The organism is Brevundimonas fluminis (genome assembly GCF_003934285.1).
Lineage (GTDB): Bacteria > Pseudomonadota > Alphaproteobacteria > Caulobacterales > Caulobacteraceae > Brevundimonas > Brevundimonas fluminis.
The window spans coordinates 435,996-488,750 of record NZ_RQWJ01000002.1; the positions used below are offsets into that span (position 1 = coordinate 435,996).

The following is a 52,755-nucleotide window of genomic DNA, read 5'->3' on the forward strand; positions in this document are numbered from 1 at the left end:
GGCGATGCGGATTCTGGTGGTCGAGGACGATGCGGACGCCGCCACCGCCATGGTGCGGGGGCTGACCGAGGCCGGGCACGAGGCGGTGCACGCGGTCGACGGGGCCTTCGGCCTGCTGGAGGCGCAGAAGGGCGGCTACGACGTCTACGTCGTCGACCGGATGATGCCGCGCCTGGACGGCATCGGCATGGTCGAGACCCTGCGCAAGGAGGGCGACCAGACGCCGGTCCTGTTCCTGTCCGCACTTGGCGAGGTCGAGGACCGGGTCACGGGCCTGAAGGCGGGCGCGGACGACTATCTGGTCAAGCCCTACGCCTTCTCCGAACTGATCGCGCGGGTCGAGGCCCTGGCCCGCCGGCGCGAGACGGGTTCGGTGGCGACCGTGCTCAAGGTCGGCGATCTGGAGATGAACCTGATCAGCCGCGAGGTGCATCGCGCCGGTCAGGAGATCGACCTGCAGCCGCGCGAGTTCCAGCTGCTGGAATTCCTGATGCGCCACGCCGGCCAGTCGGTGACGCGCACCATGCTGCTGGAGAAGGTGTGGGAGTACCACTTCGATCCGCAGACCAACGTCATCGACGTCCACATCAGCCGCCTGCGCGCCAAGATCGACAAGGGCTTCGACAGGGCCATGCTGCAGACGGTGCGCGGGGCGGGGTACAGGTTGGAGGCATAGCGCTCCGGCTTTATCCCTCCCCGACAGGGGAGGGTGGTCGCGAAGCGACCGGGTGGGAGGGGCACGGCGACATGGGCGCCATCGCCAAGGCCAGACGGCTCCGAAAAGCGCTGACGCCCGCCGAGGCGCGGCTGTGGACGCGATTGCGGGCCCTTCGTGCCGATGGTCTGCATTTCCGCCGGCAACACCCGGAGCGTGGGTACATTCTGGAACTCGTCTGCCTTGATCGCCGGCTGATCGTCGAAGTGGACGGCGAGTCGCACGCCACGGAAGATCGCGCTCGGAAGGATCGCGTCAGAGACGCCGTTCTTGGCCGGGAAGGATTTGTGACGCTGAGGGTGTCAAACGGGGAAGTTCGGGATGAGGTCGAGCGCGTGATGGAGAAGGTGAGGTCGCATTGCCTGGCCCTTCCCACCCGGTCGTCGCTTCGCGCCGACCACCCTCCCCTGTCGGGGAGGGAGAGCTGATCAGATGAAGCTGCCCTCCCTCTTTCGCCGCACGCCCTTCCGGCTGACGCTGCTGTTCCTCGCGCTGTTCGCAGCGGTGGCGGCGGCGGTGCTGGCCTACGTCTACGTGGCCTCGGCGCAGGAGGCGCGGACGCGCGCCGAACGCAGCGTGCGCGGCGAGATGGAAATCCTGACCGGCATCTTCCGCGAGCGGGGCTTCGACGCCCTGAACCGCGCCCTGATCGACCGCACGCTGTCGAACGGATCCTATCTGTACATCCTGATGACGCCGGACGGGCAGAAGATCACCGGCAACCTGAGCACCTCGCCGATCAAGAACTTTCAGGGCCCGCGGCAGTGGGACACCTTCCGCTTCACGGACGTCGACGCCGACGGCCGTGTGGTCCGCACCCAGTCGATGGGCGTGCAGGTCCGGCTGTCGACCGGCGAGATGCTGTTCGTCGGCGAGGACATCGGCGACATGGAGCGCTACCTCGCGCGGCTGACCCAGGCGCTGTGGGGCGCCATGGCGCTGGTGCTCGTGCTGGGCGTGGGCGGCGGCCTGCTGGTCAGCCGCAACGTCGAGAAGTCCATGGCGCGGCTGAACACGGTGGTGTCGGCGGTTCAGGACGGCGACCTGAAGGCGCGCGTGGCCGTGCGCGGATCGGGCGACGAGCTGGACGAGCTGGGGCAGGGGCTCAACCTGATGCTGGACCGGATGGAGGCGTCGATGGCCTCGATCCGGCACGCCGGCGACGCCATCGCCCACGACCTGCGCAGCCCGCTGACGCGCATGCGGGCCAAGCTGGAGGTGGCCCTGATCGACGCCGAGGCCGGGAAGATCGACGGGGTCGAGGCGCTGGAGATGGCGCTGGGCGAGGCTGACGACCTGCTGAAGACGTTCAACACCGTCCTGGCCATCGCCCGGCTGCAGGCCGCGGCGGGCTCCGGCCGCACGCCCGATCCCAGCCGCTTCGACGCCGCCGAACTGGCCGTCGACATGGCCGAACTTTACGAGCCCGCCAGCGAGGACAAGGGCATGGAGTTCTCGGCCGAGATCGAACGCGGCCTGATCGTCGACGCCAACCGCGCCTTCCTGTCCCAGGCCCTCGCCAACCTGCTGGACAACGCCATCAAGTACACGCCCGCCGGCGGGGCGGTGGTGCTGCGCGCGCGCCGGCGCAGTTCGGGCGACGTGGAGTTTTCGGTCACCGACACCGGCCCCGGCGTGCCGGAGGAGGACCGCGAGCGCGTCCTTCAGCGCTTCGTGCGGCTGGACAACAGCCGAACCGAGCCGGGCTCGGGTCTGGGCCTGTCCCTGGTGGGGGCCGTCATGGAGGCGCACGGCGGGCGCATCCAGCTGGACGAGGGGCCGGGCGAATACGGCGGGCAGGGGCCCGGCCTGCGCGTGGCGCTGATCCTGCCGGCGGCCGAGGCGTGAGATACTCCCTACCCGCTCATCCCGGCGAAAGCCGGGACCCAGCGTTTTTGGCGATGGGCGAGGCCGCGGAGACTCCGCAAGCGACCCCGCGACCGGCCGTGGGAAAGGACTGGATCCCGGCTTTCGCCGGGATGAGCGGGGAATGAAGAGGACGGCGATCAGTTTGACGCCCTGCGGACCCGTCGTGGACGAAGGCGCCGCGGACCGCGCGCACGAGCGGTTGGCCGAGGCGGCGGAGGCGCAGGGTTGGGCGGGTCTGCTGGACGCGGCGTGGCCCGCGCTGGCGCCGGTGTTCGCGGCCTCGCCCTATCTGTTCGGACTGGCGCGGCGGTGGCCCGACATGCTGCGGGACGTGCTGGAGCAGGGACCCGACGCACGCCGGGACGCCGTGCTGGCGCAGACCGGGGCCCTGACGGGCGGGGCCGACGACGTCCGGGCGCCGCTGAGGCGGCTGAAGGCGGAACTGCACCTGCTGACCGCGCTGGCGGACCTGGGCGGGCTCTGGGACCTCGACGCGGTCACCCATGCCCTGAGCCGGTTCGCCGACGCTTCGGCCGTCGCCGCTCTCTCCGCCGTCGCCCACGACCAGCGCGAGCGCGGCAAGCTGGTCTCCGCCGCCGATGACCCGCGCGGCCCGGTGCCCGGCCTGTTCGGACTGGCCATGGGCAAGCACGGGGCGGACGAGCTGAACTATTCCTCGGACATAGACGTCAGCCTGTTCTGGGATCCCGACCGGGTGGGCGGCGCCCTGGCCGAAGGCGTCGAGCCGCAGCGGTTCCTCGACCGGCTGACCCACGCCTTCGCCCAGCTGATGCAGGACCGCACCGGCGACGGCTACGTGTTTCGGGTCGATCTGCGGCTGCGGCCCGATCCGTCCTCGACCCCGCCCTGCGTCGCCGCTCCCTTCGCGCTGAGCTACTACGAGAGCGTCGGGCAGAACTGGGAGCGGGCCGCCTTCATCAAGGCGCGGCCGGTGATCGGCGATATGGAGGCGGGGCGGGCCTTTCTGAAGGCGCTGACGCCCTTCGTCTGGCGGCGCAGCCTGGACTATCAGGCCATCCTCGACGTCCACTCGATCAAGCGGCAGATCCACGTCCACAAGACCGGCGAGGGGCTGGAGGCGGCGGGCGCCAATCTGAAGCTGGGCCGCGGCGGCATCCGTGAGATCGAGTTCTTCGCCCAGACCCAGCAGCTGATCCTGGGCGGACGCGACCCCGCCCTGCGCGCGCCGCGGACGCTGGAGGCGCTGGGGGCGCTCGAGGCGGCCGGGCACGTGTCGGCCGAAGTCCGCGCGGACCTGTCGGACGCCTATGTGCGGCTGCGCGGGCTGGAGCATCGGGCCCAGATGCTGGACGACGAGCAGACGCATCTGCTGCCCGTGGACGCGGAGCGCCGTCGCGCCGTCGCGGCCCTGGCCGGGGACGGCGACCTGGCGACGTTCGACGCCGGGGTCGAGCGCCTGCTGACCGGGGTGAACGCCCGCTACGGCCAGCTGTTCGAGGACGAGGAGGACCTGTCGTCGCCCTACGGCAGTCTGGTCTTCACCGGCGTGGAGAACGACCCCGGCACGCTGGAGACGCTGAGCCGAATGGGCTTCTCCGCGCCGGGCGCCGTGGCGGACACGATCCGCGCCTGGCACCACGGGCGCATCCCGGCGACCCGGACCGCGCGCGGACGCGAGCTGTTCACCCGGCTGGCCCCGAAGCTGTTGACCGCCATGGCGGAGACGGGGGCGCCGGATGCCGCCTTCCGCCGCTTCGGGACCTTCTTCAGCGGTCTGACGGCCGGGGTGCAGGTGCAGGCCCTGTTCCTGAACCAGCCCGCCCTGTTCCAGACCATCGTCGGCGTCATGGCCCACGCGCCGCGGCTGGCGCGGACGCTGGGCCGCCGGCCCGCCATTCTGGACAGCGTGCTGGACGCCCGACTGTACCTGGACCTGGATCAGGACTCCGGCGTGGTCGGGCAGATGCTGGCCGAGGCGGCGGCCGCCGACTTCGAGGAGGCGATGAACGTGGTCCGTCGCGTGCATCGCGAGCAGGCCTTCCGCATCGGGCTTCAGGTGTTGACGGGCCGGGCCGGGGCCGAGGCGGCGGGCCGCGGCTACACCGCCCTGGCCGACGCGGCCTTGCACGCCCTGTCGGAAGCGGCCCTGCGGGAGGTGGTGCGGCAGGGCGGCGAGATGGACGGCGCCGTCGCCGTGGTGGCGCTCGGCAAGGCGGGTTCGCGCGAGATGACCGCCGGATCCGACCTCGACCTGATGACGCTGTATCGCGCCGATCCGGAGGCGACGTCCTCGGTCAAGGGATGGTCGCCCGACGTCTTCTACGTGCGGTTCACCCAGCGCCTGATCGCGGCCCTGTCGGCGCATACGGCGGAGGGGGAGCTTTATGAAGTCGACATGAGGCTGCGGCCGACGGGGTCCAAAGGGCCGGTCTCGCTCAGTCTCGGCGCCTTCCGGGCGCACCATCTGGATCAGGCCGACACCTGGGAGCGGATGGCTCTGACGCGTGCCCGGGTCGTCTGGGCCAGCGACGCCGACTTCGCCGAGAGGGTGCGGTTCGAGATCGCCACCGTGCTGCGCGCGCCGCGGCCGGGCGTGGATCTGGCGGGCGACGTCCGCGCCATGCGCGACCTGATGGACCGCGAGCGCGCGCCGTCCGGCTTCTGGGACGGCAAGCTGGTCGCGGGCGGCCAGGTGGACGCGGAATTCATCGCCCAGTTCCGGCAACTGGAGGCCGCCCGCGACGGCGGTCCGCTGACGACCTCGACCGTCGAGGCGCTGCAGGGCGACCCCGTTCCCGCGCGGTCATGGACCCTGCATCAGGCCGTGGGGCAGGTGCTGGCCTGCGCCTTCGACGATCGCCCCGTGCCGGAAGACGAGCCGCAGGGCATGCGCGACCTGCTTGCCCGCGCCGCGGGCGCGGCCGACTTCGACGCGCTGAAGGCCGAACTGGTCGCCATGCGGGCCCGGACCCGGGCCGAGCTGGAGCGGCTGCTGCCGCGTCGCGACGGAACCTCCGCGTCGTCCCGTTGAACCTTTCGACAGGGCATACCGGGCCGCTTGAAGCGGCCCTTCCGGAGACATCTGCGACATGAAGCGCACCCTCATCGTCGGCGGCCTGGCCGCCCTCACCTTGGCCGCGGGCGGCGTCGCCCTGGCCCAGCAGGCCCCGCAGGATCCGCCGCGTCACGCGCGCGGCGACAGGGACGGCGACGGCCGCATCTCGAAGGCGGAGTTCGTCGACGGCCGCGTCGCGCGCCTTGCGGCCGCGGACGCGAACGGCGACGGCACGGTCTCGGCCGAGGAAATGCAGGCCGGCCGGGAGGCGCGCCGCGCCCAGGGCGCCGACCGGATGTTCGCCCGCCTGGACGCCGACGGCGACGGGGCGATCACCCGGGCCGAGTTCGACGCCTCGCGCGCGGCCCGGGCCGAGCGCCGGGCCGAACGCGGCGAACGTCGCGGCGGGCGCGGCATGCGCCCGGGCGGTCGTCGCGGACCGGGCATGGACCGCGGACCCGTCGTGATCGCCGAGGCCCGTTCTCGCGCCGAACAGGGCTTCGCCCGACTGGACGCGAACGGCGACGGCTACGTCACCGCCGAGGAGCGTCAGGCCCAGCGCGCCGAACGCCGCGAACGCCGGTCGCGCCCGGCGCCCGCTTCGGAGTAGGGTTCATGCCGGGCGTGACGATCGCGATCGGCGGCCCTTTCCTCAAACGTGAGGCGGAGCGGCCGCGAGACGTGATCGTCGATCCCGATCAGGACCTGATCCGGCGCGTGGGCCGCGGCGACCCCGCCGCGGTCCAGGCGCTGGTGGCGCGCAAGCTGCCGCGCCTGCTGGCCTTGGCCCAGCGCATGCTGAGCGATCCGGTCGAGGCGGAGGACGTGGCGCAGGAGGCGATGCTGCGGGCCTGGAAGCAGGCCCCGCGCTGGACGCCGGGCAAGGCCCGGTTCGACACCTGGCTGCACCGGGTGGCGCTGAACCTGTGCTATGACCGCCTGCGTCGGCGGAGGGAGCGGCCGACCGACGCCCCGCCCGAGCAGGTTTACGAAGGTCCCGCGCCGGACCGGGGGCTGATGGCTCTGGACGTCGGACGGCGGGTGGACGCGGCCCTGGCCGCCCTGCCCGACCGCCAGCGCGAGGCGGTGGTCCTGTGCCACCATCAGGGGCTGGGAAACATCGAGGCCGCGGCCGCGATGGAGATCAGCGTCGAGGCGCTGGAGAGCCTGCTGTCGCGCGGGCGGCGCGCCTTGAGGACCGCCCTGGCCGACATCCGGCCCGGCGCGGAAGGAGAATGACCATGAAGCGCGAGCGCTTCGAAGACCTGGCCGGGACTTACGGCGCCGATCTGCGCCGCTGGCCCGAGGCCGAGCGCGCGTGGGCGGAGCGGCTGCTGGCCCACGCGCCCGAGCTTCGCTCCGTGCTGGACGAAGCGGCGGCGCTGGACGCCCTGCTGGACGCCTCGCCCGCGCCGTGGCCGTCGCAGGCCCTGCGCGACCGGGTGATCGCCGCGGCGCCCCGGCCGTCGCGCGTGCCGGCGCTGGCGGGCGTCGCGAGCTGGGCGGGCGTGCTGTCGCCCGCAGGCTGGAGCCGATCCGGCGTGGCCTTCGGCGCCGGCTGGGCGGCCGCGGCCTGCGCCGGCGTGGTGGCGGGGATGATGCTGACCCAGACGCTGACGGCGGACGTGCAGGCGGACGCGGTGCTGTATCAGGCCTCCCTGAGCGCTCTCGACGACGTGGACCTGCTGGGATGAGCACTCGCGGACTGAAGATCGCCCTTGTGGTTCTGGTGCTGGTCAACGTCTTCGCCCTGGCGGCGCTGGGCACGACCCTGGTGCAGTTGAACCGGGTGGAGGCGAGGCTGGAGGCCGAGCACCGGCCGAACGGCGAGCGGCGCTCGCCCCGGCAGATGTTCCGGGACATGGAGCCGGCGACGCGGGAGCGCGTCCAGGAGGCGCTGCGCGCCTCGGCCCTGGCGGCCAAGCCGGACTTCGAGGAGTCGCGTCGCTTGCGACGCGAGGCGGTGGCGGCGGTGGCGGCGCAGGACTTCGACGCGGCGGCCGTGGCGGCCCTTCTCGAGGGATCCCGGGCCGCCGAGCTGCGCGGCCGGCAGCGGCTGGAGCGCGACGCCCTTGCCCTGATGGCGACGCTGGAGCCGCAGGACCGCGCGCGTCTTGCCCCCTTGCTGGCGCGGTCGGGACGGAGCCGCGGCGGCGGCCGGGGCGACCGTCCGCCGGAGGCGAAGGCGGACTAGACCCGCTCGCTCAGCCTGATGGCGGTGCGGCAGCCGGCCTTGATGACCTCCGACAGCAGACGATGCGCCGGCGCCTCACGGCTGCCGCTGGCGACCGCGTGGTCGTGGTGGGCCAGTTCGTCGTCGCGGAACCGCTTCAGCTCGGCCGCCAGCTCCGGATCGCGGTCCTCCAGTTCGGCGATCTGGGACGCGTAGTGCTTCTCGATCACGCTCTCGACCGCCTCGGTGCAGGCATGGGCGGCCTTCTCGCCCAGCAGGGCCGTCCCGGCCCCGAGCGCCCCGGCCGCCAGCCGCCAGATCGGCAGAAGGGCGGTCGGCGCGACCCGGTTCTCGGTCAGCAGGGCCTCGAACCGCGACAGGTGCACCTGCTCGTGCGCCTCCATGTCGATCAGGTCCGCGGCGACCGCGGCCTTGCCGGCGCGGGCCTCGAACACCGCGCGCTGGGCGCGATAGATGTGAACGGCGGCGTATTCGCCGGCATGATCGACGCGCAGGATTTCGGCCAGACGCCGCCGCGGCTCGCCCGGACCGGGACGGGGCAGCGGGGGCGGAGCGTGATCAGCCTCTGGGGGCACGGGCGTCCTTGGGCCGTTTGGCGGCCAGCAGGCTGAAGATCGCCAGACCGGCCGAGATCAGGGTGTTCCATCCTGCCATGGACAGGCCGGCGAAGCGCCACGTCACGGCGTCGCAGAAGACCGGCTTCGGCGCCTCGCCCGTGCCCAGGGCCAGAGCGGCAAGCGATTCCAGCGACGGCACGCCGGCGCCGCCCGAGCAGGTGGCCGGCAGTTCCCACCACTTCATCTCGCCGCCGGCGTGATAGGCGGCGGTGATGGCGCCGGTGGTGAAAACGGCGAACAGCAGGAAGGAAGCCACGCGCGGCGTGCCCCGGCTGGCGCGGCTGATCACGGCCCACAGGGTGGCGATCAGGGCGATGGCCACGGCGCCCCAATAGACCTCGCGTTGCTTGAGGCAGAGGTTGCAGGGAGCCAGCCCCCCGAACCGCTCGAAGGCGTGGGCGGCGCCGAGCAGCGCCAGCGACGCGGCCAGGGCGAAGGCGGTCCACCAGCGGGTCAGGAGGCGATACAGGCCGATCATCCGCCGTTCTTAGCTCCGCCTTGGGCGCGCGTCGATGATCAGGCGCCGACGCCGAAACGCGCCGCCAGACCCACGGCCCAGCCCGCGCCCAGCCAGAAGCCTGCGGCCACGGTCAGCAGGGCGACGACCCAGCCCGTCGCCACCGCGGCCCCGCCGAGGACGAACAGGCCGTCGCGCTGGATCAGGCCGACCGACAGCAGGGTCAGCGCCACCGACGGCACGGTGTTGGTCATCGGCAGGACGATGGTCAGGGTGGCCAGGATCATGAAGAAGGCCGCGGCCTGCTCGGCCCAGCCTTCGGCGAACAGGCTCAGGCGCGGGCGCGACAGACGCTCGGTCCAGCCCATGCTCTTGCTCGCGAAATCGGCCATCCGGTCCAGCCAGGGCTTTGAAACCGACCGCTTGAGGATCGCCTCGGGCAGCCAGGGCTCCTGTCGCCCCAAAAGCATCTGGCCGGCCAGCAGGAGGATGGGGATTCCGACGATCTGCGGCACGCCGTAGAGCGCCGGCACCAGGCAGGGCACCGCAAGGATAAGGATCATCAGGCCGAAGGCCCGCTCGTCCAGCCGGTCCCGGATCTCGCGCAGCGTCATCCCGTCCGGCCCGGCATTTTCCGACAGGCTGCGGATCAGGGCGATGAAGCCCTGGCCGGGGTCGTCGTGATGGCGGTTCGGGTGGGTCATCGGCGCTCCGGGTGAGGTCGTCGGGCGTTAGCCGATGCGGCCCGGCGTGACCAGCCGCCGATCACATGGCCGTGGCGCGGCTTGGCTTGGCGGTCCGGGGTCACTAGGTTCCGCCGCGAAACGGCCTTTTGAAGCCGCCCGCATTTCAGGAGACGCCCCATGGACGACGCCGCGCACCCGACCGCAGAGGCCATCGACCGCGAGAATCCTCTGGGCGTCGACGGCTTCGAGTTCGTCGAGTTCACCGGCCCGGATCCGGACGCCATGATCGCCCGGCTGGAGCTCATGGGCTTCACGCAGACGCACGTGAACCCGGCCACCGGCGCGGTGCGGCTGAAGCAGGGCGACATCACCCTGCTGGTCAACCGCACGCCGAAGGGCCAGGCCAAGGAATTCGCCGACGAGCACGGGCCGTCGGCCAACGGCATGGCCTTCCGCACCGCCGACGCCAGGGCCGCGTACGAGGGCGCGGTGGCGCGGGGCGCGCGTCCGGCCGAGGGCCACGACGGCGGGGCTCTGGGCGGCGGCTATCCCTACGTCCTGCAGGGCATCGGCGGCTCGCTGCTCTACGTCGTCGACAGGTACGGCGAGAAGGGCTCGCTGTACGACGGCTGGGACGAGATCGAGGGCTGGGAGGAGGCCGAGCGGAAGAACTCGGTCGGCCTGTTCTGCCTCGACCACCTGACCCACAACGTCCGTCGTGGGCAGATGCGCAACTGGTCGGGCTTCTACGGCCAGGTCTTCGGCTTCGAGGAGCAGAAGTATTTCGACATCAAGGGCAAGGCGACCGGCCTGTTCAGCCAGGCCATGATCGCGCCCGATCGCGCCATCCGCATCCCGCTGAACGAAAGCCAGGACGAGAACAGCCAGATTGAGGAATTCCTCCGTCGCTACAACGGCGAGGGCATCCAGCACATCGCGCTGGCCACCGACGACATCTTCGAGACGGTCGAGGAGATGAAGCGGCGCGGCATTCCCTTCCAGGACACGATCGAGACCTATTTCGAACTGATCGACAAGCGCCTCCCCAACCACGGCGAGGACGTGGAGCGGATGCGCAAGAACCGCATCCTGATCGACGGGTCTGACGAGGACGGGCTGCTGCTGCAGATCTTCACCCAGGACACCTTCGGTCCGATCTTCTTCGAGATCATTCAGCGCAAGGGCAATCAGGCGTTCGGCGAGGGCAATTTCCAGGCCCTGTTCGACTCCATCGAGCTGGACCAGATCCGGCGCGGCGTCATCAAGGTGGACGCCTGACGCCGCGGCGCGCGCCGCCGGCCTGGCTGCCCTTTCTGGGGCCGCCGCTGGCCGGGGCGGCGGCGGCGGGCGTCGGGCTCGGTCTGGACGGAGGCCTGGGGGCGTGCCTGCTGGCGGCCCTTTTCGCCGGCTTCGCGCCGATCGCCCTCAACGCCCTTTGGAAGTGGCGTTTGCGCCGCGGGGATCAGTGAAAGTCGCGTGAGCCCGGCAGGACCCGCACGTCGCGCGGGTGGCGCCCGCGGGCGGGCGAGTGTCCGGATCCCGGCGTCTGGTCCGGGCTGAGGCGCCCGAGCATGGGGGTCCAGTCCTCCAGCTGTTCGACGACCAGATGGGTGACGCCCTCCGCCGTCTGCACCCGTCCGGTGGCCAGCACCATGCGCGCGCCCATGGCGATGGGCCGGAAGCGTTCGAACACGTCGGGCCACACCACCAGATTGGCCACGCCCGTCTCGTCCTCCAGCGTGATGAAGCAGACGCCCTTGGCCGTGCCTGGCCGCTGGCGCACCAGCACCACGCCGCCGACCCTGACGCGCCGGTTGTTGGTCACCCGCACATAGTCCGTGGCCGGAAGGGCGCCGGCCTTCTGCAGCCGGCCGCGCAGGAAGGCGACGGGGTGCCCCTTCAGCGACAGGCGGATGGACTGGTAGTCGCCCACCACCTCCTCGGACGGCGACAGTTCCGGCAGGGCGTCGGGCGGGCGCCCGTCCGCCTCGATCAGGCCCATGGCCTCGAACAGGGGAGCGGGCGCGTCGGACGCCATGCCCCGCGCCGCCCACAGCCCCTGCCGGCGCGTCAGGGCCAGAGACTTCAAGGCGTCCGCCTCGGCCAGCAGGTCCAGCGCGCGGGCCGGCAGCTTCGCCCGCCGGCGCAGGTCGCCGAGGTCGCGGAACGCCCCGTCCTTGCGGGCCTGCTCGATCGCCTCGCCCCAGGCCTTCCGGAAGCCGTCGATCGAGCGCAACCCGAGCCGCAGGGCCCACGGCTCCCCGTCTCCCCGCGGCTCCAGAGAGGCGTCCCACCCGCCGGCGTTCACGTCTGGGTGGCGCACCTCGACCCCGTGCTCGCGGGCGTCCCGGACCAGCTGCGCCGGGGCGTAGAAGCCCATCGGCTGGCTGTTCAACAGGGCGGCGGTGAAGGCCTCCGGATGCCGGCGCTTCATCCAGGAGGAGATGTAGACCAGATGAGCGAAGGAGCAGGCGTGGCTCTCGGGGAAGCCGTATTCCCCGAACCCACGGATCTGGCTGAAGCAGTTGCGGGCGAAGTCGGGGTCATAGCCCCGCGCGATCATCCGCTCGACGAAGCGGGCCTCATGTTCGTGGATCGTGCCCATGTGCCGGAAGGTGGCCATCGCCCGCCTCAGGCTGTTGGCCTCGGCCGCGGAGTACTGCGCCGCCTCCATGGCGATGCGCATGGCCTGCTCCTGGAACAGCGGCACGCCCAGGGTCTTGTGCAGCACCCGTTTCAGCTCGTCCCGGTCGCCGTGCCCGGGCGCCGGATGGGGGAAGTCGATCTCGTACGCCTCGCCTCTCGCCTCGGCCTCGCGCCGCTCCTTCCGCCGCTGCAGGTACGGATGCACCATCCCGCCCTGGATCGGCCCGGGCCGGACGATCGCCACCTCCACCACCAGATCATAGAAGACCCGTGGCCGAAGCCGGGGCAGCATGGACATCTGCGCCCGGCTCTCGACCTGGAAGACGCCGATGGAATCGCCCCGGCACAGCATGTCGTAGACGGCCGGATCCTCGCGCGGGACGGTGTCCAGCCGCCAGCGGACGCCATAGGCGTCGGCGATCAGGTCGAACCCGCGTTTCAGCGCCGTGAGCATGCCCAGCGCCAGCACGTCGACCTTCATCAGCTTGAGGAAGTCGATGTCGTCCTTGTCCCATTCGATGAAGGTGCGGTCGTCCATCGCCGCATTGCCGATGGGGACGATCTCCATCAGGGGCGTCCGGCTGAGCACGTAGCCGCCGACGTGCTGGCTGAGGTGTCGGGGGAATTTGATCAGCTCGGCCGTCAGCTCCAGGGCCAGCTTCATCCGGACGTCGTCGCGGCTCAGACCGGTGCGGTCGACGTGCTCGTCCTTCACAGCGTCGCCCCATGAGCCCCAGACCGTGTCGGCCATGCGCGCGGTGACGTCCTCGGTCAGGCCCAGGGCCTTGCCCACGTCGCGGATCGCCGACCGGGGGCGATAGTGGATGATCGTCGCCACGATCGCCGCCCGGTCACGGCCATAGCGGCGATAGACGTACTGCATCACCTCCTCGCGCCGCTCGTGCTCGAAGTCGACGTCGATGTCGGGCGGTTCGTCGCGGTCGGCGGAGATGAACCGCTCGATCAGCAGGTCCTGCTCGGCCGGGTTCACGTTGGTGATGCCCAGGCAGAAGCAGACGACGGAGTTGGCCGCCGAACCCCGGCCCTGGCACAGGATCGGATCGTCCTGCGTCCGGGCCCAGTCGACGATGTCGTGAACGGTCAGGAAGTAGTTCGGATATTTCAGAAGCTTGATGAGCTTCAGTTCCTTGACGATGGTGTCGCGGATCCGGCGGGGCACGCCCTCCGGCCACTTCTCCCTGGCCCCCTTGAAGGCCAGACGGATCAGGCGGCGCTGGGCTGTCCAGCCGGGCGGCACCGGTTCGTCCGGATACTGATATTCCAGTTCCCGCAACGAGAAGCGGCAAGCGTCGGCCACCTCGAGGGTGCGCGCCAGCGCCGCCTCATGGCCCCGGAACAGCCGGGCCATGAGGGCCGGGGGCTTCAGGCTCCGCTCGGCGTGGGCCTGGAGACGCCGGCCGGCGGCGTCGATGGTCGTCCTCTCGCGGATGCAGGTCAGGACGTCCTGCAACGGCCGCCGGTCGGGGTGGTGGTAAAGCACCGCATTGGTGGCGATCATCGGCGCGCCCGTTCGCCGCGCCATGTCGGCCAGCCGGTTGAGACGACGCCGGTCGTCGCCGCGCCACAACGGCGACGCCGCCAGAAGCAGGTCGTCGGGCCAGGCGCGCCGCCAGGCGGCCAGACGCGCCTCGAAGGCCGCGTCGGCACGATCCGGGGCCGGAACGAGGGCTATCATCCCCGCGCCCAGACCGACGGCCTGATCGAAGGTCAGACGGGTCTCGGCCTTCTCGATGCGGTCGTCTTCGGGGTCCGCCCCGGCCTGGGGCACGACCTCGCTCTTGCCCAGGGTCAGGAGCCGGCACAGGCGTCCGTAGGCGGCGCGGTCGCGGGGAAAGACGATCAGTTCCGTCCCGTCGACGAAGCCCAGACGGGCGCCGACGACCAGGGGGACTTCCGCCTCCTCGGCGCCCATCAGGGCCCGGACCATGCCGGCCAGGGTGTTGCGGTCGGCCACGCCGACGGCGGCCAGCCCCAGCGACTTCGCCTGGCGCATGATCTCGCCGGGATGCGACGCCCCCTCCAGAAAGCTGAAGTTGGTCATCGCCCCCAGCTCGGCGTAGCGGCCGTCCCAGGCCCCGCTCACGGCAGCACTCCGTGCATCCACCACGACGGGGCGGGACGCGGGTCGCCGGGACCGGTCCAGTCGGGGCCGTACTGACCCTCGCGGAACATCCAGTAGCGGGCGCCGGCCTCGTCCTCGACGCGATAGTAGTCGCGCGTGCGGTCGCGTCGGCCGTCGGACCGGGGCCGCCACCACTCCGGCGACAGGCGCTCCGGGCCGTCGGCGCGGATCACGCGCCGGGTCACGCGCCGCCAGGTGAAACGGGCCGGCGCATGGTCGGGCAGTTCGGCGATGGCCTCGACCGGCTCGGGCGGATCGAACAGCAGGACGGGGCGTCGTCCGAAGTCCGCGGACGCCGTCTGCGGCCGGCGGCCCAAGGCCGGGACCAGCCGTTCGGCCCGTTCGGGAATCCAGCTGTCGACCGGGGCGGGGGTCAGCACGCCGTCCTCGCCGAGACGGGCGCTGAGCCGGTCGACCAGATCGGCCAGGTCCTCGCCCTGCCGCGCCTCGGCCTCGCCGGCCATCACGGCCTGCCGCGCCGCCAGCGGCTCGGCCGCGTCCGCGGTCAGCATCAGGGCGTCCAGACCGAAGCCGAGGTCCAGCCGGCCCGGTCCCGCCTCGCGGAACAGACGCAGCCAGATCTTCACGTCCCGCCCCGGCCGGCCCATCCGCACGGACAGCCGGGTCGTGCCGCCGTCGGTGCGGAAGCCGGTCAGGGTCAGGGCCGTGGCGCCCCTGCCGTCGCGCTCCAGCGCCGCGGCCAGACGGTCGGCCAGTCCGGGCAGGCGCGCCTCCACCCCCGCGACGTCGCCCAGCGGCTCGGCCCAGGCTTCCCACGCCCTGTATTTCGGCGCCGGACGCAAGGGCGTGAGGGCCTCGGCGACGAAGCCCAGCGCCTGGTCCAGGCGTCTGACCAGCCCCACCCCGTCCACCTCGCGGAAGCGGCGGGCCAGTCCGGCGCGGGGCATGACGTGGAGGTCGCCGACCCGCCTCAGGCCGAAGCGCCGGGCCGCGTTCAGGGTGCGGTCGTCGACGCGCAGGGCTTCGACCGGCAGGTCGGCCAGCAGGCCGCGCAGCGTCTCTTCCGTGGCGATTGGCGTCTGGCCCTCGCCGTAGCGCGCCAGGGCCCAGGCCGCGCCGGGCGTGGGCGCCAGGGCCAGACGGCAGGGCGCCCCGGCCTCGGCCAGCCGGGCGCGCATCCCCTCCAGCAGGGCCGTCTCGCCGCCGAACAGATGCGCCGCGCCGGTGACGTCGAGAAACAGGCCCTCAAGACCGTCGGGAGAGAGGTCGAGGCTGACCGAGGGCGACCAGCGCTCGGCCCACTCCGCCAGCGACGTCAGCGCCCGGGCGTCGGCGGCGGGGTCGGCCGGCTGGGCCAGCAGATGAGGGACCATGGCGCGGGCGTCGGCCTGACCCTGTCCCCGCGACAGGCCCAGCGCGCGGGCGGCGGGATTCAGGGCGTGCAGCACCGCGGCGCCCCGGCTGGTCTTCAGGATCAGGGCGAACGGATTGGCGGGATCGAGGGCGGGGTCAGGCGGCGAGGCCGGACGGCGCGCCCGTTCCAGCGATCGGCGCCTGACCGCGATCGGCCAGTCGATCAGCCAGACGGAGACGATGCGTCTCATCATCCTGCTCCAGCGTCCATCGTCCGGGGCGGCCGTTGCGGGCCCGGACCAGTTCGGCGCACAGCCGCGTCGCGCCCGGGGCGCGGGGATCGTCGGGGTCCGCCGCCCCGCTCTCCGCCGTGATCCGCCAGCGGCGGGCGGCGGCGCTGAGGCCGTCGAGGTCGCGCGGCAGCAGCAGGGCCGTCGCCCCGCCTTGCCGGGCGGCGAACTCCAGCCGTCGGGTCTGGGGCAGGGCCGCGCCGTGGATCGCGCCCACGGTCAGGGCCACCGCGCCGGAGCGCAGCGCCTGCTCCATGGCCCACAGGGCGTCGACCTCGCGCCGGACGCGGGTCAGCAGCAGACGGACGTCGCCCAGTCCGGGGCCATAGGGGCGGCCGTGCTCGTTCAGCCAGGCCGCCGTCGCCGCCACCAGAACGGGCCGCGCATCGTCGACCGGCCGCCGCGACAGGGCGAAGGCGAAGGTCGCCGCCACGTCGCGCGGCGCGGGCGCCCATGCCTCTTCCAGGGGGGCGGGCAAGTCGGGAAACGGGTGGGGGGCGAGAGAGGGGAGCATGGCGGAACCAACGTCGATGTTCCAGTTTTGTTCTCATGTCCGGCGGGAGTCAAACGGAGTCCGGAACACGCCTCTGGATTCTTTTTCACGGCCGTCCGACGATGGCTCGTCCCCCCCGAGGAGTCCGCCATGCGCCCCCTTCTGCCGTCCGCCGTCCTGTCGCTGGCCCTGCTGGCCCTCCCCGCCGCGGCGCAGGAACGGGCCGAGTGGTCCCTGGCCGTCCACGGGGGCGCGGGCGTGATCGAACGCGGCCAGCTGAGTCCGGAGCAGGACGCGGCCTATCGCGCGGCGCTGGACGACGCGCTGGAGGTCGGAGCCGAAGTGCTGGCCGGAGGCGGCAGCGCGCTCGACGCGGTCGAAGCCGTCATCCACGTGCTGGAGGACGATCCCCTGTTCAACGCCGGGCGCGGCGCTGTCTTCACCGCCGACGGACGCATCGAGCACGACGCGGCGATCATGGACGGGACCACGCTGAACGCCGGCGCCGTCGCCGGGCTGACCCGCACCCGACATCCGATCAGCGCCGCCCGGGCGGTGATGGAGAAGTCGCCGCACGTCTTTCTGATCGGCGCCGGGGCCGAGACCTTCGCCCGCGATCAGGGGCTGGAGGAGGTCGAGCCGGCCTGGTTCTTCACCGAGCGCCGCTGGCAGGGACTGGTGCGCCAGCTGGAGCGCGACGGCCTGCCCGTGCCGCCCCGGCCCGAGGGCGCGCCGCCGCCGGCGGATCGGTCGGCGGCCCTGGTCGCCCCGCCGCTGGACGAGAAGAAGTTCGGCACCGTCGGCGTGGTCGCGCTGGACCGCGAGGGGCGGCTGGCGGCCGGCACCTCGACCGGCGGCATGTCCGGCAAGCGCTGGGGCCGCGTCGGCGACGTGCCGGTGATCGGCGCCGGCACCTATGCGTCGAACGCCGAGGGCTGCGCCGTGTCCGCGACGGGCTCGGGCGAGTATTTCATCCGGGCGACGGTGGCGCGGGACATCTGCGCACGCTACGCCATGGAGACCGCCCATCCCGAGCTGGAGCAGAACCGGGTCGAGGCGGTGATCGACGCGTGCGAGGAGAGCGCCCGACAGGGGGACGTCTGCATGGCGCACGCCCGTCGTCCGATCTTCATCGCCGCCCGCGAGGAGATCGACGAGGTCGGAGAGCTGGGCGGCGAGGGCGGGGTCATCGTCATGACCGCCTCGGGCGAGGCGTGGTTCGAGATGAACTCCTCGGGCATGTACCGCGGCAGGGTGTCGGCGACGTCGCCCGCCTGGGTCGCCATCTACGCCGACGAGGGCCGATGACCGCGATCGACCTGACGGAAAAGTTCGCCGCCTTCGACGATCACTGGCGCCCGCGCGTCGCCGCCCGCCTGAACGGGCAGGACGTGCGGCTGGTCAAGGTGCAGGGCGTCTTCCCCTGGCACAGCCACGCCGACGCCGACGAGATGTTCCTGGTCTGGAAGGGCGGCTTCCGCGTCGAGTACCGCGACCGGATCGTGGAGATGGGACCCGGCCAGTTCACCGTCGTGCCGCGCGGCGTCGAGCACCGCACGGCCGCCGACGAAGAGGCCGAGGTGATCATCTTCGAGCCGTCGGAAGTGATCAACACCGGCGACGCGCCGCCTTCGGCGTTCACCGCGCCGCAGGGCGTGGAGGTCTGATGTCCGACCGCGACCATCCCGGCGTCATCGCCCCGCCGCCGCTGATCTATCTCGGCTTCCTGCTGGGCGGGTGGGGGTTGGGACGTCTCGCGGGCCTGCCCGGGATCGGCGGCGACGCGGCGGCGCGCATGGCGGTCGCGGGACTGCTGATCGGGTTCGGACTGGCGGTCGAGCTGTGGGCCATCGGGGCCTTCCGTCGCCGCCGCACGGCCGTCCAGCCGTGGAAGCCGTCGACGGCGCTGGTGGCCGACGGGCCGTACCGCTTCAGCCGCAATCCCATCTATCTGGGGTTCGCCGTGACCCATCTCGGCCTCGCCCTCGCGCTGAACTCATGGCTCGCTCTGGCGCTGCTCATCCCGTGCCTGGTCGTGGTCGATCGCGGGGTGATCGCGCGCGAGGAGCGATATCTCGCGGCGAAGTTCGGCGCGCCCTACGACGTCTATCGCGGGCGCGTTCGCCGCTGGCTCTGAACGTCGGGGTCCAGCCCGTCGTCGGGCGCTCCGACGCCGTGCTCGATGCGGCCCAGCTCGACCTCGGCGCGGGAGAAGACCTCCTCCTGTCCGTCGATCAGAAGCTCGTCCTCCGTGAGGTCGGGCTGACCCCCGGCCGCGGCGCGGGGGTCAGGTTTTGCCGGCGTCGTCACATCGCGCCCCGCAGCCGCTCGGCCTGCTGCAGATGAGTCTCGATCTTCGGCACGACTGAGCGGGCGTGGCCGGCCAGGCCGGGCGCGTCGGCGTTGTCCGAGAAGCCGCGATGCAGCGTCAGCGCCTCATTGTGCGCGGCCACCTGCTGGTCCAGCCAGACGCGGTCGAAGTCGCCCGGGGCCGCCGAGCGCAGATTGTCGATCAGGCCCTGACGGCGTTCGTCGAGACCGGTCGGCATTTCGACGTTCGACGCCTCGCGCGCTGCGATCGGCTTGAAGGCCTCGGAGGCGGCCGTGTGATCGGTGCGGATCATGTTGGCCAGCTCGCGCACGCCGGCGTTCTGGCTCTTCTCCAGCGCGATCTCCGCGGCCTGGATCTCGTACATGTCGCCCATGGCGGCGTTGGGCACGTAGCCCATGACCGTGTTGGCCCCCATGGTGGCGGCCGAGGTCTGGCCCACGACGGCCGCGGTCTTGTCCTGCACGGCGTCGACGGCCGGCGGCGACTGCTCCTGCTGGCACGCGGCGAGGGTCAACGCGGCGAGGGCGACGAGCGGAATTCTGGTCATGAGAGTCCTCCTGGGGATGGCGGTCAAACCCGCGCCGTCGTCGGACCGTTCCTGTGTCGGGGAGCCGACGCAGGCCGTCGGGCCTACGCTGGCGTCCGTGTCGCGGAGGGCCTAGGGGAGGGGCATGACCCCGCCCGAAGACGAACTGTCGACCATGGCCATGGAAGAGCTGGACGCCGCCCTGGACCTGTCGTTCGACGAGATGAAGCGCATCACGCCGTGGGGCGACAGCTTTCCGGGCTTTGCGCCGTCCGGCCGCGAGGTCGAGGTCGAGCGCCGCTATCTGTGGGCGCATGAGCCCGCGGGCGGCATCCTGGTCGAGGTCGAGGTGCGCGATCCGGTGCTGAAGGTGGGCGCCGAGGCCAAGGCCGTGCTGGCGCCCGAAGACTGAGGAGGGTTAGAACGGCCGCCCCAATCGTGAAGGTCGTTTCCATGCGTCTCCGCCTCGCCCTCACCGCCGCCGTCGCCCTGTCGGCGTTCGCTTCCGTCGCCGCCGCCCAGGACATGCTGATCTACGGCGGCACGATTCACACCGGGGTCGACGGCGCGGCGCCCGCATCGGTGGTTGTCGTGGACGATGGCCGGATCAGCTGGGTCGGCACGCCCGACCGCGCCGAGGTCCTGCCGGATGGCAGGACCCGCTTCCGCGCGGCCTCCCTGCCCGATGGACAAGTTATCATTTCGGACGAAGGTCGGACGTTCATCGACCTCAAGGGCGCGACGCTGTTCCCCGGCTTCACCGACGGGCACGCGCATCTGAACGGCATCGGCCAGCGCGAGCTGACGCTGAACCTCGAGGGCTCGGCCTCCGTCGCCGAGGCCATGCAGCGGCTGTCGGACTGGTCAGTGGCAAATCCCGACGGGCCGATCATCGGTCGGGGCTGGATCGAGACCCACTGGCCCGAGGGCCGCTTCCTGACGCGTCAGGATCTGGACGCCGCCGCGCCCGGCCGCATCGTCCTGCTGGGCCGCGCCGACGGCCATGCGGTGGTGGCCTCGTCCGCCGCGCTTCAGGCCGCCGGCGTCGACGCCGACACGGTCGCCCCCGACGGCGGCGAGATCCTGAAGGACGCGTCCGGCCAACCGACCGGCCTGCTGGTCGACGCGGCCGAACAGCTGGTCGCCGGCCTGATGCCGCGCGAGGACGAGGCGGCGACGCGGCGGGCCTACGACGCCGGCTTCCGCGTCTATTCCCGTTATGGCTGGACCGGCATCCACTACATGAGCGCGCCGTGGGCCGACGTGCCGCTGCTGGAGCGGATGGCCGAGGAGGGCGCCGCCCCGATCCGCGTCTACAACAGCGTGACCCCGGATGGGGCGCAGGCCCTGTTCGCCTCAGGCCCGCGCTCGGTGGCCGACGGCCGCGTCATCACCCGGGCGGTGAAATTCTATGCCGACGGGGCGCTGGGCTCGCGCGGCGCGGCCCTGTTCGAGCCCTATGCGGACCGCCCGGACACCACGGGCCTGATGCAGATGGGCGACGAGATCGTGCCGGTCTACGAGGCCGCCCTGCGCAGCGGCATCCAGGCGGCCACCCACGCCATCGGCGACCGCGGCAACCACTCGGTGGCGGACTGGTATGGACGCGCCATGGAGGCCGTCCCCGCCTCCGAGCGGCCGAACGGGGACGACGTCCGCTGGCGCATCGAACACGCGCAAATTCTGAGGCCGTCCGACTACGGATGGTTCGAGCGCCTTCCCCTCGTCGCCTCCATGCAGCCCAGCCACGCCATCGGCGACCTGCATTTCGCGCCGGCCCGCCTCGGCGACGCCCGGCTGGACGGCGCCTACGCCTGGCACAGCCTGACCGACCGCGGGGTGATCGTCGTCGGCGGCTCGGACGCCCCCGTGGAGCGCGGCGATCCGGCGATCGAATTCTACGCCGCCGTGGGGCGCCGCGACCTGTCCGGCTTCCAGGGCCCCGACTGGCGTCCCAACGAGGCGGTGGACCGGGCCACAGCCCTGAAGATGTTCACGATCTGGCCGGCCTGGGCCAGCTTCCGCGAGGACGAGCTGGGCACCATCGAGGTCGGGAAGCGCGCCGACTTCACCGTGTTCGACCTCGACCTGATGACCGTGCCGCTCGCCGACATCCCCAAGGCGAAGGCGGTCTACACCATCGTCGACGGCGTGGTGGTCTACGACGCCGAAGATTGAACCAGGGTTCCCTGGGCCGTCAGCGTGCCCTCGGCCGTCTCGGTGACGGTCAGGGCCAGCGGCTCGATCCCGTGCGCCCCGCGCAGGCCGGCGATCCAGCCGAACAGGGCCGGGGTCGCCGCCGAGGCGACGGTGAAGTCCAGCCCGCGATCGCCGGGCGAGAACCTGACCTCCAGGCCCATGGCCACGGCGGCCGGCTCGGCCCGCGCCTGAAGCGCCGCCGGATCGCTCGCCGCCGGCGGCGTCATGCGCGTCGCGGCGGCTTCGACCAGGGCGAGCCGGGCCTCGGAAACCGCCCGGCGCCCGGCCGCCGCCGCGCGCCACTCCAGCGACGGGGCGATCCCGCCGTACCACGCGATCAGCACCCCGATAAGCCCGCCCGTGACGGCGAGCATCGCGCGCTCCCGCGGGCTGCGTCCGTCCCACCAGGCCTTGAGTCGCGCCAGCCGCGCCTTCATCGCGCCGCTCCCACGATGACGTCCGAGGCCACGCGCCCGCCGTCGTCCACGGTGGAGACGTCCACCAGCGTCAGGCCCTGCGCCTCCATGGCCGTGCGGATCGCCTCCAGATCCTGATAGGCGGCATATCGCAACGAGGCGCGCACGCCCCCTTCCGGATCCACCGTCAGGCTGTCCAGTTCCGATTGCGGCACGGCTTCGAGCGCCGTGAACAGCGCCGCCGCCGCCGAGGCCACGCCGCCGGGCGGCGGCGACACCGCCAGCCGGCCTTCCGCCTCCGCGAGAGGATCCGCGGCCGACGCCAGGTCGGGGAAGATGCGGCGCGCCGTCGACGCGGCCCGGGCGTCGGCGTCGCGCGCCGCCGCGTCGTCGCGGACCGCCTCGGCCAGAATGAGGATCAGCGGCGACAGGGCCAGGGCGGCGGCCAGCGCCAGGGCGCGCCGCCACGGCTTCAGCCCTCCGGCCGTCAGGCGCACGGGCGCCGACAGGTCCAGCGCCGGGTTCATCGCCGCCCGGGCCAGCATGGCCTCGACCCTGCCCGAATCCTCCACGGCCAGCAGGGGGCGGCCGCCCGCGACGGTCTCGGCCAGATCGGGCTGGACCGAGACGGCGAGGTCCTCGGCCCGCAGCGCAAGATCGTCGCCGAACCGCACCGCCGTCGCCGCGCCGTCCGGTCCGGGCTCCAGCGCCAGGGCGTCGGGCAGCAGGACGGCGCCGGTGACGCCCGAGAGGCGCAGCCAGTCCGCCCAGGACGCGGCCACGGCCTCGTCGACGACCGCGACCCAGCTCCGCCCCTCCGCGTCCGTCGCGCCCACGGCCGCGCGCAGCCGCTCCGCCGGGGCCGCCAGATCGTCGCGCAGGGCCCAGAGGGCGGCCGCCCGCTTCTGCGCCGGATTGCCGGGCGGCAACGCCAGCCGCCGCATCGTGGCGCGCGCGCCGGGGACGATCGCCACGGACCGGGGAACGGCGACGGTCGCGGGGGCCTCCGGCGACAGACGTCCGCGCTCCAGCACCGCGCCGGAGGCGTCCAGCGTCATGAAGGGCGCGGCCTCTTCGGCACGGGCGGGCAGCAGGATCAGTCGGGTTCGGCTCATTCTTCGGGCGTCCAGCGGTGGACGACGGTGCGCACCGTCGCGTCGGGCATGACCTGCAGAGTCGCGCTGCGGACGGCGACGGCGTCGCCATGCCGGACCTCCACCTGCAGGTCGAAGAAGCGGGTGACCAGGGTCAGCTGGTCGTAGACCTCGGAGGGCGCCTGCGCGGTGACCAGCGCGGGCTGATCCCAGAACGCGTTCAGATCGGTCCAGCCGTCGGTCGGCCGGGCGGCGATGGCGGCGCGCGCCTGGGCCGGGGTGATCCGCCCCTCCACCAGCATGACCAGAAGGGGCGCGTCCTCGGGACGCAGACCGTTGGGATTGATCGGGCTCAGCACCGCCTCGGGCAGGGCGCACAGGTGCGGCCGCAGCCGGGCGTAGACCTCGGCGTCCACGCCCTTGACCGCGCGCAGTTCGCTGACCTCCGTCAGCAGCGTGCCTGAGGTGCGGTAGGGCCGGGGCAGGGCGGCGTAGGCGGCGTCTTCGGCCCCGCGCGGCAGCGCTGTGGAATCGCTGTCGATCCAGTCGGTCAGGGCCTCGGCCACGGCGCGCATGCGGCCCTCGTCGAGTCCGACGGCGCGCCCCAGCGCGACCAGCTGCGCCGCCGCCCGCGGCCGCGCCACCCAGGTTCCCGGCCCGCCCTGAACCACGCCGTTCAGGTTGAAGCAGGCCTGGCCGTCCCGGATCACGGCCGACATGGCCCCGCCCTCGTCGGTGGGGAAGGCCAGCGGCCGGCCGTTCCACTCGGGCTGGAAGGGCGTGCGGGCCGGGTTCTGCCGCGCCAGCCGCGCCAGTCGTTTGCGCGCCAGGGCCTCGGCGCCGATGGCGTACCACTGCGCCTGACTCATCTGGTCGGCGTTGGTCGCGCGGCGCAGGGAGAAGCGCACGTCGTCGAGCACGGCCGCCGCGACCGCCGCCATGACGGCGACCATCAACAGCACCGTCAGCAGGGCCATCCCCTCGCGCGCCCGCTTCACCGGCCCGACCCCACAAGCAGGAGCATCTCGACGGGGCCCGTGTCTTCCAGGGTCATCCGGACGCGGACGGCGTCGGGCGACAGCTGCATCGGCGGCCGAGGGAAGAAGACCGGCGTCTCCACTTCCAGCGAGACGAAGCTGACCTGAACGTCGGTCACGTCGCGCGCCACGACCTGGGCCGGTCCGACCGCGGTCCCGGTGACCTGGTCCGCCACGCGACGCTCCAGCCGGCCGTCGACCACCCGCCATTCGACCCGCTGCAGCGACGGGCGCCCCCGGTCGGCGGGGTTGGCCCAGCCTGTGCGGACCAGTTCCAGCATCACGCCGTCGCCGGACCGGATGGGGCCGACCGTAGGATCGTTCCGCCCCACGGCCTGACCGACGTCGGCCTTGAGCAGGGCGCGCAGCCGCTGCAGCTCGGCCGTGCGCGCGTCGGCGGCCCTGACCGCGAACCGGCCCTCGACGGCGGTCGCCATCACCGCCGTGCCGGCGGCGGCCAGCAAGGCGAAGATCACCAGGGCGATCAGCACCTCGGCCAGGGTGAAGCCGGCACGCGTACTCATTGCGCCCGCCCCCGGAACAGGATGGCCTCCGCTGCGGTCCAGACGCCGTCCTCCGACACCTTGACCTCGATGCGGAGCATGTCGGGATCGGGCGTGGCCGTGACGATGCGTCGCCAGCGCCAGTCCCGGCCGGCCATGGAGGCGGTTCCGGCCGTCTCGCCCTCGGCCGGCGGGTCGACGCTGGTCAGGGCCTGCACCGCCAGGTTGTCGGCGACGATGGCGGCCACCGTACGCGTCTCCACGTCCGCCGCCGCCCGGGCGTTCTCGCCGGACAGCTTCAGCAGCGCCAGCGCGGCGAGGCTGAAGACGGCCAGGGCGACCAGCAGCTCGATGAGCGTGAACCCTCTCCGGCCGGTCATCGCACAACCACCTCGCCGCCCGCGTCGACGGTCACGATCGCGCGGACCCCGTCGCGGGAGAGGGCGATCTCGGCGCCTTCCGCGACGCCGGTCGGGTCGAAGGTGACCCGCGCCTCGGCGGGGACGACGACGGCGATCGTGCCTTCTTCCCAGCGCTCCGGACCGAACGGTCCGTCGGTCAGGGGCGCCCAGTCGGCGCCGTCGAGGCGGGCGAAGCCGTAGCCGTCGCGCTGGAACTCCACCGTCGTCGCGCGCCCGGCCAGCAGGGCCTCCTCCCGCGCCGCCACGAGCCGAGCGCCCAGGCGCTCGGCCTCGCGATCCACGCCGGGGCGCGGATCAGGCGCGACGAGCACCACCGCCGTGGCGGCCAGGCCCACGACGGCGATCGTCACCAGCAGCTCGACCAGGGTGAAGCCCGGGCGCGACTGCGGACGGTCAGCCCTGCCAGTTGCCCAGGTCCGCATCCTCGCCCTCGCCCCCCTCGCGGCCGTCGGCGCCCAGAGAGAACACGTCGAACGCCTGACCGTGCGCGCTGGGCCGGCGGTATTGATAGGCGTTGCCCCATGGATCCTCGGGCAGACGGCGCACGTAGCCGCCCTGACGATAGCGCTCCGGCCGCGCCAGTCCGGCGGGGGCGGAAACCAGCGCCTGCAGCCCCTGTTCCGTCGTCGGAAACGCCAGATTGTCCAGCCGGTACTGCTCCAGCGCCGTCTCCAGCGTGGCCACGTCGGCGCGCGCCTTGCCGACCATCGCCCTGTCCTGGCTGGGGAGGACGTTGATCGCCACCACCGTGGCCAGAAGGCCGATGATGACGATGACGACCATCAGCTCCACCAGGGTGAAGCCGTCTCTTTGACGGACCCTGCCGCGCGCGCCGCGGGCGCTCGCTGCTTGAGGACGGCGCGGCGTCGCGCGGGTCAGGGCGTGAAGGAGGATGTTGCGCATGGCGTCTCTCAACCGGCGGCCAGGGTGTTGATCTGAAGAATGGGGAGCAGGATCGACAGCACGATCACGGCCACGACCCCGCCCATGACGACGATGACGACGGGCTCGAGCAGGCTGAGCATCACCGCCGTGAAGGTGGTGAACTCCCGCTCCAGATAGTCCGCGGCGCGATCCATCATCGGTTCCAGCCGCCCGGAGTTCTCGCCCGACGCCGTCATGTGGACGAGGATCGGGGGAAAGACGTCGGCGCGGCGCATGGCGGCGGCCAGACCGCCCCCCTCGCGCACCGCGTCGGCCATCGATTCGGTGGCCTGCCTCAGTTTCATGTTCGCGACCGTCCGAGCCGTGATCGTCAGCCCCTCCAGCACGGGGAGACCCGAGGCGATCATCGCCGCCAGCGTCCGCGCCATGGCCGCGCCGTGCAGGTCGCGCGTCAGTCGGCCGACCACCGGCAGGGTCAGGATCCAGGCGTCGGCCTTCAGCCGCAGCGCCGGCCGCCTCAGCGCGAGCCCGACGCCGGCCGCGACGCAGACAGTGAAGAGCGCCGCGATCCAGCCGCCCGTGCGCATGGCGTCGGACACGGCGATGACGATCCGGGTCAGCAGCGGCAGCGTCTGGTTCATGCTGTCGAACTGTTCGACCACCTTGGGCACGACCAGGGTCATCAGGGCGATCACGACGCCCAGCGCCACGACCGCCAGCACGGCCGGATAGACCAGCGCCGTGATCACCTTTCCGCGCACCTGCTGGTCGCGTTCCAGCCCGTCGGCCAGCCGCTCGAGGATGGGGCCCAGACCGCCCGAGCTCTCCCCCGCCGCGACCATAGCGCGATACAGCGGCGGAAACGCCTGTCCCTGACGCGCCATGGCGTCCGACAGGCGACGCCCCTCCAGCACCCCGGCGTGGACGCCTTCCAGCACGCGTCGCGCGGCGGGCCGGTCGGCCTGCAGCGCCAGCGTCCTGACCGCCTCCTCGACCGGGGCGACGGCGATCAGGGTCGCGAGCTGGCGGGTGATCAGGGCCAGCGAGCGGGCGGGCAGGCGGATACCCTTCCCCGTGGCCGTACCCGTCGTTGGCTGCTGCCGTGCGGGCTTCAGTTCCAGCGGCATCAGCCGCCGCTTCTCCAGCGCGCCGCGCGCGCGCGTCTCGTCAGCCGCCTCGACCGCGCCGGTGACGCGCCGCCCGCCGGCGTCCAGCGCCACGTAGTCGAACGCCGCCATCAAGCGGCCTCTTCCGACGCCGCCGCGGCGTCCTGCCGGATCACGCGGACGGCTTCCTCCAGGGAGGTCGTGCCGGCCAGCACCAGATCGCGCGCCCGCGACGCCAGATCCGCGCCCTTCTCGAACGCAGCGGCGGCGATGGCGTCCTCGGCCGCCTCTGCCGAAATCAGGCGGCGCACGCGGTCGTCGACCCGGATCATCTCATAGACGCCGACGCGTCCCTGATGGCCGGTGTGGTTGCAGGCCGGACATCCGACCGCGCGCCACACGCGCGTGCCGGTCTTCACCCCGATCAGCTTCGCGCTGGCCCCGTCGGCCGGTTCCTCGCGGCGGCAGGCGGGGCACAGTCGTCGCACCAGACGCTGGGCCACGATGAGCCGCAGGGTCGAGGCCAGCAGGAAAGGCTCCACCCCCATGTCGCGCAGACGCGTCACGGCGCCGGCGGCGTCGTTGGTGTGCACCGTCGACAGCACCAGATGGCCGGTCAGCGACGCCTGCACCGCGATGTGCGCCGTCTCCACGTCACGGATCTCGCCCACCATGACCACGTCCGGGTCCTGACGCAGGATGGCGCGCAGGCCCGCTGCGAAGGTCATGCCGACCTTTGGGTTCACCTGCGTCTGGCCGATGCCCTCGACGGCGTACTCGACCGGATCCTCGACCGTGAGGATGTTCCGCGTCGCGTCGTTCAGCAGCGACAGGCCGGCGTAAAGGCTGGTGGTCTTGCCCGAGCCGGTGGGTCCGGTGACCAGGATGATGCCGTTCGGCTCGCGCAGCGCCGCCTCGAACGTCGCCAGCGACGCGGGGTCCATGCCGAGATCGGCCAGACCCAGATCGCCCTGGTCCTTGTCGAGGATGCGCAGCACCACCCGTTCGCCCGCCCGCGACGGCAGGGTGGAGACGCGCACGTCCAGCGTCTTGCCGCCCAGCGCCAGCGGGATGCGGCCGTCCTGCGGCACGCGTTTCTCGGCGATGTCCAGCCGTGCCATCACCTTCACGCGCGACGCCAGCAGGGGCGTGATGCGGGGGTTCAGGCTCAGCGCCTCGCGCAGCACGCCGTCGATGCGGAAGCGTACGATCAGCGCGGTCTCATAGGGTTCAAGGTGCACGTCCGAGGCGCCGGCGCGGACCGCCTCGGCGATGATGCCGTTGATCATGCGGATGACCGGAGCGTCGTCCGACCCGTCCAGCAGGTCGGCGGCCGCCGGCAGGTCGTCGATCATGCCGTCCAGCCCGTCGGGCAGGGCCAGGTCCGCGTCGTCGCCAACGCGGTCGCCGGCGTAGACTTCGGACAGGCGGCGGTCGAACTCCGCCCGGCTCAGCCGTTCGACCAGCAGCGGCAGGCCCAGCGCCCGCCGCGCCTCCACGAGCGCGAGCGGGTCGGCGCCCTCGCGCAGACCCACATGCGCCGCCTCGCCCGCATCCAGCAGGACGACCCCGGCCTTGCGGGCGAAGGCGTAGGGCAGGAAGGGCGCGGCCAGACCGGTCATTGCAGGGGCTGACCCTCCACCGGCGCGACGGGAGCGGTCGGCGCTTCCAGATACTGGGGCGGCACCGGCGGCTGGGTGCGGATGTAGTCGCGCAGCAGCTCGTCCAGGCTCGGCTCCTGATCCGGCGCGACGCGCAGCTGCTGGTCGCGCATGTAGCCCCAGCGGTCGGCGGAAAGACGCTGGGCGTCCTGCGGCGTGCGGATGATGGTCGGGCGGATGAAGACCATCAGATTGGTCCGGCCGCGCTGACGGCTCTCCGACCGGAACAGGCCGCCGACCAGCGGCAGGTCGCGCAGGCCGGGAATGCCGTCGACCGAAACGCGCTCGTTCTGGTCAAGCAGGCCGCCGGCGACGGCGATGTCGCCGTCGTCGACGACCAGCGTCGTCTCGATCTCGCGCGTGTCGAACACGAGGTCGTTCGCGCTGTTCGACAGGATGCCGTTCACGCTCGACACCTCCTGGCGGATGTACAGGGTCACGCTGTCGCCGGCGTTGATCTGGGGACGGACGGTCAAGCGGACGCCGATCTCCTTGCGCTCGGTGGTGCGGAACGGATTGGTCTGACCGTCCAGCAGGACGTCGCCCGTCGTCACCGGCACCTCCTGCCCGACCAGGATGTTGGCCTCGACGTTGTCGAGCGTGATGACCGACGGCGTCTGCAGCAGGTTCGACCCGCTGTCGGTCTTGGCCGCGTTGATGATGAAGCCGAACAGGCCGTCGCCGATGCGGCCGGCGCCGCCGCCGACGAAGCCGTTGGCCCCCAGCAGGCTGTTCAGCGCCAGATCGCGCGCCTGCTCGAGCAGCGGGTCGTCCGCGTCCAGTTCCTCATTGGCCGCGACGCCGCCCAAGATCGGCAGCAGGGGCGCGGTGCGGTCGGAATAGTTGGTGAAGCCGACGGGGTTGCCGTCCTCACCGGCCAGCACCCACTGGACGCCCAGTTCCTTGACCGCGTCGTCCGACAGTTCGACCACGATGGCTTCGATCAGCACCTGCGGCCGGCGGCGGTCCAGCTGGGCGATGACGGCGGCCAGCATGCGCTGCGTCTCCGGCGGGGCCGAGATGATCAGGGCGTTGGCGCCCGAATAGCGGGCGATGGAGGCGCGCTGGCCGGTCGCCGTCGTGGCCGTCACCGCCTGCGGCGCCGTCTCTCCGTTCTCGGACGATACGGCGCCGGACCGAGCGGCGGGCGCGGCCCCCGCCACCGGCTGGCCCACGACCTGTTGCAGCACCGGCAGCAGTTGCTCCGCGTCGGCGTGCTCGAGGAAGATCACCCGCACGTCGTCGTTCTGCAGCGCCCGGCGGTCCAGATCGGCGATGAGGCCCTGCACGCGGGCCAGCGCCGCCGGCTCGCCGCGCAGGACGATGGAGTTGGAGCTCTCCACCGCCGTCACCGTGACCAGGCCCGTCCCCGGCTGGCCGCCCGGAGGGGCCAGCACGTCGTCCAGCACGCCGGCGATCTCGCGGGCGTTGGAGTTCTCCAGCGAGACCACCACGATCTCGGTGGAGTCCACGTCGATGCGCCGGACAAGTTCCCGCACGCGGCGCAGGTTGTCGGCGAAGTCGGCGACCACGATGGTGTTGCTGTTCGGGTTGGCCAGCACCTGGCCCTGCGCGCCGATCAGGGGTCTGATGGTCTCCGCGGCGGAGGCGGCGTCGATGTTCTTGAGCACGAACACCTCGGTGCCGAACCGCTCGGCTCCGACGGTGGCCGGTCCCTGGGCCGCGCCCTGGGCCGGAGCGATGCGGTAGGCGCCCGAACTGGTCGGAATGACCACCAGGCCGTTGGCGCGCAGGGTCGACAGGAAGACGTCGTAGACCTCGGCCCGCGTCAGCGGCCGGTCGCTGGTCACCGTCACCGTGCCCTGAACCGCCGGGTCGACGATGAAGGTGCGGCCGGTGGTGCGGGCGATGTCCTGGATGAAGGCACGGATGTCGGCGCCCTGCACGTTCAGGACCTGCCGCTCCTGGGCCATGACCCCGGTCGGGACCGCGGCGGCGCCCAGCATCAGGGCGGCCATGACGGAAACGGCGGAGCCCCTCAGGCCCGTCTTGAAACGTCGCATCAGCGCCCCGTGCGGATGGTGGTGGTCGAGACGCGCCCGGCGCGCTCGTAACGGATGTCCACGGTCACGGCATCGGCCAGTTCGGCGCGCAGGCCCGACAGGGCCCCCATGCCGTTCAGTTCGATGCCGTTCACCGCCAGGATGACGTCGCCGCTCTGCAGACCCGCGCTTCGCAGAGCCTGTCCGTCGCCGGCGGCCGAGACGGTGAAGCCCGACACCGACATGCCCTTCATGCGCGGGCGCAGCGAGGCCTGGCCGATCAGACGCTGCGGATCGACGACCGGCGCGGCGGCGCGCGCCTCGGCGGTCGGCTCGGACTTCGGCGGGGCCACCACCTGGGGAGTCGAAGGCGCGGGGGGAGGGGGCGGGGCCACCTCCGTCTCGCCGAATTCGATCCGGCTGACGGTCGGTCCGCGCGCCACGGTGACGTGGTCGGTCTCGACGGTGCGCAGGACCAGTCCGGGCGCGATCTCCTCGCCGACGCCGACCGAGAGCTGGCGGCCGTCCGGCAGGCCGAGGATGGCGGAGCCACCCCCGCCCTGACCGGCCCGCACGCCGAACAGGCGCAGGCCTTCGACCGGTGCGGTGCGGTCCGCGACGGTCGGCGCGCCCGTGGGGAAGAACGCGTCGGCGCGGGCGAAGACGGCGATGTCGGGTCGGGCGGCGGACGCGACCGTCGGCGGAGTCGAGGCCGCCGCGGCCGGGGAAAGAAAGGCCACGGCCAATCGCATGCCCTGGGCCGCGATGAGCACCGCCAGCCCGCCCTCGGCCATGAGGCGCAGGCGGTCGGGCCGCGTGCCCAGGACGGCGACGTGGGCGCTCGCCCGTCCGATTTCCTGTCGCATCCGACCGATCACGGCGACGCCCCGAACCACCCCTCCGACGGGGCGGCTCCGTCCTAGACGATGCGTCCGTGCACGGCGCTCATGCCTGTGTGACGTTTGGGCGGCGCTTCCGCGAAACTCGCGCCGATCACGGCGAAACCGTCACGGTACTGTCAGGCCCGCCGGCCCGCTCCCGGGCGGCGTGACGGCCGCGTCGCGAGCGACGGCTGCAAGAGAGATGATGGTGCCCCGGGTCGGGCTCGAACCGACACTCCTTGCGGAACCGGATTTTGAGTCCGGCGCGTCTACCAATTCCACCACCGGGGCGCGGGAGGGCGATGCCATGCCGCGCCGCGCGCGTCCAGCCTCGGCCTATTTGAGCTGGCTGTCCTTGCTGCCGCGGCGGTTGATGCCGGGGATCACGGCGCGCGCGTCGCGGCCGGACTGGCATTCCACGCAGGTGATCACGCCGGGCAGGGCGCGGCGCCGCGCTTCGGGGATGGGGTCGCCGCACTCCCGGCAGTGGGTCGCGCCCTCGCCGTGGGGCAGCCGGGCGCGAGCATGCAGCACGGCGTCGCGCACCGTGTCGTCGATCTGATCCTGCACCGCCCCGTCGGGGGCCCATCCGGTCGCCATGTGCGTCGCCTTTCCCGACCTTTGAAGTAGGAAACCGGCGGCTGAATCCAAGCGTAGCCGCACCTGTCGAAAACGTAACGCTCCGGCGCGCATCCGCGTCGCCCCTTCGCCGCCTCCTTCCCGCGAACGAAGGAGTCCGTCATGTCCCGTCCCCGCCTGGCCGTTCTGGCCGCCGTCCTGCTGGCCTCCTGCGCCGGCCCCACCCTGGTCATGGCCCAGGCCCAGGCGCCGCATCCGCATGCGGCCATCACGCTGGAGCACCGCATCCGCGCCCTGGACGTGCTGGACCGCCGACTGGCGCATTACGTTCACGCCGATCTCACGCCCGCGATCCGCGCTCGACTGGCCGAGCGCCGGCCGCACTACCTGACTCTGACCGACCCGGACGCGTTCCGCGGCGCGATCAACGCCGACCTTCATGAAGTCAGCGGCGACAAGCACCTCCAGGTCTGGGTCGAGGGCCGCAGCCGCGACGACGTGATCGCCGAAGGGCCGCCGCCGACCATGGAGCAGATGGCGGCCGAGGAGGCGCGCAACGGCTTCGGGGTGCGCGCGGCCCGGCTGCTGGACGACGGCACGGCCTATCTGGACCTGGCCTATTTCAGCGGACACCCGGAGGGCGGCGCGGCGATCGACGCGGCGCTGGCCCCCCTGCGCGACGCCCCGGCCCTGATCATCGATCTGCGCACCAACGGCGGCGGGGGGGAGGCGGCCCTGTTGCGGCTGATGGGACATCTGGCGCCTCACCCCCTGCCTCTGGAGACCATCTTCTTCCGCCACTGCGAGCCGGACCCCAATGATCGCGAGGGTTGTCTGCAGGACGGTCGTCGCGACGAGCAGATCCGCCGCGCCGACGCCGTGGCGGATCCCGCCTTTCCGACGCGCCCGATCTACGTCCTGACCTCCCGGGACACATTCTCGGCGGCCGAGGCCCTCGCGTACGGCCTTCAGGCCCAGGGCCGCGCGACCGTGGTCGGCGAGGTCACGGGCGGCGGCGCCAATCCGTCGATCGCCATGGACCTCGGTCCGTGGTTCACGGTCATCATGCCCATCGCCGTGACCGTGCACCCGTCGACCGGAGGCAACTGGGAAGGCGTCGGCGTCACGCCGGACGTGGTCGTGCCGGCCGATCGCGCGCTGGAGACGGCGCTGGCTATTCGACGAGGGTCGTGAGGCGGATCGTGACGAGGCGGTCTATGGGCGTCTCCGGCTTGAGACGCGACTCCTGCAGGGAACGGACGCTGGCGCGACCGAAACCGTAGCCGACGGGCCCCTCGGCCTCGACCTCGCAGTCGTCCAGCATCCCGCGCACCCGCGTCATGCAGGTGACCACGGCCCAGCCGGACACATGATCCCGGGTCGCCATTGCCGGAATGTGCACGCGGCCCCGACGCGCCCAGGAGTCGTCGTCGAGCCGCAGGAATTCCGCCTCGTCGCGGTCGCTGACCAGAGGCTGGCCGCAGGCGGTCAGCAACCCCTCGATCGGCGCCTCGTCGGCGGGCGGCGTCAGGTCGACGCCGGCGGCCCGGTCGCCGAACCCGAACTGGAAGCGGGCGTCGGATCCGGAGGCCAGTCCCCGCATCAGATGCGCCGGCCGGTCGGCGACAAGATATCTCCCGTCCTCGGACCGGGCCCACTTCACGTCGCGCACGCGGCCTTCGCCGAAGCGGACCGCCCCTTCGATCTCCGGCACCGCGAGCTGGACGCCCTGCAGCAAAAGCTCGAGGGTTCCGCTCTGGCAGCGGCCGATCATCGCCACGCCCTGATCGGGGAACACGGCGTAGGCCAGTCGCACGTCGCCCGACTGCTGGGCGGTCCAGACCGGGGCCTGTTGCGCCGCGACCGGAGTGGCGGCCAGAACGACGACCATCGTCGAAATCGCCGATATTCTCATCAGACCGCCTCCACCGTCTGTTCGATCGCGCCGAAGATCGAGTGGTGCTTCTCGTCCAGCATCTCGATGCGCACGACGTCGCCCGTCTTCAGGAACGGCGTCTCCGGCTTGCCGTGCAGCAGGGTTTCCACCGTGCGGAGCTCGGCGATGCAGGAATAGCCCAGCCCGCCCTGGTCCACCGGCTTGCCCGGCCCGCCGTCGGCGTCGCGGTTCGACACCGTGCCTGAGCCGATGATCGAGCCGGCGCCCAGAGAGCGGGTCTTCGCCAGATGCGCGATCAGGGTCCCGAAGTCGAAGGTCATGTCCACGCCCGCGTCGGCCTGACCGAACGGCTTGCCGTTCAGCTCGACCGTCAGGGCCCCGTGCAGCTTGCCGTCCTTCCACCGGTCGCCAAGGGCGTCGGGGGTGACGAAGACGGGCGACAGGGCGCTGGCCGGCTTGGACTGGACGAAGCCGAACCCCTTGGCCAGTTCCGCGGGGATCAGGTTGCGCAGCGACACGTCGTTGACCAGACCCACCAGCCGGATGTGCGACAGCGCCTCGTCGCGGCTCGCGCCCAGCGGCACGTCGCCGGTCACCACCACCACCTCGGCCTCCAGATCGCAGCCCCAGGCCTCGTCCTTCAGGGGGATGGCGTCGCGCGGTCCCAGGAACCTGTCGGACCCGCCCTGGTACATCAGCGGATCGGTCCAGAAGCTGGCGGGCATCTCGGCGCCCCGCGCCTTCCGCACCAGTTCGACGTGGTTCACATAGGCCGAGGCGTCGGCCCATTGGTAGGCGCGCGGCAGCGGCGCCGCGGCCTCGCGCTCGTGGAACCGGCCGCGCGGGGCCGAGCCGTGCTCCAGCATTTCCGCCAGATTGCGCAGTTCGGGTTCGCAACGGTTCCAGTCGTCCAGCGCCGCCTGCAGGGTCGGCGCGATGAGGAAGGCGTCGGTGTACCAGGCCAGGTCTTCCGAGACGACGACGAGGCGGCCGTCGCGACCGTGCTTCAGGGATGCGAGTTTCATGACCGAGGCTTAGCCCGGCTTCGTCACAGCCGCCACCCCGGCTGAGCCCGCGCCATCGCCCATGCCGCGCGCTGCAGCTTCTCCACCGTGTCGGTGTAGGGCCCGCCCAGATTGGCCAGGGCCGCGAAGGCATAGCCCCCGGCCGTGCGGCACAGGAAGGCGGCGGTGCCCGGCAGGATGCCCGTGTGCCACCAGGTGTCGTCTCCGTCCACCTGCCAGCCGTGGCCGAAGTCGGCCCCGGGATATGGAACCGTGGCCATCGACCGGGTGGTGTTCGCATGCAGGGAATCCGGCACGCCGACGAATCCGTCGATGCGCGCCAGCAGGCGCAGCAGTTCCGTCGGCGTGGCGGTCCAGCCTCCGGCCGCGCCCAGCCTCCGTTGATCGTGCTGATGCGGCGGTCCGCCGGAGATGGAGACGTAGCCGCTCTCGTCGCGCGCCGGCGTTCTGTCGCCGATGCGCATGTCCCCGGCCCCGGACGGCTCCAGCAGCTCGCGCCGCACCCAGGTCTCGTAGGCTTCTCCCGTCGCGACCTCGATCACCCGGCCCAGCAGGACGTAGCCGAGGTTGGAATACTGCTGTCGCGTGCCGGGGCGGGCGGTCAGCGGTATATCCGCCAAGGCCCGGGCGATCATCCGGTCGCGGCCAAGCCCGTCGATCCGCATGGTCGGATCGGTCCCGTCGTTGGTCCACCCCCCGCCCGTGTGGCTGAGCAGATGCTCGACCGTGATCTCCCGCGCCCACGGCGAGGCGGCGCCATAGGTTTCGCCCAGCCACGACCCCGGACCAAAGATCCGGTCGCCCATGCCGATCCGGCCCCGCTCGGCCAGGGTCATGATCGCCGCCGCCGTGATCGGCTTCGACAGGCTGGCGATGCGCAGCCTGTGACCCGGGGTCAGCCGTGCGCCTTCCGGTCCCGTGCGGCCCCAGGCGCGGGCGAAGCGGACGCGCCCGTCCCGCGCCAGCGCCACCGACATGCCGGGCGCGCCCGTCAGCCCCATGAAGGTACGCGCGGCGTCGTCCGCGTCCCGGGCCGCGGCGGGCGCGGCCACGCCCAGCGTCGCGGTGGCCAGTCCTCCGGCGAGGATCCTCCGGCGGCTGAGGCTCACCTGTCCCAGACCCGCTTGCCCTCATGGTGATGATCGTCGGCGGGATCGTCGTGATGATGACCCTTGCCGCCGTGTCCGCTCTCGCGCGGCGGCATACGCGACAGCGCCGCCCGCGCCGCCTTCAGTTCGTCGACCCGGGCGCCGGACTGCGACCAGTGGTCGTGGAAGGCGCGCACCGCCTTCGCGATGGCGTCGACCTGCTCGTCGTGGCTCAGCTTGCGCGTTTTGGGCTTGTCGGCGGCCGGATCTGCGGGCGCGGGCGAGATGACGGTGACCGTGTTCACGGTCACGGGCGATGCGGCCGCCGCGACCGGCCCGGTCTTCGCGCCGCCCGCGGGCCCCGGCTTCGCCTCCTCCTTCGCCTCCCCCTTCAGCGCTTCGTCCAGCGTCTTGACCTTGGCGCCCATGCCGTTGGCCACGGTGATGACCGGACCCAGCAGGTCCTCGATGACCGCGCGCAGGGCCTTCGCCTTCTCGTGCAGTCTGTCGCTGGGGGCCGACAGGGCCGCCTGCGCCGCCTTGAGGACCCTCTTGTGAATCTCCTTCGGGGCCTCGTCCGGCCCGTCGGCCGCGCCGTCCCTTCGGCCCATCAGCCATGCCAGAGCGGCCACGCCGAGCAACAGGAGCAGGAACAGCCCGGCCACGATCGGCTCGACGCCGAGGAACAGCGGCTCATCGACGCCGCCAAAGCCCGCGGCAGGGACTCCGAACTCGGGGGTGAAATCGCTCACCATGACCTCCTGCGCCGACGCGGGAACCATGTTGACCGAGGCGGGCCGGCGATCAAGCCGGGATCGCGCGCGGCGCGAGGCCTTCGCCGCCCTTGAGACGCCGCCTGCCGTGCGATAGACCGGCCTCAGGCCATCGCGGGCATGATGTAGTGGTAGCCTGGCAGCTTCCCAAGCTGCTCGTGCGGGTTCGATTCCCGCTGCCCGCTCCAGCCGCTCCCGTCGAAATCAGTCGAACAGGCCGCCGGTTTCCGGCCGCTTCGGCGGCTCGGTCAGGCCCAGGTGGGCATAGGCGCGGGCGCAGGCCATGCGGCCGCGCGGGGTGCGCTGGATGAAGCCCTGCTGCAGCAGGTAGGGCTCGATCACGTCCTCGACCGCGTCGCGCGCCTCGGCGATCGCCGCCGCCAGCGTGTCCATGCCGACCGGCCCGCCGCCGTAATTCTCGATCAGCGCCTTGAGGAAGCGGCGGTCCAGCGAATCCAGCCCCGCCTCGTCGACCTCCAGCCGGGCCAGCGCCCGCGCCGCCTCCAGCTTTCCGACCGACGTCGAGCCCTCGGCGTCGGCGAAGTCGCGCACCCGGCGCAGCAGGCGGCCGGCCACCCGCGGCGTCCCGCGCGAGCGGGCGGCGATCTCCAGCGCGCCGTCCTCGGTGACCGTCGCCCCCATCTTGCGCGCCGTGCCCATGACCACGCGCGTCAGTTCCTGCGGCGTGTAGAATTCCAGCCTCAGCGGAATGCCGAACCGGTCGCGCAGCGGCGTGGCCAGCAGCCCCGCCCGCGTCGTGGCGCCAACCAGGGTGAAGGGCGCCAGATCGATCCGCACAGACCGCGCCGACGGCCCCTCGCCGATGATCAGGTCCAGCACATGGTCCTCCATGGCCGGATACAGGATTTCCTCGACCGCCGGATTGAGCCGGTGAATCTCGTCGATGAACAGGACGTCGCGCGGCTCCAGATTGGTCAGGATCGCCGCCAGATCGCCGGCCTTGGCCAGGATCGGGCCGCTGGTGGCTCGGAAGCCCACGCCCAGCTCGCGCGCCACGATCTGCGCCAGCGTGGTCTTGCCCAGTCCGGGCGGGCCGAACAGCAGGACATGATCCAGCGCCTCTGCCCGGCCGCGCGCGGCGTCGATGAAGACCTTCAGATTGCCCTTGGCCTGCTCCTGCCCGACGAACTCCGACAGGGTCTGCGGCCGCAGGGCGCGGTCGTAGATTTCGCCGGGGCCGGGGGCGGCCGAGATGAGGCGCTCGTCGGTCACCGGCCCAGCTCCTGCAGCGCGGCGCGGATGACGGCGGACAGGTCGGCGTCGTCGCCCAGCCGGATCAGGGCCTGATCCACCGCGCGGCGGGCGTTGACCTCGGCGACGCCGAGGCCGAGCAGGGCGGACACGGCCTCTCCGGTCAGGCTGGGAACGGCCGGGGCCGCCGCCGCGACGTGCACGCCGGGCGCCGACGGCGTGAAGGACACGTCGCCGAGCGGCTTGCCCTTCAGCTCGGTGACGATGCGCAGGGCCAGCTTGGGCCCGACGCCGTTCGCGCGCGCCACCGCCGCCTTGTCCTCGCGCGCCACGGCGGCGGCCAGGTCGCCGGGGGGCAGGACGTCCAGAACGCTCAGCGCCGCCTTGGGCCCCACGCCCTGGATCCCGGTCAGGGTGGTGAAGGCCCCCCGCTCGGACCGGTCGAGAAAGCCGTAGAGGCGCGGCCCACTCTCGGCGTTCCACACGTGCTCCACGTGCAGGGTCGCCTCGTCGCCCGGCGCGGGCAGGCGCTGCAGCGTGCGCGATCCGCAGGCGACGACGTAGCCCACGCCGCCGCAGTCGACGACGCAGTGATCGGCCTCGACCTCCGCCAGGATGCCGCGCAGCCGCCCGATCATGCCGCCAGTCCCGGCGCGCGGCGCACCTGCGCATGGGTGATGGCGACGGCCAGGGCGTCGGCGGCGTCGGCCGTCACGTCGCCGGCGGCGGGAAGCAGCCGCTTCACCATGAAGGCGATCTGGCTCTTGTCCGCATGTCCGGCGCCGACCACGGCCTTCTTGATCAGGTTCGGCGCATACTCGGCCACCGACAGCCCGGCCCGCGCGGGCGCCAGCATGACGGCGGCGCGCGCGTGGCTCAGCTTCAGGGTCGAGCCGGGGTTCATGTTGACGAAGATCTCCTCGATCGCGGCCTCGCCGCATCCGTGCGCGGCGCAGACCTCGGTCACGCCCTCCATGAGGGCCAGCAGCCGGGCCGACAGCGGGCCGCTCTCCGGCGGCCGGACGACGCCGTGGGCGATCCAGCGCAGACGCGAGCCGTGCGCCTCCACAACGCCCCAGCCGGTGCGGCGCAGGCCCGGGTCCAGTCCCAGAATGCGAGTCGCTTCGTTCGCCATCCGTTCCAGTCATGCCCGAAGGATGCCTAACGGACAATGACCGGCTTCAGTCGTCTCGCGGATCGAGGCTGAAGGCGCAGACGCCCGGCGTCGACGACAGGCGCTCGGCCAGGTCGGACAGGTCCGGATCGGCGGCGCGCACCCGGTATCCCACTCGCCGGGTCCCGTCGACTTCAAGCCCGTGAAAGGTGCGCTTCAGCCGGCCGTCCAGACGCTCGAGCGCGGCCTCGATGTTGGGAAGCGCCTCGTGGTCTCCCGGGCGCCAGGTGATGCAGACGTCCACCATGGTCCGCGACGGCAGCCGCTTGCTGATCAGCCGGAGCGCGATCAGGATCGCCAGCGTGAGCACCGTGGCCGCGCCGCCGAGGGCGAACAGGCCGGCCCCGAACGCCAGTCCCAGCGCCGCGGTGATCCACAGCGACGCCGCAGTGGTCAGGCCGTGGATCGAGAAGCCGGTCCGGAAGATCACGCCGGCGCACAGGAAGCCGATGCCGGTCAGAACCCCGTGCGCCATGCGGGTGGGGTCGGCCACGACCTCCGCGCCGGCGATCGGCAGGAACCGCCAGGCGCCCTGGCTGACCGCCATCTCCATCAGCAGGGCCGAGGCGAGGCAGACCAGGATGTGGGTGCGCAGGCCTGCGGCGCGGCCCCGCCATTCCCGCTCCAGCCCGATCAGGCCGCCCGCCGTCATGGCGGCGATCAGCGGCAGGGCGAAGTCGGGCAGGTCGGCGAAATCCATCGCTCCGTCAACGGAGGCTCGACGACGCAGGTTCCCGCGACGTCAGCCGCCGTAGGTCTCCCAGTCCGCGTCCGACACGTCTTCGTTCGAATAGACCTGCTGCACGTCGTCCTCGGCGTCCAGCGCGTCCATCAGCTTGACCAGGGCGCCCACCGCCTCGCCCGACAGCGGCACGGTCGACTGCGGCTTCCAGACTATGGCCGTCGACTTGGGGTCGCCCAGCACCTTCGACATCGCTTCCGCGACCTCGTTGAGATCCTCGAAGGCGGTCCAGATGGTGTGCCCCGGCGCGTCCTCGTAGACGTCCGGCTTGACCAGATCGCTCTCGACGTCCTGGGCCCCCGCCTCGATGGCGGCCTCCATGACGGCGTCCTCGGTGCCCGCCTCGGCCGGATAGTGGATCTTGCCGACCCGGTCCCACATGAAGGTGACGCTGCCGGTCTCGCCCAGGGCTCCGCCGTGCTTGGCGAAGGCGGCGCGGACGTTCGAGGCCGCGCGGTTGCGATTGTCGGTCAGGACCTCGACCACGAACTGGACGCCGCCGGGACCGCGGCCCTCGTAGCGGATCTCCTCCATGGCGTCGATTTCGCCGCCGGAGGCCTTCTTGATCGCCCGCTCGATGTTGTCCTTGGGCATGGACTCGGCCTTGGCGTTGTTCACCGCCAGACGCAGGCGCGGGTTCATGGCCGGGTCCGGCATTCCGGACTTGGCCGCCACGGTGATCTCGCGCGAGAGGCGGCTGAACAGCTTGGACCGCACCGCGTCGGCGCGCCCCTTGCGGTGCATGATGTTCTTGAATTTCGAATGGCCGGCCATGGAAGTCTCTTGGTTGCCCTACCGCTCGCGACGCGGTCGCTCGCTGCTTGAGGGCGGGTTATGCGCGTGGCGACGGCATCTAGCGGAGGCCGCGGCGGCTGTCACGGCGCCGGAACCGTGACCGTTCGCCGGGCATTTGAGGAGGCGCACGCGAGGAGAGCGCCATGACCGCCCACGACGAGACCTGGATCGAGGACGACGAGGGCCAGGCCGACATCGTCGAATGGTACGAGGCGCGTCCCGTCACCGTCTCGACGGCCGCCGCCACCGGCTCCCTGATCGGCGCCTTCGCGCTGGGCGCCCTGGTGGCCGTGGGCGCCCTCGTGCTGATGGGCCGGCTGGACCTGGACTAGGTCTTCAGGCTCTCCAGAAATCCGCGCATCTTCTGGTCGACGGGAACGGGGCGCTTGGATTCGCGGTCGACGTAGACGTGGACGAAGTGGCCCACGGCCGCCGCCTCGTCCTCGTTGTTGCGGAACAGGCCGATTTCGTAGCGGACCGAGCTGGTGCCCACGTGCGCCACCCGCACGCCGGCCTGGATCTCGTCCGGAAAGGCCGTCGGCGCGAAGTAGCGGCATCCCGTCTCGGCCACCAGGCCGATGGTCTTGCCCTGCTGGATGTCCAGCAGGCCGTTGACGACCAGCAGCCGGTTCACCGCCGTGTCGAACCACGAATAATAGACCACATTGTTCACGTGGCCGTAGACGTCGTTGTCCATCCACCGCGTGGAGATGGCCTGGAAGCGGCGATAGTCCCCGCGTTTCGTCCGCTCGATCGTGCCGCTCATGAGTCTCCTTTGTGCCCTGCCGCTCGCGCCGCGGGCGCTCGCTGCTTGAGGGCGGATCGTTTCCCCTGACGCGTCTGCGCGCGTTCGGGGGCAGCCTTGGGCTTGACGGACGCCGCGTCAAGCGGCCCGGATGCGGCCATGGACATCCGCGCCGCCGTGCTGCGCGCCACGGGCGCCGCCAGACCCTATGCCGACAGTCGGCCGCTCTCGATCGAGACGGTGCGGCTGGATCCGCCGGGCCCGGAAGAGGTGCTGGTGGGGATCAGGGCCGCCGGGCTGTGCCACTCGGACCTCAGCGTCATCGACGGGAATCGGCCGCGCCCCTTGCCGATGGCGCTGGGGCACGAGGCGGCGGGGGTGGTCGAGGCGATCGGCGACGGCGTCGACGACCTGAAGCCTGGCGACCGCGTCGTGATGGTCTTCATGCCGTCCTGCCGCCATTGCGCGCCCTGCGGCGCGGGCCGGCCCGCCCTTTGCGAACCCGGCGCGGCCGCCAACGGCAAGGGCGAACTCCTGGCCGGCGGACGTCGCCTGCACGACGCGAGTCAGGACCTTAACCACCATCTCGGCTGCTCGGCCTTCGCCGAGAAGGCCGTGGTCTCGCGCCGCTCACTGGTGAAGGTGCCCGCCGACCTGCCGTTCGAGCACGCCGCCCTGTTCGGTTGCGCCGTGCTGACGGGCGTCGGGGCGGTGATGAACACCGCGGCGGTGCGGCCGGGTCAGTCGGTCGTGGTCGTCGGCCTGGGCGGGGTCGGTCTGGCGTCCGTCATGGGCGCGCTGGCGGCCGGGGCGTCTCCGGTGGTGGCCGTCGATCTGGCCGACGACAAGCTGGCGCTGGCCCGATCCTTCGGCGGCGTCGAGACGGTGAACGCCGCCGACCCGGACGCCGTGGAGCGGGTGAGGACCCTCGCGGGCGGAGGGGCCGACGTCGTTCTGGAAATGGCCGGGTCAGCCCGCGCGCTGGACGCCGCCTGGCGCATGACGCGACGCGGCGGGACCACCGTCACCGCCGGCCTGCCGCCGCCCGACGCCGTCCTGCCGGTCAACATCGTGCAGCTGGTGGCGGAGGCGCGGACGCTGAAGGGGTCCTACATCGGCGACGCCGATCCGGAGCGTGACGTGCCCCGGTACGTCGAGCTGTTCCGTCAGGGCAGGCTGCCCGTCGACCGCCTGCTGACGAAGACCATCACGCTGGACGGGATCAACGCCGCGTTCGACGACCTCGCCGACGGCCGAACCGTTCGCACGGTCGTCACCTTCTAGGCGTTCAGCCGTCCGTCGACCGAGTCCCCCGGAACGCACACGTCCGGATCGGGCCGCGCCGCCTCGTCTCCCAGCGCCCGCAAGAACAGGCGGATCACGTTGAGCCGCGCCGTCTTCTTGTCGTCGGTGATCACCGCCGTCCACGGCGCGAACGCGGTATGGGTCTCGGCCAGCATCCGGTCGCGCGCGGCGGAGTAGGCGTCCCACCGCTTCTGGGCCTCGGCGTCCAGAGGCGAGACCTTGAACCGCTTCAGCGGATCCTCGAGCCGCTCCTCCAGCCGCCGCGCCTGCTCCGCCCGCGAGATGTCCAGCCAGAGCTTGACCAGCACGACGCCGTCGTCCGTCAGCGCCTTCTCGAACCGTGGGGCATGATCCAGGAAGGCGTCGCACTGCCGGGGGGTGCAGAAGCCCATCACCGGCTCCACGCCGCCGCGGTTGTACCAGGACCGGTTGAAGATCACCGTCTCGCCCGCGGCCGGGAGGTGCGGAACGTAGCGCTGGAAATACCACTGGGTGGTCTCGCGCTCGGTCGGCTTGGGCAGGGCCACGACCCGCGTCTGGCGCGGCGCCATGTATTCGGTCAGTCGCTTGATCGCCCCGTCCTTCCCCGCCGCGTCCCGACCCTCGAAGACGATCACCGCGCGCCGGCCCGCCTCGATGAGCCGGTGCTGCAGGTCGACGACGCACTCCTGCAGGCGTTCCAGTTCGCGGTCGTAGTCGTCCTTCTCACCCATGCCGTCACCGTGCGCCGTCCCGCGCGAAATGTCATGCGCCCGACGTGCCGTCCGGGTTAGACAGGCTCATGACGCCGTTCTCTCCTCATCCCGACCGCCGCGCCGTCCTCGCCGCCGGCGCCGTCCTGGCCGCCGCGCCCCCGCCTGCGCCGGCGGCCGATCCGCGCGCCTACGACGACCAGCTTGACCTCAGCTTCTCGCGCGGCGGCGCCCCGGCGCTGGCCGGCATGATCGTGGGCCGATCGGGCGCCACCTGGATCGGCGTCCGCGGCGTGCGGCGCATGGGCGGCCCGGATCCCGTCATCCGCGAAGATCGCTGGCATCTGGGTTCCAACACCAAGGCCATGACCGCCGCGCTGTGGGCCCGGTCGGTCGAGGCGGGCAAGGCGAGCTGGGACATGCCGCTGGCGGAGGCTTTTCCCGACCTGGCGCCGCATGAGCGTCTGGCGGGGGCGACGGTCGACGACCTGATGCGTCACCGGGCGGGCCTGCTGGATGCGCCGTTGATGGAGCAGGGCTGGCTGCGCACCTCCCGCTCCGACCCCCGCTCCATGGTCGAGCAGCGCGCGGCCATCGCGACCCAGCTGCTGGCCGCCGCTCCGCCGGGGCGGCCAGGCGCCTTCGCCTACGCCAACGTCAACTACATCATCGCCGGCGCCGCGCTGGAGCGCATTCACGGCCGCCCGTGGGAAGAGCTGATGGGCGCCGAGCTTTTCGCCCCGCTGGGCATCACGACCGGCGGCTTCGGCGCGCCCGCCGACCCCGCGCCCTGGGGCCACCGCTCGGCCAACGGCGTCTCCGCGCCGGTCGCTCCCGGGCCGCTGGCCGACAATCCCGCCGCCCTGGGTCCGGCCGGCACGGCCCACATGACGCTGGCCGACTACGCCCGTTTCATCGCCGTCTTCCTCGACGCCGGGAAAGGTTGGCTCAGTCAGGCCTCGCTGGCCCGGCTGGCCACCCCGCCCGAAGGTCCGCCGCCGGCCTATGCCTACGGCTGGGGCACGATGCGCGCGCCGTGGGCGGGGCGGGACGGACGGCCCGGCTGGCTCCTGACGCACGACGGATCGAACACCTTCTGGTACCTCAGCGCCGCCGTCGCGCCCGAGCGGGGTCTGGCGGTGGTCACCGCGTCGAACGACGCCGGTCGGGGAACGGAGGCGACGGGCGACCTGATGGCCCGTCTGATCCGGTCGGCCACGACCTGAGGCGGCATGAAGCGGGACCTGGCCGACTTCTGGAACCTGCTGTGGGAGGCGGCCCTCGGTCTGGCGGCCGCCTTCATGCTGGCCAACGCCTTCGCCCCGCCGCAGGACCTTCCGTGGAAGCCGCTCGACCTCAGCCGGCCGATCGGCGCGGCCACCTCGGCCCAGGTCGCCGACTATGAAATCCGCCGCATGGCCGCGCCGGAGGAGGCCAAGGCCGTCACCGACGCCTGCATACAGCTGCTGCGGGAGGCGGGGGTCGAGGTCGAGCGGGCCGAGGACCGGGACGACGGCGGCTTCTGCGTCGTGCGGGGGGCGGTGCGCCTGACCGGCGGATCGATCACGCCGCTGGCCCCCGGGGGCCTGGTCATGCAGTGCCCGATGGCGGTGCGCTACGTCATCTGGGACCGTCAGGTGCTGCAGCCCGCGGCGCGCGAGTCGTTCGGCCAGTCCGTCGCGCGCGTCGACAACATGGGCACCTACGCCTGCCGCCGCATCTACGGGCAGGAGGACGTGAACGCCCGCCCCAGCGAGCACGCCCGGGCCAACGCGCTGGACGTCGCGGGGGTGACGCTGCAGGACGGTCGGCGAGTTTCTGTGCTGGCCGACTGGAACGGCGACGGGCCGGCGGGCGTGCAGGGCGGAACCTTCCTGCGCCGCATTCGCGAGGGGGCCTGCCGGGTCTTCGCGACCGTGCTGAGTCCCGAATACAACGCCGCGCACCGGGATCACCTGCACCTCGACGGGGCCGAACGGGGCCTTTGCTCGTAACCACGCTCGCCGTTCAGGCGAATCGGAATCCGGTTGACCGCGCGGAAAACGCGGGAGACAACGTCGGCGCAGTCCGGATTTTCGCGGTGTCCAAAGCCGCGTGCAGCTCCTCCTCGTGAACGAGCCTGTCCAGATGGGCTGACGGACGTCCCGCCGGGGCGTCTGCCTGGAAAGCGCGTTTACGGAGACGCACGATGGCGACCGGCACGGTCAAGTGGTTCAACCCGACGAAGGGTTATGGCTTCATCCAGCCCGATGGCGGCGGCAACGATGTGTTCGTGCACATCACCGCCGTCCAGAAGGCGGGCCTGATGGGCCTGGATGAGAACGCCAAGGTCGAATACGAACTGGAATCCCAGCGCGGCAAGACCTCGGCGGTGGACCTCAAGGTCCTCTGATCCGAAGCTGATCTACGAACCGGCGGGCGCGGGACTTTCGGGTTCCGCGCCCGCTTTCTTTTGTGTGGAGCGCTGCGCCAGCACCACCGCGCCCAGCACCAGGGCGCCGCCCAGCGCCTGAACCGGCGTCAGGGCCTCGGCGAACAGGACCCAGCCCAGGATCGCCGCCACCACGGGCTGCACAAGGATGGTCACCGCGGTGACCGAGGCCGGCAGCCGGCCCAGCGCCCAGGCCACGCCGCCCTGACCCACCACGTGCATGACGCCCAATCCGGCCAGGGCCGCCCAGCCGCCGGCGGTCTCCGGCGTCAGGTCCTCGCGCAACGCCAGCGCGGCGACCAGCAGCAGGGGCAGACCGATCCCGGTCGACCAAAGGGTGACCCGCAGGGCTCCCGCCGTCCGTCGCGCGGCCTGCACCGCCAGGAAATAGCCCGCGTACCAGAGCGCGACCGACAGGCTGAAGGCGTCGCCCAGCAGGGGGTTGGTTCCCTGTCCCCCGTCGGCGCCCGCCGCCATGGCGACGGCTCCGGCCATGGCCAACCCCAGCGCCACCAGGAACATGCGGCTGGGCCTCTGTCCCCAGACGATCCAGGCGAAGGCGGTCACCACCACCGGCGTCAGATTGCACAGGGTCGTCGCATTGGCGACCGAGGTCATGACGATGCCGTAGTGCCAGAAGCCCAGGTCCAGCACGAAGAACAGGCCCGCCAGCGCCATCCATTTCGAGGGCCGTCCCACGCCTTCGCCGCCGGGCCGCGCGGTCAGGATCAGCAGCAGCGGGATGGAAAAGGCGAAGCGCCACATGCCCGCCGCGGCCGGCCCGACCTCCCCCAACCGCACCAGAATGGGGGCCAGCCCCAGCACCACGGCCGCACCCAGGAGCACGATCAGGGCGATGCGGCGGTCGGCGGGCGAGACGTCCATGCCCCGCCTTACATCCGCGCCTAGAGGTTCACCACCTCGAACCCGTCCTCGCGCGCCAGCCGCGCGGACAGGATGCCCCGATGGCATTTCGCGTGATCGCCGCAGAAGCACAGGATCGCCGTAGGCCGGTCCCTCGCCGTCTCGCGCAGTCGCTCGAAATCCAGCCGGAAGGCCGGCTCCTGCATGTGGGCGCCGTAGATGGCATGCAGCTCGTCGCGTCGACCCGCCCGCGCCGCCTCGCGTCCGGCCTTGGGCGTGCCGACTCCGCGCAGATGCACGTACTCGATTCCGGTCTCCGCCAGAGAGCCGGCCAGCACGGTCTTGGAGAAGCCCGCGCGCCGCGACGCCGCCACCGCCCGCACGTCGGCCAGCACCTCGACCCCGGCGTCCTTCAGCCGGCCGATCACCGCGGCTTGCGGCTGGCCCTCGTATCCGATGGTGTAAAGTTTCATGCCCCGCACATGGGGCCGGAGCCGCTGATGATCCAGAGAGACGTTCAGACCGACGGCCTGACCCAGCGGGTGCTCGAATCCGGCCCCGAGAACGGCCCCCTGGTCCTGCTGATCCACGGCTTCCCGGAGCTGGGCGTCAGCTGGCGGGCCCAGGTCGCGGCCCTGGCCCAGGCCGGCTTCCGCGCCGTCGCGCCCGACATGCGCGGCTATGGCGGCACCGGCGGCCCGGCCGAGACCGGGGCGCACACGATCCTGCATCTGGTCGGCGACGTGGTCGATCTGGCACGGGCGCTCGGCCGGGACCGCTGCGTGGTCGTCGGTCACGACTGGGGCGCCCCCATCGCCTGGCACTGCGCCCTGATGCGGCCGGATCTGTTCACGGCTGTGGCCGGCCTCTCCGTGCCGTTCCAGCCGCGCCGCCCCAAGGGCCCGCCGACGCCAGCCATGGCCGCGATCTCGAAACGGGCCGGGCTCGGCGACCTCTACATCAGCCGATTTCAGGCGCCGGACGCCCATGAACCCTTCGACGCCGATCCCGCCACGGCCCTGCGCAAGATGTTCTTCGCCTACGACGGGGCCACGCCGGACCCGGGACAGTCGACCGGCTTTCTCCCTGCCGGCGTCGACCTGCTGGGCAGCATCGCCGACGACGCGACCCTGCCGCCGTGGATGTCGCCGGAGCATTTCAAGGAGTACGTCGACGCCTTCGCCGCGGGCGGCTTCAAACGGCCCCTCGACTGGTACCGCAACCTCGACCGCAACTGGGAGCTGACCGCCTGGTTGCAGGACCGGCGGATCGAACAGCCGGCCCTCTTCATCGTAGGCGAGCGGGACCCGGTCCGCCACTACGCCGGCGCGCATGAGGCGGGACTGAAGGACTGGCTGACCGGCCTGCGCGGTCAGCACGTGTTGTCGGGCGCGGGCCACTGGCTCCAGCAGGAAAGGGCGGACGAGGTGAACCATCTGCTGCTCGCCTTTCTGTCGGAAGTCGGCGCCGGCGATTGAACCGGATCGGCACCCCCGCGCACCTGACCTCCGACATGACCGACGACGCCGACATCGCCGCCGCCCGCGCCCTGGACGGATACTTCGTTCTGGCCGCCCGGTTGGGCGATCGGGCCGCGTTCCAGGGGCTGGCGGTGCGCTGGAATCGTCGGCTGGAGGCGCACGCCCGGCGCCTGCTGCGCGATCCGGAGGCCGCACGCGACGCGGTTCAGGCGGCGTGGCTGGAGATCGTGCGCGGGCTGGGCGGCCTGCGCGATCCCGCGGCCTTCCCGGCCTGGGCGTACCGGATCGTCACCCGACGGTGCGCCGCGGCGGTCGGGAGCCGCCGACGAGATCGTGAGGCCGCGGCCGACTTCGCCGCCGAAGCGCTGTCCGCGCCCGTGCCCCCCGCCCCGCAGGATGTGGCCGACGAGGAGGCGCGCGTCCGCGCCGCCGTGCGCGCCCTGCCGCCGGACCAGCGCGCCGCGATCGCGCTCCACCATTTCGAGGGCCTGTCCGTCGCCGAGACGGCGGTGGCCCTCGACGTCCCCGCGGGCACCGTCAAGACCCGCCTCATGCATGCGCGGCGCAAGCTGAAGCTCGCGCTGGAAGGAGGACGCCATGACTGACTTCGACCGTACGCTGAACGCCGCCCTGTCGGCGGAAGAGCGCGACCTGCTGGCCCGGATCGGCGACGAACCCGGCGTCTTCACCCAGATCTTCGGGCTCTTCCGCGGGCCGACCGCGTGGGTCAACGTCCTCATGATGGTGGTGCAGACGGTGCTGTTCCTGCTCGGCGTCTGGGCTGCCGTCGGGTTCTTCCAGGCCGACGACGCGCTTGAGGCCCTGCGTTGGGGCCTGCCCGCGGCGACGGCCATGCTGATGGCCCTTATCGTCAAGTCGTCGATGTGGCCGGTGGCGCAGATCGGTCAGCTTCGGCTGGAAATCCGGCGGCTGGAGGCGATGGCCTTGGCACGCCGGGGCTAGAGCCCCTTCGCTGCCTCCGCCGTGATCTCAAGGCTGCGGATGCGGGCGTCGACGTCGAAGATCATCCCGGTGGTCATGACCTCGTCGACGCCCGTCAGGGCGATGAAGTCGGCCAGCCGTTCGCGGACCCGCTCCGGCCCGCCGATCGCCGCGTGCTCGAGGCGCGACCGCACCGCCCCGATCTGGTCCGGCGTCAGATGCGCGGACACGTCGTCGACCGGCGGCTTCAGCCGTCCCGGCTTGCCCGTCACCACCGCGGCGAAGGCCAGCTGCATCGACGTGGCCAGTCGTTCTGCCGCCGCGTCAGTGTCGGCGGCGCAGACGTTCAGCGCGGCCATGGCGTAGGGCTGGGCCAACGCCTTCGAGGGCCTGAACCCCGCGCGGTAAGTCCGCAACGCCGGCAGCAGCAGTTCCGGCGCGAAATGGCTGGCGAAGGCGAAGGGCAGGCCCAGATGCGCGGCCAGTTCGGCCGAGAACAGGCTGGAGCCGAGCAGCCAGATGGGCACCTTCGAGCCCGCGCCCGGCCACGCCGTCACCGACTGTCCCGGGATCGGGTCGTCGAGAAAGGCCTGCAGCTCCATGACGTCGCGCGGGAACTGATCGGCGGAGTCGAAATAGCGGCGCAGGGCCCGCGCCGTCGCCCCGTCCGTGCCGGGAGCGCGGCCCAGCCCCAGGTCGATCCGCCCGGGGTGCAGCGCCTCCAGCGTGCCGAACTGCTCCGCCACCATGAGCGGAGCATGGTTGGGCAGCATGACGCCCCCCGATCCGACGTGGATCGTCGACGTGTTCGCCGCCACGTGCGCCAGCGCGACCGCCGTCGCGGCCGAGGCGATGCCCGGCATGTTGTGGTGCTCGGCCAGCCAGAACCGCGTGAAGCCCAGGCGGTCCGCCGCCTGGGCGTATCGCGTGGTCTCCTGCAGGGCGCGCCGCACGTCGCCGCCCTCGACCACGGGCGAGAGATCAAGAACCGAGAATCCCGTCATCCGCATCAGATCGTGATGCGGATCGCGCGTTCAACCCCTTGTCACACCGGATGCGTCTGGTCCGGCTTCACCTCCGGCGCCGGCTCGGGCGTGGACGGCACGTCGGGCAGGGGGATGAACTCTTGGTCGTCCTCGGTCGGCAGTGCCATCCGCCCGGCTTTCCAGTCCGCCTTGGCCTGATCGATCCGCTCCTGCTTCGAGTGCACGAAATTCCACCAGATGTGGCGCGGCCCGACGCTTTCGCCGCCCAGCACCATGACGGTCGACGGCCGAACGGCGCGAACCGTCGGTTCTGCGTGCGGCTCCAGGATCACCATCTGGCCCTCGCCGAAGGTGCGGTCGCCCACCTCGATCTCGCCCCGCGCCACGTACAGCGCCCGCTCGGCCATGCCGCCGGCGCCCTTGCCCGGCGGCGGCGCGGTGCGGACCTCGGCGTCCATCTCCCAATGCACGTAGAACAGGGGCGAGGACGTCGGCACGGCGGCCTTGGCGCCGTAGGCCTCGCCCGCCACCAGACGCGCGAACAGGCCCTGGTTCGAATAGCTGGGCTGGTCGCCTTCGCCGTGGTGATGAAAGGCGGGGTTCGTCTCTTCCAGATGCTCCGGCAAGGCGATCCAGGCCTGCATGCCGTGCATCGGTCCGCCGGCGCTCTTCTTCAGCGGATCGGTGCGCTCGGAGTGGACGATGCCGGAGCCCGCGGTCATCCAGTTGACCTCGCCGGGACGGATTGCCTGGGTCGCGCCGGTGTTGTCCCGGTGCATGATCTCGCCCTCGAACAGATAGGTCAGGGTCGACAGGCCGATGTGCGGATGCGGCCGCACGTTGATGGCCTCGCTGCCCGGCGCGAACTCCGCAGGACCCATCTGGTCGAGGAAAATGAAGGGACCGACCATCCGCCGCGCGTGGAACGGCAGGATGCGCCCCACCTCGAACCCGCCCAGATCCTTCTTCCGGGCCTGGATCACCATCTCGATCATGTCGAAGCCCCCTTCGTTGGAACCGTAACCGAAACTATTGCACGTGCGGCGTCACGATGCCCAGCGGCAGGGTGGTGACGTTCTTCACGCCGCGCGTGACGATGTGGCTCTCGCAGTCCGACACGATGCCCAGGGCCAGAAGTTTTTCCCTGAGGAACTTGTCGAAGGCGTGCATGTCGCTGGTGACGATGCGCAGCACATAGTCCTCACGCCCGGTGATGGTCGCGCACTGCACCACCTCGGGCCAGCCCGCCACGGCCGCCTCGAAACGTTCCAGGTTCTCGGTGGAAGGCAGGTTCAGCTTGACGATGGCGTAGACCTCGAAGTCCAGGCCCAGTTGCGCCGCGTCCAGCAGGGTGACGCGCTTCAGGATCAGTCCCTGATCCTCCAGCCGCTTGATCCGCCGCCAGCAGGGCGAGGCCGAAAGCCCGACCCGGTCCGCCACCTCGGCGACCGACAGACCCGCGTCGTGCTGCAGGATGTCCAGGATGCGGGCGTCGATGGCGTCGAGGTCTTCCGCCAAGGTGTTTCTCCGATTGATGATTCAGCGCAATGAAATAGCGTCAAAAGGCGATATGCAAGTCGGATTTGAGCGAGCCTTCCCGCGCGCCTCCGTGCTAATGCACGCTTGAGGAAACGCGGTCGGATCAACCGAACGGGATCGATGATGAAGAAGCCAAATGCCCCCGCGCTCAGCCTGCGCGTGCCCGAGCCTTCGGGCCGGCCCGGCGACGCTCCGGACTTCAGCCACATCAAGCTGGACGCCCCCGGCGCGGTGGATCGGCCGGCGGTGTCGACCGCCCCGTTCGACATGCGCGACCACGCCTTCAAGCTGGTGCGCGTGCTGGACGATCAGGGCAGGGCCGTCGGCCCGTGGGACCCGAGGCTGGACCCGGAGACCCTGCGCAGGGGTCTGAAGGCCATGATCCTGACCCGCGCCTTCGACGACCGGATGCATCGCGCCCACCGCCAGGGCAAGACCAGCTTCTACATGAAGTGCACGGGCGAAGAGGCCATCGCCGTCGCCCAGGGCATGATCCTGAACCGCGAGGACATGGGCTTCCCGACCTATCGCCAGCAGGGCCTGCTGATCGCGCGCGGCTATCCGCTCGTCGACATGATGAACCAGATCTATTCGAACGCGGCGGACCCGATCAAAGGCCGCCAGCTGCCGATCATGTACTCGTCCAGGGAGTACGGCTTCTTCACCATCTCGGGGAACCTCGGCACCCAGGTGCCGCAGGCCGTCGGCTGGGCCATGGCCAGCGCCTACAAGGGCGACGACAAGATCGCCATCGCCTGGATCGGCGACGGCGCCACGGCCGAGGGCGACTTCCACAACGCCCTGACCTTCGCCGCCGTCTATCGCGCGCCGGTCATCCTGAACGTCGTCAACAACCAGTGGGCCATCTCGTCCTTCATGGGCATCGCCGGCGGGCTTGAGACCACCTTCGCGTCCAAGGCCATCGGCTACGGCCTGCCGGCGCTCCGCGTCGACGGCAA

At 71.9% G+C, this 52,755-nt stretch carries 60 protein-coding genes and 2 tRNA genes (1 of these 62 cut by a window edge); 25 read left to right on the plus strand and 37 right to left on the minus strand.

Going from position 1 to position 52,755, the window contains the following annotated elements; translation table 11 throughout:
• The first annotated feature begins 4 nt into the window (after positions 1-4).
• From EFJ44_RS02670 to EFJ44_RS02705, 8 genes are all read left to right on the plus strand, one after another.
• Positions 5-676 (plus strand): response regulator transcription factor, encoded by a 672-nt coding sequence (locus tag EFJ44_RS02670; RefSeq protein WP_125255637.1) that lies wholly within the window; start codon positions 5-7, stop codon positions 674-676.
• A gap of 71 nt (positions 677-747) precedes the next feature.
• Positions 748-1,143: an endonuclease domain-containing protein gene (locus tag EFJ44_RS02675; protein ID WP_125255638.1), complete on the plus strand. Its 396-nt coding sequence runs from the start codon at positions 748-750 to the stop codon at positions 1,141-1,143.
• A gap of 4 nt (positions 1,144-1,147) precedes the next feature.
• A complete protein-coding gene (locus EFJ44_RS02680) occupies positions 1,148-2,563 on the plus strand; it encodes a sensor histidine kinase (protein WP_125255639.1) in 1,416 nt (471 codons plus the stop codon).
• Positions 2,564-2,705: 142 nt separating this feature from the next.
• The gene (locus tag EFJ44_RS02685) at positions 2,706-5,597 is read left to right on the plus strand and encodes a bifunctional [glutamine synthetase] adenylyltransferase/[glutamine synthetase]-adenylyl-L-tyrosine phosphorylase (RefSeq protein ID WP_125255640.1); all 2,892 of its coding nucleotides are present in this window, start codon (positions 2,706-2,708) and stop codon (positions 5,595-5,597) included.
• Positions 5,598-5,655: 58 nt separating this feature from the next.
• Positions 5,656-6,231 (plus strand): EF-hand domain-containing protein, encoded by a 576-nt coding sequence (locus EFJ44_RS02690; protein ID WP_125255641.1) that lies wholly within the window; start codon positions 5,656-5,658, stop codon positions 6,229-6,231.
• A 5-nt stretch (positions 6,232-6,236) separates the two neighbouring features.
• Positions 6,237-6,860: an RNA polymerase sigma factor gene (locus EFJ44_RS02695; RefSeq protein ID WP_125255642.1), complete on the plus strand. Its 624-nt coding sequence runs from the start codon at positions 6,237-6,239 to the stop codon at positions 6,858-6,860.
• On the plus strand, positions 6,857-7,315 hold the full coding sequence (locus tag EFJ44_RS02700) for a hypothetical protein (protein ID WP_241209650.1): 459 nt from the start codon (positions 6,857-6,859) through the stop codon (positions 7,313-7,315). Before EFJ44_RS02695 ends, EFJ44_RS02700 begins: the two co-directional genes overlap by 4 nt.
• A complete protein-coding gene (locus tag EFJ44_RS02705) occupies positions 7,312-7,815 on the plus strand; it encodes a periplasmic heavy metal sensor (RefSeq protein ID WP_125255644.1) in 504 nt (167 codons plus the stop codon). The genes EFJ44_RS02700 and EFJ44_RS02705 overlap by 4 nt, the downstream gene beginning before the upstream one ends.
• Here the strand turns inward: EFJ44_RS02705 and EFJ44_RS02710 are convergent.
• The 3 genes from EFJ44_RS02710 to EFJ44_RS02720 are packed head-to-tail and all read right to left on the minus strand — an operon-like array spanning position 7,812 to position 9,593.
• Complete coding sequence (locus EFJ44_RS02710; RefSeq protein WP_125255645.1) at positions 7,812-8,390, minus strand: demethoxyubiquinone hydroxylase family protein; 579 nt, start codon at positions 8,388-8,390, stop codon at positions 7,812-7,814. The two genes, EFJ44_RS02705 and EFJ44_RS02710, sit on opposite strands and share 4 nt — an antisense overlap.
• A complete protein-coding gene (locus tag EFJ44_RS02715) occupies positions 8,374-8,910 on the minus strand; it encodes a disulfide bond formation protein B (protein ID WP_125255646.1) in 537 nt (178 codons plus the stop codon). The genes EFJ44_RS02710 and EFJ44_RS02715 overlap by 17 nt, the downstream gene beginning before the upstream one ends.
• Positions 8,911-8,948: 38 nt before the next feature.
• A complete protein-coding gene (locus EFJ44_RS02720) occupies positions 8,949-9,593 on the minus strand; it encodes an exopolysaccharide biosynthesis protein (protein WP_125255647.1) in 645 nt (214 codons plus the stop codon).
• Positions 9,594-9,752: 159 nt separating this feature from the next.
• On the opposite strand from EFJ44_RS02720, the gene hppD reads away from it, so the two are divergent.
• Positions 9,753-10,853 (plus strand): 4-hydroxyphenylpyruvate dioxygenase, encoded by a 1,101-nt coding sequence (gene hppD, locus EFJ44_RS02725; RefSeq protein WP_125255648.1) that lies wholly within the window; start codon positions 9,753-9,755, stop codon positions 10,851-10,853.
• Positions 10,854-11,037: 184 nt separating this feature from the next.
• On the opposite strand, the gene EFJ44_RS02735 is transcribed toward hppD, so the two are convergent.
• The 3 genes from EFJ44_RS02735 to EFJ44_RS02745 are packed head-to-tail and all read right to left on the minus strand — an operon-like array spanning position 11,038 to position 16,446.
• Positions 11,038-14,325, minus strand: coding sequence for an error-prone DNA polymerase (locus tag EFJ44_RS02735; protein WP_241209651.1), 3,288 nt, complete (start codon positions 14,323-14,325; stop codon positions 11,038-11,040).
• Positions 14,322-15,929 carry a Y-family DNA polymerase gene (locus tag EFJ44_RS02740; RefSeq protein WP_164511827.1) on the minus strand — a complete coding sequence of 536 codons (1,608 nt, stop codon included), beginning with the start codon at positions 15,927-15,929 and terminating at the stop codon, positions 14,322-14,324. The genes EFJ44_RS02735 and EFJ44_RS02740 overlap by 4 nt, the downstream gene beginning before the upstream one ends.
• Positions 15,835-16,446: an ImuA family protein gene (locus EFJ44_RS02745; RefSeq protein ID WP_125255650.1), complete on the minus strand. Its 612-nt coding sequence runs from the start codon at positions 16,444-16,446 to the stop codon at positions 15,835-15,837. Before EFJ44_RS02745 ends, EFJ44_RS02740 begins: the two co-directional genes overlap by 95 nt.
• Before the next feature lie 165 nt (positions 16,447-16,611).
• Here EFJ44_RS02745 and EFJ44_RS02750 point away from each other — a divergent pair, with 165 nt between their 5' ends.
• Genes EFJ44_RS02750 through EFJ44_RS02760 form a run of 3 tightly spaced genes read left to right on the plus strand, consistent with a single transcriptional unit; the run spans position 16,612 to position 18,598 of the window.
• Positions 16,612-17,769 (plus strand): isoaspartyl peptidase/L-asparaginase family protein, encoded by a 1,158-nt coding sequence (locus tag EFJ44_RS02750; RefSeq protein ID WP_125255651.1) that lies wholly within the window; start codon positions 16,612-16,614, stop codon positions 17,767-17,769.
• Positions 17,766-18,128: a cupin domain-containing protein gene (locus tag EFJ44_RS02755; protein WP_125255652.1), complete on the plus strand. Its 363-nt coding sequence runs from the start codon at positions 17,766-17,768 to the stop codon at positions 18,126-18,128. Before EFJ44_RS02750 ends, EFJ44_RS02755 begins: the two co-directional genes overlap by 4 nt.
• Positions 18,128-18,598: a methyltransferase family protein gene (locus EFJ44_RS02760; protein ID WP_125255653.1), complete on the plus strand. Its 471-nt coding sequence runs from the start codon at positions 18,128-18,130 to the stop codon at positions 18,596-18,598. Before EFJ44_RS02755 ends, EFJ44_RS02760 begins: the two co-directional genes overlap by 1 nt.
• Here EFJ44_RS02760 and EFJ44_RS02765 read toward each other — a convergent pair.
• Together EFJ44_RS02765 and EFJ44_RS02770 are read right to left on the minus strand one after the other, a co-directional pair.
• Positions 18,568-18,771, minus strand: coding sequence for a hypothetical protein (locus EFJ44_RS02765; RefSeq protein WP_125255654.1), 204 nt, complete (start codon positions 18,769-18,771; stop codon positions 18,568-18,570). The two genes, EFJ44_RS02760 and EFJ44_RS02765, sit on opposite strands and share 31 nt — an antisense overlap.
• Positions 18,768-19,340 carry a DUF4142 domain-containing protein gene (locus EFJ44_RS02770; protein ID WP_125255655.1) on the minus strand — a complete coding sequence of 191 codons (573 nt, stop codon included), beginning with the start codon at positions 19,338-19,340 and terminating at the stop codon, positions 18,768-18,770. The genes EFJ44_RS02765 and EFJ44_RS02770 overlap by 4 nt, the downstream gene beginning before the upstream one ends.
• Positions 19,341-19,464: 124 nt before the next feature.
• Here EFJ44_RS02770 and EFJ44_RS02775 point away from each other — a divergent pair, with 124 nt between their 5' ends.
• A complete protein-coding gene (locus EFJ44_RS02775) occupies positions 19,465-19,731 on the plus strand; it encodes a hypothetical protein (protein ID WP_125255656.1) in 267 nt (88 codons plus the stop codon).
• A gap of 41 nt (positions 19,732-19,772) precedes the next feature.
• Positions 19,773-21,497: an amidohydrolase gene (locus EFJ44_RS02780; protein ID WP_125255657.1), complete on the plus strand. Its 1,725-nt coding sequence runs from the start codon at positions 19,773-19,775 to the stop codon at positions 21,495-21,497.
• Here EFJ44_RS02780 and gspM read toward each other — a convergent pair.
• From gspM to EFJ44_RS02845, 13 genes are all read right to left on the minus strand, one after another.
• Complete coding sequence (gene gspM, locus EFJ44_RS02785; RefSeq protein ID WP_125255658.1) at positions 21,479-21,955, minus strand: type II secretion system protein GspM; 477 nt, start codon at positions 21,953-21,955, stop codon at positions 21,479-21,481. The genes EFJ44_RS02780 and gspM overlap by 19 nt on opposite strands.
• A complete protein-coding gene (gene gspL / locus EFJ44_RS02790) occupies positions 21,952-23,049 on the minus strand; it encodes a type II secretion system protein GspL (RefSeq protein WP_125255659.1) in 1,098 nt (365 codons plus the stop codon). The genes gspM and gspL overlap by 4 nt, the downstream gene beginning before the upstream one ends.
• Positions 23,046-24,005 carry a type II secretion system minor pseudopilin GspK gene (gene gspK, locus EFJ44_RS02795; RefSeq protein ID WP_125256059.1) on the minus strand — a complete coding sequence of 320 codons (960 nt, stop codon included), beginning with the start codon at positions 24,003-24,005 and terminating at the stop codon, positions 23,046-23,048. Before gspK ends, gspL begins: the two co-directional genes overlap by 4 nt.
• A gap of 17 nt (positions 24,006-24,022) precedes the next feature.
• Complete coding sequence (gene gspJ, locus EFJ44_RS02800) at positions 24,023-24,589, minus strand: type II secretion system minor pseudopilin GspJ (RefSeq protein ID WP_125255660.1); 567 nt, start codon at positions 24,587-24,589, stop codon at positions 24,023-24,025.
• Positions 24,586-24,948 carry a type II secretion system minor pseudopilin GspI gene (gspI, locus tag EFJ44_RS02805; RefSeq protein WP_125255661.1) on the minus strand — a complete coding sequence of 121 codons (363 nt, stop codon included), beginning with the start codon at positions 24,946-24,948 and terminating at the stop codon, positions 24,586-24,588. Before gspI ends, gspJ begins: the two co-directional genes overlap by 4 nt.
• Positions 24,945-25,412 (minus strand): GspH/FimT family pseudopilin, encoded by a 468-nt coding sequence (locus tag EFJ44_RS02810; RefSeq protein ID WP_125255662.1) that lies wholly within the window; start codon positions 25,410-25,412, stop codon positions 24,945-24,947. Before EFJ44_RS02810 ends, gspI begins: the two co-directional genes overlap by 4 nt.
• Positions 25,384-25,893, minus strand: coding sequence for a type II secretion system major pseudopilin GspG (gene gspG / locus EFJ44_RS02815; RefSeq protein WP_125255663.1), 510 nt, complete (start codon positions 25,891-25,893; stop codon positions 25,384-25,386). Before gspG ends, EFJ44_RS02810 begins: the two co-directional genes overlap by 29 nt.
• Before the next feature lie 8 nt (positions 25,894-25,901).
• A complete protein-coding gene (gene gspF, locus EFJ44_RS02820) occupies positions 25,902-27,113 on the minus strand; it encodes a type II secretion system inner membrane protein GspF (RefSeq protein ID WP_125255664.1) in 1,212 nt (403 codons plus the stop codon).
• Complete coding sequence (gene gspE / locus EFJ44_RS02825; protein WP_125255665.1) at positions 27,113-28,603, minus strand: type II secretion system ATPase GspE; 1,491 nt, start codon at positions 28,601-28,603, stop codon at positions 27,113-27,115. The genes gspF and gspE overlap by 1 nt, the downstream gene beginning before the upstream one ends.
• The gene (gene gspD, locus EFJ44_RS02830) at positions 28,600-30,666 is read right to left on the minus strand and encodes a type II secretion system secretin GspD (RefSeq protein ID WP_125255666.1); all 2,067 of its coding nucleotides are present in this window, start codon (positions 30,664-30,666) and stop codon (positions 28,600-28,602) included. The genes gspE and gspD overlap by 4 nt, the downstream gene beginning before the upstream one ends.
• A complete protein-coding gene (locus tag EFJ44_RS02835; RefSeq protein ID WP_241209652.1) occupies positions 30,666-31,511 on the minus strand; it encodes a type II secretion system protein N in 846 nt (281 codons plus the stop codon). The genes gspD and EFJ44_RS02835 overlap by 1 nt, the downstream gene beginning before the upstream one ends.
• Positions 31,512-31,732: 221 nt before the next feature.
• Positions 31,733-31,817: transfer RNA gene (locus EFJ44_RS02840), tRNA-Leu, on the minus strand.
• Between the two features lie 45 nt (positions 31,818-31,862).
• The gene (locus tag EFJ44_RS02845) at positions 31,863-32,126 is read right to left on the minus strand and encodes a DksA/TraR family C4-type zinc finger protein (protein ID WP_125255667.1); all 264 of its coding nucleotides are present in this window, start codon (positions 32,124-32,126) and stop codon (positions 31,863-31,865) included.
• Positions 32,127-32,267: 141 nt separating this feature from the next.
• Between EFJ44_RS02845 and EFJ44_RS02850 the strand changes: the two genes are divergently transcribed.
• On the plus strand, positions 32,268-33,299 hold the full coding sequence (locus tag EFJ44_RS02850; protein WP_125255668.1) for a S41 family peptidase: 1,032 nt from the start codon (positions 32,268-32,270) through the stop codon (positions 33,297-33,299).
• On the opposite strand, the gene EFJ44_RS02855 is transcribed toward EFJ44_RS02850, so the two are convergent.
• The 4 genes from EFJ44_RS02855 to EFJ44_RS02870 are packed head-to-tail and all read right to left on the minus strand — an operon-like array spanning position 33,280 to position 36,867.
• Positions 33,280-34,020 carry a hypothetical protein gene (locus tag EFJ44_RS02855; protein WP_125255669.1) on the minus strand — a complete coding sequence of 247 codons (741 nt, stop codon included), beginning with the start codon at positions 34,018-34,020 and terminating at the stop codon, positions 33,280-33,282. The genes EFJ44_RS02850 and EFJ44_RS02855 overlap by 20 nt on opposite strands.
• Positions 34,020-35,027: a fumarylacetoacetate hydrolase family protein gene (locus EFJ44_RS02860; RefSeq protein ID WP_125255670.1), complete on the minus strand. Its 1,008-nt coding sequence runs from the start codon at positions 35,025-35,027 to the stop codon at positions 34,020-34,022. Before EFJ44_RS02860 ends, EFJ44_RS02855 begins: the two co-directional genes overlap by 1 nt.
• Before the next feature lie 23 nt (positions 35,028-35,050).
• Entirely contained in the window at positions 35,051-36,136 is a 1,086-nt protein-coding gene (locus EFJ44_RS02865) for a serine hydrolase domain-containing protein (protein WP_125255671.1), read from the minus strand.
• Positions 36,133-36,867: a hypothetical protein gene (locus EFJ44_RS02870; protein ID WP_125255672.1), complete on the minus strand. Its 735-nt coding sequence runs from the start codon at positions 36,865-36,867 to the stop codon at positions 36,133-36,135. Before EFJ44_RS02870 ends, EFJ44_RS02865 begins: the two co-directional genes overlap by 4 nt.
• A gap of 135 nt (positions 36,868-37,002) precedes the next feature.
• On the opposite strand from EFJ44_RS02870, the gene EFJ44_RS02875 reads away from it, so the two are divergent.
• A tRNA-Gly gene (locus EFJ44_RS02875) sits at positions 37,003-37,076 on the plus strand.
• 16 nt (positions 37,077-37,092) lie between these two features.
• Here the strand turns inward: EFJ44_RS02875 and ruvB are convergent.
• From ruvB to EFJ44_RS02900, 5 genes are read right to left on the minus strand one after another with little or no spacing between them, the layout of a single operon-like run.
• Positions 37,093-38,121 (minus strand): Holliday junction branch migration DNA helicase RuvB, encoded by a 1,029-nt coding sequence (ruvB, locus tag EFJ44_RS02880; RefSeq protein ID WP_125255673.1) that lies wholly within the window; start codon positions 38,119-38,121, stop codon positions 37,093-37,095.
• Positions 38,118-38,738, minus strand: coding sequence for a Holliday junction branch migration protein RuvA (ruvA, locus tag EFJ44_RS02885; RefSeq protein ID WP_125255674.1), 621 nt, complete (start codon positions 38,736-38,738; stop codon positions 38,118-38,120). The genes ruvB and ruvA overlap by 4 nt, the downstream gene beginning before the upstream one ends.
• Positions 38,735-39,235, minus strand: coding sequence for a crossover junction endodeoxyribonuclease RuvC (gene ruvC / locus EFJ44_RS02890; protein ID WP_125255675.1), 501 nt, complete (start codon positions 39,233-39,235; stop codon positions 38,735-38,737). Before ruvC ends, ruvA begins: the two co-directional genes overlap by 4 nt.
• A gap of 46 nt (positions 39,236-39,281) precedes the next feature.
• A complete protein-coding gene (locus EFJ44_RS02895; protein ID WP_125255676.1) occupies positions 39,282-39,974 on the minus strand; it encodes an MgtC/SapB family protein in 693 nt (230 codons plus the stop codon).
• A gap of 42 nt (positions 39,975-40,016) precedes the next feature.
• A complete protein-coding gene (locus EFJ44_RS02900; RefSeq protein WP_125255677.1) occupies positions 40,017-40,790 on the minus strand; it encodes a YebC/PmpR family DNA-binding transcriptional regulator in 774 nt (257 codons plus the stop codon).
• A gap of 164 nt (positions 40,791-40,954) precedes the next feature.
• On the opposite strand from EFJ44_RS02900, the gene EFJ44_RS02905 reads away from it, so the two are divergent.
• The gene (locus EFJ44_RS02905) at positions 40,955-41,143 is read left to right on the plus strand and encodes a hypothetical protein (RefSeq protein ID WP_125255678.1); all 189 of its coding nucleotides are present in this window, start codon (positions 40,955-40,957) and stop codon (positions 41,141-41,143) included.
• Here EFJ44_RS02905 and EFJ44_RS02910 read toward each other — a convergent pair.
• On the minus strand, positions 41,140-41,577 hold the full coding sequence (locus tag EFJ44_RS02910) for an acyl-CoA thioesterase (protein ID WP_125255679.1): 438 nt from the start codon (positions 41,575-41,577) through the stop codon (positions 41,140-41,142). The genes EFJ44_RS02905 and EFJ44_RS02910 overlap by 4 nt on opposite strands.
• A 138-nt stretch (positions 41,578-41,715) precedes the next feature.
• Here EFJ44_RS02910 and EFJ44_RS02915 point away from each other — a divergent pair, with 138 nt between their 5' ends.
• A complete protein-coding gene (locus EFJ44_RS02915) occupies positions 41,716-42,840 on the plus strand; it encodes a zinc-dependent alcohol dehydrogenase family protein (protein WP_125255680.1) in 1,125 nt (374 codons plus the stop codon).
• Here EFJ44_RS02915 and ppk2 read toward each other — a convergent pair.
• The gene (ppk2, locus tag EFJ44_RS02920; RefSeq protein WP_125255681.1) at positions 42,837-43,574 is read right to left on the minus strand and encodes a polyphosphate kinase 2; all 738 of its coding nucleotides are present in this window, start codon (positions 43,572-43,574) and stop codon (positions 42,837-42,839) included. The two genes, EFJ44_RS02915 and ppk2, sit on opposite strands and share 4 nt — an antisense overlap.
• A 68-nt stretch (positions 43,575-43,642) precedes the next feature.
• Between ppk2 and EFJ44_RS02925 the strand changes: the two genes are divergently transcribed.
• The 3 genes from EFJ44_RS02925 (at position 43,643) to EFJ44_RS02935 (ending at position 45,945) form a co-directional block, all read left to right on the plus strand.
• Positions 43,643-44,779, plus strand: coding sequence for a serine hydrolase domain-containing protein (locus EFJ44_RS02925; protein WP_125255682.1), 1,137 nt, complete (start codon positions 43,643-43,645; stop codon positions 44,777-44,779).
• Positions 44,780-44,785: 6 nt separating this feature from the next.
• Positions 44,786-45,547, plus strand: a complete 762-nt coding sequence (locus EFJ44_RS02930) for an extensin-like domain-containing protein (RefSeq protein ID WP_125255683.1) — start codon at positions 44,786-44,788, stop codon at positions 45,545-45,547.
• Between the two features lie 194 nt (positions 45,548-45,741).
• The gene (locus tag EFJ44_RS02935) at positions 45,742-45,945 is read left to right on the plus strand and encodes a cold-shock protein (protein WP_125255684.1); all 204 of its coding nucleotides are present in this window, start codon (positions 45,742-45,744) and stop codon (positions 45,943-45,945) included.
• Positions 45,946-45,957: 12 nt separating this feature from the next.
• On the opposite strand, the gene EFJ44_RS02940 is transcribed toward EFJ44_RS02935, so the two are convergent.
• Together EFJ44_RS02940 and EFJ44_RS02945 are read right to left on the minus strand one after the other, a co-directional pair.
• Positions 45,958-46,869 carry a DMT family transporter gene (locus tag EFJ44_RS02940; RefSeq protein ID WP_125255685.1) on the minus strand — a complete coding sequence of 304 codons (912 nt, stop codon included), beginning with the start codon at positions 46,867-46,869 and terminating at the stop codon, positions 45,958-45,960.
• Positions 46,870-46,889: 20 nt separating this feature from the next.
• Complete coding sequence (locus EFJ44_RS02945) at positions 46,890-47,321, minus strand: DUF488 domain-containing protein (RefSeq protein WP_125255686.1); 432 nt, start codon at positions 47,319-47,321, stop codon at positions 46,890-46,892.
• 27 nt (positions 47,322-47,348) lie between these two features.
• Between EFJ44_RS02945 and EFJ44_RS02950 the strand changes: the two genes are divergently transcribed.
• Genes EFJ44_RS02950 through EFJ44_RS02960 form a run of 3 tightly spaced genes read left to right on the plus strand, consistent with a single transcriptional unit; the run spans position 47,349 to position 49,292 of the window.
• A complete protein-coding gene (locus EFJ44_RS02950) occupies positions 47,349-48,326 on the plus strand; it encodes an alpha/beta fold hydrolase (RefSeq protein ID WP_125255687.1) in 978 nt (325 codons plus the stop codon).
• A gap of 35 nt (positions 48,327-48,361) precedes the next feature.
• A complete protein-coding gene (locus tag EFJ44_RS02955) occupies positions 48,362-48,934 on the plus strand; it encodes an RNA polymerase sigma factor (RefSeq protein WP_125255688.1) in 573 nt (190 codons plus the stop codon).
• On the plus strand, positions 48,927-49,292 hold the full coding sequence (locus EFJ44_RS02960) for a DUF6768 family protein (RefSeq protein WP_125255689.1): 366 nt from the start codon (positions 48,927-48,929) through the stop codon (positions 49,290-49,292). Before EFJ44_RS02955 ends, EFJ44_RS02960 begins: the two co-directional genes overlap by 8 nt.
• Here EFJ44_RS02960 and EFJ44_RS02965 read toward each other — a convergent pair.
• From EFJ44_RS02965 to EFJ44_RS02975, 3 genes are read right to left on the minus strand one after another with little or no spacing between them, the layout of a single operon-like run.
• A complete protein-coding gene (locus tag EFJ44_RS02965) occupies positions 49,289-50,275 on the minus strand; it encodes an LLM class flavin-dependent oxidoreductase (protein ID WP_125256061.1) in 987 nt (328 codons plus the stop codon). The two genes, EFJ44_RS02960 and EFJ44_RS02965, sit on opposite strands and share 4 nt — an antisense overlap.
• A gap of 41 nt (positions 50,276-50,316) precedes the next feature.
• On the minus strand, positions 50,317-51,252 hold the full coding sequence (locus EFJ44_RS02970) for a pirin family protein (protein ID WP_125255690.1): 936 nt from the start codon (positions 51,250-51,252) through the stop codon (positions 50,317-50,319).
• Positions 51,253-51,286: 34 nt separating this feature from the next.
• A complete protein-coding gene (locus tag EFJ44_RS02975; RefSeq protein ID WP_125255691.1) occupies positions 51,287-51,775 on the minus strand; it encodes an Lrp/AsnC family transcriptional regulator in 489 nt (162 codons plus the stop codon).
• 141 nt (positions 51,776-51,916) lie between these two features.
• On the opposite strand from EFJ44_RS02975, the gene EFJ44_RS02980 reads away from it, so the two are divergent.
• On the plus strand, positions 51,917-52,755 hold the 5' portion of the coding sequence (locus EFJ44_RS02980; RefSeq protein WP_125255692.1) for a 3-methyl-2-oxobutanoate dehydrogenase (2-methylpropanoyl-transferring) subunit alpha. It continues 400 nt past the right edge of the window; 839 of the gene's 1,239 nt are visible here — the first part of the coding sequence; it begins with the start codon at positions 51,917-51,919; the stop codon falls past the right edge of the window.

What these genes read in the sequence shown, in the direction of transcription:
- EFJ44_RS02780 (WP_125255657.1), top strand. Translation starts at nt 19,773, where the DNA reads ATGCGTCTCCGCCTCGCCCTCACCGCCGCCGTCGCCCTGTCGGCGTTC.
- ruvC (WP_125255675.1), bottom strand. Translation starts at nt 39,235, where the DNA reads ATGGCGAACGAAGCGACTCGCATTCTGGGACTGGACCCGGGCCTGCGC.
- EFJ44_RS02775 (WP_125255656.1), top strand. Translation starts at nt 19,465, where the DNA reads ATGACCCCGCCCGAAGACGAACTGTCGACCATGGCCATGGAAGAGCTG.
- EFJ44_RS02760 (WP_125255653.1), top strand. Translation starts at nt 18,128, where the DNA reads ATGTCCGACCGCGACCATCCCGGCGTCATCGCCCCGCCGCCGCTGATC.
- EFJ44_RS02675 (WP_125255638.1), top strand. Translation starts at nt 748, where the DNA reads ATGGGCGCCATCGCCAAGGCCAGACGGCTCCGAAAAGCGCTGACGCCC.
- EFJ44_RS02925 (WP_125255682.1), top strand. Translation starts at nt 43,643, where the DNA reads ATGACGCCGTTCTCTCCTCATCCCGACCGCCGCGCCGTCCTCGCCGCC.
- EFJ44_RS02835 (WP_241209652.1), bottom strand. Translation starts at nt 31,511, where the DNA reads ATGCGACAGGAAATCGGACGGGCGAGCGCCCACGTCGCCGTCCTGGGC.
- EFJ44_RS02970 (WP_125255690.1), bottom strand. Translation starts at nt 51,252, where the DNA reads ATGATCGAGATGGTGATCCAGGCCCGGAAGAAGGATCTGGGCGGGTTC.
- EFJ44_RS02715 (WP_125255646.1), bottom strand. Translation starts at nt 8,910, where the DNA reads ATGATCGGCCTGTATCGCCTCCTGACCCGCTGGTGGACCGCCTTCGCC.
- EFJ44_RS02750 (WP_125255651.1), top strand. Translation starts at nt 16,612, where the DNA reads ATGCGCCCCCTTCTGCCGTCCGCCGTCCTGTCGCTGGCCCTGCTGGCC.
- EFJ44_RS02705 (WP_125255644.1), top strand. Translation starts at nt 7,312, where the DNA reads ATGAGCACTCGCGGACTGAAGATCGCCCTTGTGGTTCTGGTGCTGGTC.
- gspF (WP_125255664.1), bottom strand. Translation starts at nt 27,113, where the DNA reads ATGGCGGCGTTCGACTACGTGGCGCTGGACGCCGGCGGGCGGCGCGTC.
- EFJ44_RS02680 (WP_125255639.1), top strand. Translation starts at nt 1,148, where the DNA reads ATGAAGCTGCCCTCCCTCTTTCGCCGCACGCCCTTCCGGCTGACGCTG.
- EFJ44_RS02915 (WP_125255680.1), top strand. Translation starts at nt 41,716, where the DNA reads ATGGACATCCGCGCCGCCGTGCTGCGCGCCACGGGCGCCGCCAGACCC.
- EFJ44_RS02895 (WP_125255676.1), bottom strand. Translation starts at nt 39,974, where the DNA reads ATGGATTTCGCCGACCTGCCCGACTTCGCCCTGCCGCTGATCGCCGCC.
- EFJ44_RS02965 (WP_125256061.1), bottom strand. Translation starts at nt 50,275, where the DNA reads ATGACGGGATTCTCGGTTCTTGATCTCTCGCCCGTGGTCGAGGGCGGC.
- EFJ44_RS02670 (WP_125255637.1), top strand. Translation starts at nt 5, where the DNA reads ATGCGGATTCTGGTGGTCGAGGACGATGCGGACGCCGCCACCGCCATG.
- EFJ44_RS02860 (WP_125255670.1), bottom strand. Translation starts at nt 35,027, where the DNA reads ATGAAACTCGCATCCCTGAAGCACGGTCGCGACGGCCGCCTCGTCGTC.
- EFJ44_RS02960 (WP_125255689.1), top strand. Translation starts at nt 48,927, where the DNA reads ATGACTGACTTCGACCGTACGCTGAACGCCGCCCTGTCGGCGGAAGAG.
- ppk2 (WP_125255681.1), bottom strand. Translation starts at nt 43,574, where the DNA reads ATGGGTGAGAAGGACGACTACGACCGCGAACTGGAACGCCTGCAGGAG.
- gspK (WP_125256059.1), bottom strand. Translation starts at nt 24,005, where the DNA reads ATGGCCCTGCTGACGGTGCTGTTGATGGTCGCCGTCATGGCGGCGGTC.
- EFJ44_RS02810 (WP_125255662.1), bottom strand. Translation starts at nt 25,412, where the DNA reads ATGCGGACCTGGGCAACTGGCAGGGCTGACCGTCCGCAGTCGCGCCCG.
- EFJ44_RS02935 (WP_125255684.1), top strand. Translation starts at nt 45,742, where the DNA reads ATGGCGACCGGCACGGTCAAGTGGTTCAACCCGACGAAGGGTTATGGC.
- EFJ44_RS02850 (WP_125255668.1), top strand. Translation starts at nt 32,268, where the DNA reads ATGTCCCGTCCCCGCCTGGCCGTTCTGGCCGCCGTCCTGCTGGCCTCC.
- gspG (WP_125255663.1), bottom strand. Translation starts at nt 25,893, where the DNA reads ATGCGCAACATCCTCCTTCACGCCCTGACCCGCGCGACGCCGCGCCGT.
- EFJ44_RS02950 (WP_125255687.1), top strand. Translation starts at nt 47,349, where the DNA reads ATGATCCAGAGAGACGTTCAGACCGACGGCCTGACCCAGCGGGTGCTC.
- gspD (WP_125255666.1), bottom strand. Translation starts at nt 30,666, where the DNA reads ATGCGACGTTTCAAGACGGGCCTGAGGGGCTCCGCCGTTTCCGTCATG.
- EFJ44_RS02685 (WP_125255640.1), top strand. Translation starts at nt 2,706, where the DNA reads ATGAAGAGGACGGCGATCAGTTTGACGCCCTGCGGACCCGTCGTGGAC.
- EFJ44_RS02945 (WP_125255686.1), bottom strand. Translation starts at nt 47,321, where the DNA reads ATGAAACTTTACACCATCGGATACGAGGGCCAGCCGCAAGCCGCGGTG.
- gspJ (WP_125255660.1), bottom strand. Translation starts at nt 24,589, where the DNA reads ATGAGTACGCGTGCCGGCTTCACCCTGGCCGAGGTGCTGATCGCCCTG.
- gspI (WP_125255661.1), bottom strand. Translation starts at nt 24,948, where the DNA reads ATGACCGGCCGGAGAGGGTTCACGCTCATCGAGCTGCTGGTCGCCCTG.
- EFJ44_RS02770 (WP_125255655.1), bottom strand. Translation starts at nt 19,340, where the DNA reads ATGACCAGAATTCCGCTCGTCGCCCTCGCCGCGTTGACCCTCGCCGCG.
- EFJ44_RS02690 (WP_125255641.1), top strand. Translation starts at nt 5,656, where the DNA reads ATGAAGCGCACCCTCATCGTCGGCGGCCTGGCCGCCCTCACCTTGGCC.
- EFJ44_RS02720 (WP_125255647.1), bottom strand. Translation starts at nt 9,593, where the DNA reads ATGACCCACCCGAACCGCCATCACGACGACCCCGGCCAGGGCTTCATC.
- EFJ44_RS02905 (WP_125255678.1), top strand. Translation starts at nt 40,955, where the DNA reads ATGACCGCCCACGACGAGACCTGGATCGAGGACGACGAGGGCCAGGCC.
- EFJ44_RS02755 (WP_125255652.1), top strand. Translation starts at nt 17,766, where the DNA reads ATGACCGCGATCGACCTGACGGAAAAGTTCGCCGCCTTCGACGATCAC.
- EFJ44_RS02930 (WP_125255683.1), top strand. Translation starts at nt 44,786, where the DNA reads ATGAAGCGGGACCTGGCCGACTTCTGGAACCTGCTGTGGGAGGCGGCC.
- EFJ44_RS02955 (WP_125255688.1), top strand. Translation starts at nt 48,362, where the DNA reads ATGACCGACGACGCCGACATCGCCGCCGCCCGCGCCCTGGACGGATAC.
- gspE (WP_125255665.1), bottom strand. Translation starts at nt 28,603, where the DNA reads ATGACCGGTCTGGCCGCGCCCTTCCTGCCCTACGCCTTCGCCCGCAAG.
- gspL (WP_125255659.1), bottom strand. Translation starts at nt 23,049, where the DNA reads ATGAGCCGAACCCGACTGATCCTGCTGCCCGCCCGTGCCGAAGAGGCC.
- hppD (WP_125255648.1), top strand. Translation starts at nt 9,753, where the DNA reads ATGGACGACGCCGCGCACCCGACCGCAGAGGCCATCGACCGCGAGAAT.
- gspM (WP_125255658.1), bottom strand. Translation starts at nt 21,955, where the DNA reads ATGAAGGCGCGGCTGGCGCGACTCAAGGCCTGGTGGGACGGACGCAGC.
- EFJ44_RS02695 (WP_125255642.1), top strand. Translation starts at nt 6,237, where the DNA reads ATGCCGGGCGTGACGATCGCGATCGGCGGCCCTTTCCTCAAACGTGAG.
- EFJ44_RS02940 (WP_125255685.1), bottom strand. Translation starts at nt 46,869, where the DNA reads ATGGACGTCTCGCCCGCCGACCGCCGCATCGCCCTGATCGTGCTCCTG.
- EFJ44_RS02910 (WP_125255679.1), bottom strand. Translation starts at nt 41,577, where the DNA reads ATGAGCGGCACGATCGAGCGGACGAAACGCGGGGACTATCGCCGCTTC.
- EFJ44_RS02845 (WP_125255667.1), bottom strand. Translation starts at nt 32,126, where the DNA reads ATGGCGACCGGATGGGCCCCCGACGGGGCGGTGCAGGATCAGATCGAC.
- EFJ44_RS02900 (WP_125255677.1), bottom strand. Translation starts at nt 40,790, where the DNA reads ATGGCCGGCCATTCGAAATTCAAGAACATCATGCACCGCAAGGGGCGC.
- EFJ44_RS02740 (WP_164511827.1), bottom strand. Translation starts at nt 15,929, where the DNA reads ATGAGACGCATCGTCTCCGTCTGGCTGATCGACTGGCCGATCGCGGTC.
- EFJ44_RS02700 (WP_241209650.1), top strand. Translation starts at nt 6,857, where the DNA reads ATGACCATGAAGCGCGAGCGCTTCGAAGACCTGGCCGGGACTTACGGC.
- EFJ44_RS02855 (WP_125255669.1), bottom strand. Translation starts at nt 34,020, where the DNA reads ATGAGAATATCGGCGATTTCGACGATGGTCGTCGTTCTGGCCGCCACT.
- ruvA (WP_125255674.1), bottom strand. Translation starts at nt 38,738, where the DNA reads ATGATCGGGCGGCTGCGCGGCATCCTGGCGGAGGTCGAGGCCGATCAC.